The organism is Spirosoma gilvum, from assembly GCF_054776815.1.
In genome coordinates this window covers 172,322-229,992 of sequence record NZ_BAAHBH010000014.1, presented here as the reverse complement: position 1 = coordinate 229,992, position 57,671 = coordinate 172,322, and the positions used below count along the sequence as shown (strand labels likewise).

Here is a 57,671-nt window from a genome sequence, read left to right as displayed (position 1 = left end):
TCAACGCTTGGCCAGTTTTGACTTGTCGGCTCGCGGCTTACCTTCCATCTTTGTATCAACATTCACAAACAACAAAGACGATGAACATTAAATTAATGCATATCAACCGCCCAGCCCGTCCTCGCATTATTGAAGTAGGTGGGCCATTAGTAGGCCTGCGTGGTCGGACCATTTATCGGATGCGGGTTCGCTAAGTGCGCGCTTCCCGAAGCGGTAAGCTCCCAAAGTGGGAGCTTTTTTTATGATTAATGGAGCATTTGTTGAAACTAATTGCAATTGCCATCCCGACGTTTGAGCAAAGCTATGCTACCGGGTTAACCCAAATGTTGAGTCATCGAACCAAAGAACACCTCTGCGGTCTTTAAAGCAATTGCCCTTGTGGGCTGCACCTGCGGGCTACTAGACGGGTTTAGGCCAGCCGCTGCTCCAGCAGGCTCAGAAGAGCAACAAAGTCCACTGGTTTAGTCAAGTGCCGGTCAAAACCCGCTTCCTGACTTCGCTGTAGGTCGGCCGCACTGCTATAACCCGATTGAGCAATGACAAGCAACTCTTTGCCCCAGGGTTCTTCACGAATCGCCCGGCAGACCGCAAAGCCATCCATATCCGGCATGGCCAAGTCCAGTAGTACCGCCCAGGGACGTAGTTGCTGGGCAGCTTGTAGACCCGACGGCCCATCGTAGCAGACATAGATGGAATAGCCCTTTAGCTCAAGCATTCGTGCCAGCAACCGAGCTGCATCCCGGTTATCATCCACGATCAGAATAAGCCGCTCAATAGCTTGTACATCCCTATTAGTCATCGACTTACGCTGTTCTGGCTTCTCCTTCTAAAGGCAGGTAAATCACAAACTCACTACCCTGGCCCAGGCCCTTACTGTGGGCCTCCACCCGCCCCCAGTGCGCGCTAACAATCGCCCGTACCAGCGTCAGGCCCATCCCCAGCCCCCCCTGCATCTGTGTGTGGGAGTCATCGACCTGAGCAAACAGCGTAAAAATCCGCGCCAGGTCCGCTTCCACCAGGCCAATGCCCGTATCGACCACCCGTAGGCGGGCTTCGCCCCCCACCCGCTCCAGATGGAGTTCAATAAGGCCGCCAGCTGGAGTAAATTTAATCGCATTACCCAGCAGATTGCGCAGCACCTGCATCAGGCGAACACTGTCTCCATCTACATACAGTGGTTCGGGGGCTACCGCCACCCGCAGTTGCTGGTGGGCACCTTCGACCAGTGGTAAAACCGCTGTCTGCACGTGTTGAACTAAGAGACCCAGTTCCAGCCGCTGGCGATGCAGCTCCAGCTTGCCCAGGTTAATACGGCTGATATCCAACAGATCATCCACCAACCGGGCCAGATACCCCACCTCCCGGCTCATCATTGGTAACACCTCGGCCAAGGGTAACTGCTCGTCGGTACCGCCGGTCGTTTCCAGCACCAGCAGCGCATTCGACAGGGTGGCCATGGGGTTGCGCAGTTCGTGGGCTAGCAGGGCCAGAAATTCATCCTTCCGCCGATCCGACTCTTTCAGGGCTGCTTCGGCAGCCTGGCGCCTGGTGATGTCCACGAAGGTCAGTACCAGGCCGTTAATCCGATCACTAGCCGTTCGGTAGGGTAAAATGCGCAGTAGATACACCCGCCCGTCGGTAGTGGCTACCTCGCGTTCCTGGACTTGCAGGCTGGTCAGCACCTGATGGGCATCTTCGACCAGGTGGTCGTAAGTCAGCCGGTGAGTAATATCGGTCAGGGGGCGACCATAATCACTCGGTAGCAGATTAAAGAGGTCCTGGGTGATGGGCGTAAACAGGTTCACCCGCAGACTGCGGTCCAGAAACAAGGTGGCAATGTTGGTCGAGTTGATCAGGTTCCGCAGGTTATCACTCGACAGCGAAACTTCATCAATCTTGACTTTGAGCTCCTGATTAACCGTTGTCAACTCTTCGTTGATTGACTGCAACTCTTCTTTACTGGTTTCCAGTTCTTCGGCCGCCGAGCGCAGTTCCTCATTCATGGCCTGTAATTCTTCGTTGGAGGCTTTCAGCGCTTCGGCCTGCAACTCGTGCTGGTGGGTGGTGGTTTGCAACTGGGTCTTTACCCGGATCAGCTCCTCTTCCAACTGGCGGGCCACAGGTTGGGCCGAGGCCCCCCCGCTGGGCAACTCACCCGGCGTTTGGCCCGTGTTTTCGAAGAGCACCAGAAAATACCCCCGGGCCGGATCGCCCTCTTCCAGGACGGGACGCACCTGCAAGGTCAGCAGTTGGGTTTGTTCGCCAACCGCCAGACTCAGCCCCTGTACCTCGACATGGGTTTGCTGCTGGAAGGCCTGATAAAAAGCCGTGCGCAGCTCCAACCGCAGTTCAGGCCGAATCAGCTTCAAAAGATTGCGCGAAATCTCATTGCCCGAAAAGTGAAAGTAGCGCTCGGCTCCCTGGGTAAAATGCAGAATGTCGTACTCTTCATTGACCAGGATGGAGGTGGGCGCCGACTGCTCGCGTAGACGCTGGTGCAAATCGCTTACATTCAGGCGGGCCGTCGGTCGGTTTTCGGCTTCGACCGGTGGGGGCACCGCCGGTTTGGGGCTGGAAAAAGCGGGGGCCACGCTCTCAGCAACTGGATACCGTCTGCCCATCACCATCCGGCTCTGGTAGAGATGATGTTCCCGGTTCAGGGTGGCGTACAAATCTTTGGTACTGTCGGTGGTCTCCGAGAGGCCCAGCAACAGGTAGGCACCCGGATGAAGGGCAAAATGAAAGGTTTCCAGAACTCGTTCCTGGGCCGTGTAATTAAAGTATATCAGCAGGTTGCGGCAACTGACCAGATCCATTCGGGAAAAGGGTGGGTCTTTGAGCACATTGTGGCGGGCAAACAGCACCATCTCCCGGATCTCCCGGCTGATTCGGTAACGATCCCCTTCGGGGGTAAAAAAACGGCGTAACCGACTGGGTGAAACGTCGGCCGCATCGTTGAGCGTATAGAGTCCCTCGCGGGCCTGATTGATAGCCTCTTCATCAATATCAGTCCCAAAAATCTGGATTTTCGGTGCTTCCAGTATGCCCTGGGTCCGTTCGACCGCCAACATGGCCAGCGAGTAAGCTTCCTCACCCGTGGCACAGCCGGGCACCCAGATTCGGAGGCTATCCTCGGCCGTTTTTTTCTCCAGAATGGCGGGCAAAACCTTCTCCTCCAGGTGCGTAAAGACAGCCTCATCCCGAAAGAAATTAGTGACCGAAATCAGCAGGTCTTTGAGCAAGGCGTCGGCTTCGTCGGGATGGCGGAGCAGGTAGTCGGCATAGGCCGGCAGATCAGCCAGCTCGCGCACGGTAATCCGGCGCTCGATGCGCCGTAGCAGGGTGGGTCGTTTGTAATTGGAAAAATCATGGCCGGTGCGTAGCCGCAGTTGGGTAAACACTTCGCGCAGGGCCTGTTGCTGCTCCTGGGGCCGCTCGTCGGCCTCCAGGGGAATGGCCACTTGGCCTAGCCGCTGCCGGTAGGTTATGAGCTTGCCCGGAATCTGGTCCACTGGCAGTACCTCATCGGTCAGGTCGGTGGCAATGGCCTGGCGGGGCATTTCGGGAAAAGCCGCCTGGTGGGGACTTTGCACAAAGACGGCTCCACCGTTTTCCTTGACGCGCTTGAGTCCCATCGAGCCGTCAGCCCCGGTGCCCGATAAGATGACGGCTACCGCCCGTGCCCCGTGGGAATCGGCCAGGGTGCGGAAGAAAATATCGACCGGTGCCCGGCGCTCTTCCTGGGTGGTATTGGGCAAGACGGTCAGGTGTCCATCCTCCATGACTAAATGGCCATTGGGGGAAATGACGTAAACGTGGTCCGGTTCCACCTTGACCGTTTGGGTAACCTGGTGGATGGGAAGGGGGGTGACGTTTTGTAAAATCGGGGCCAGTTGGCTATCAAAGTCGGGCGACAGGTGCAAAATCACAATATAGGCCAGCCCCGACTGGGGAGGCACCTGTTCGAAGAAGGCCATCAGGGCTTCGACGCCCCCGGCCGAGGCCCCCAGGCCGACTACTAAAGCCGGATGAGCGGCTGGCCCTTCAGTGGGTAGCGGAGTTGTTGACTGTTCACTCACGAGCGTTGGTTCCGTATTTAAGCCCGTTTGATCCAAAAACGGGATAGTTAGCAAATGACCCTTTCCTTGACGGCTCGACAGCCCAGTTATGAGTTAGTCTGGATCCGGCCTGTTTGGCTCCATCAACCGGGACCAATGGCGAATAGCCAGGTAAATGTACACATGAATTAGTCAATTGGCGGCTTTGACACGCTGTACTAAAGTCGCTGGACCCACTCCTTTTCCTCCATAGACCACCGTCGAGCCTCAAATCGTGCTACCCACTGGTTGGTTAAATGCTTTCGGGGCGTTTTGTTTAGACTCCAGTAGCCTGGACTTGAAAGCTGCGGTGTCGGGTACGTAAGTGGATAGCGGTTGCCATCCTAATCCAGGGGGTAGGGCTATCCTCAAACTAGAAGGCGGCATCACGAGTCCAAAACTCCTGGTCGATGACCAAAAAGCGTTATCCTGTACTACCTTTGCTGGACAAAAAGCTCTTCGAGTGAGTTGGTAGTTTTGACTACTTCGTATAATTCTTTTCATCATGACTCCTTCCTCTGATTCCCAATCGGCTTCTCTCGACCAGCTAGCCACTTATCTGGCCGCCCGGCGCGAAGCCCTGCTGAATAACTGGCGAACCGTTTGTGAGAACGATTCCAGCCTGAAGGGCGTCAAAAGCCTAAGCCGCGAAGAGTTCAACAACAAAGTCCCTTTTATGCTCAATGTGCTTCAGCAACGCCTGCATCGGCAGCCAGAAGACGCCGAGGTAGGCCTCTTAGCGGCTGAGCATGGGCTGCATCGCTGGCAAAAGGGCTATACCCTGGGTGAGCTCTTGGCCGAGATGCAGTATCTGGGCCAGCTCTTACTCGAAGAACTGCGGGCCTTCTGGCAAGGCTACCCCGCCCCCCAGGGAACGATCATGACCAATGCCTATGAGCAGGTGGCCCTCTTCACTCATCAGATCAATACCGGCAGCGTGAGCCAGTTTACGGACCTGCAACGCACAGCGGCTGCCAACCGGGTCAGTTTACTGGAAAAAGCCCTGACAGAATTGGATCAGGCGGGCCAGCAACGCGCTGAGATCCTGCGTCGATCGTCCCATGACCTCAGGGCTAGTTTCGGCACTATCCAGGGAGCGGCCAGTATCTTGAAGCTAGTTATGGATTCCGAAGAAGAACGCCAGCAGTTTCTGGATATGCTATTACGGAATCTGGCCAACAGTCACGCGCTTATCACTCAACTGATGGATCTGTCCCGCCTGGAAGCCGGCCAGGAACCCCTGCACATCCAATCCGTTGATGTAAGCCAATTGATCACCGAGTGTGTGTCAACTTATCAGCCCCTGGCCGCTGAGCGAGGCCTGTTGCTCAAAACCGATGGTCCGGCTTCATTGACGGTAGACTCCGATCCGGTGTTGTTGCAACGCATCCTGCAAAATCTGGTGCTCAATGCGCTGAAGCATACACCCAAGGGCTGGGTGTCGGTTTCCTGGAGTCGGGAGAGTGACTACCGCTGGATGGTGAGTGTGCAGGATTCAGGGCCGGGCATACCCACTGCCACCCAGAAAGGTTCGTTAGTTCAGGTATTAACCCCTTCCCCCGAATCGACGGCAGCTTTTGGGATAGCTACTCCAGTAGCCGATGCCCAGGAAGCGGCTACTACCCAGGCCTCCCGTTCGGCCTTTAGCCACCAGGGAGAAGGCATTGGGTTATCGATTGTAAAGGGCTTATGTGAGCTGCTGCGAGCGAGTCTGGAAATCGAGAGCAAGCCGGGTGTAGGTACCCTGTTTCGGATTCGGCTGGCCATTCGCTGGCAACCCTAACGGCTTGCACTCCCCCTAAAGGGACTCTTGTTGCCAACGCGGGCTCGGGCGGGCGAAACCTCGTTGGTTCACCTCAGGGCGCGTTTGATGAGAACGAGTACAGAAAGCGTTCCGTACCAGACTATATTAGTGAACTTTTGGGTGTCAAACCGGTTTTTACTACGCCTGTTCGATTAAGCTACAGGCAAATTAGCCAATCCATATGATGCTTCATCTGAAGGCCATCAATAAACAGCAGGAATTACGTCAATTCTCCTGTATGCTTCCTGAACTAGAATCCGGCTTTGAACTGCTCAACCACATTGTAGCCTCGGGAGACATTTTAATTAGTGCGGATCTGATTGAAGAAGGCAACAGACCTACTGTTTTACCAGTAGAGGTGTTTGATGGCATTTCCTTCCTGCCCATCCTCAAACAGCTAGAGCAAGACTGGACCACTAGTTTAGCGGCACCGCTTCGCGTGAGCTTACCCGTAGATGCAGTGAGTAACAAATGGTATCGAGAAAAGCTAGCTTATTACGAACAATGCATTATTGGCTTAGAGTTAATAATGGGTAGAGTAGACCGGATTTGCCAACGGGCGAGCGCTTATCAAACGCCCCAAGCAGACCAGTTAGTTAGTTATACTCAGTCCATCTTACATTGCTACGAATCTCAACTGGCCAAGACAAATGCGATTCGTAACCGGTTGTTGGCGGGCTTCCAGTCGGCCTAAACTTCGCGTTCTAGCTAGTTTGCTCTTCAAGACATCACATCGGTCATGTTTGCTCATTAAATTCCTATAAACTCATGTTTCATTAGTATACCAATATACGTTGCTTTTTTGTTAGATTGAAACAAAATTCATGCAGTCTGCCCCACCACAACTTATTGGGCAAGAAACGGACTAACTCCTTCCCTGAAAACAAAATGCTCCGCTCCATTGAAAACCATCTCGCTGCCGCGTTTCGGAAAGCGACCAAAGGAATGGTCATTATTCAGGCAAACGGCAGCCTCATATACATCAATAGCGCCTTTTGCGCTCTAACTGGCTACCCAGCAAAAGGACTGCTCAACCATTCGTTTGAGGTATTGATTCATCCAGAAGATCGGTTGCATTACCAACATCACCTGACTAATCTGACAGAAGGGACTGATGATTCACTAGTGATTCAGCTACGCTGCCTGCATAAGGAAGGGCATACTGTATGGGTCAAGATTCATACCACTGTTTTGCATCAGCAGGCTGGACAGGTAACAAGCTTATTTTCTCTGGTTGAGGAAGTTACGCAGGAAGTTCGCCTGCAGCTCGATCAGCAAAAGTTATTAGCACTGGTCAATAATAACCTCAATTTTATGGCCATTGCCAGTCTGGAAGGCCAGCTTACCTACCTCAATGAAGCCGGACGACGACTGGTGGGGCTCGAGCAATCCGAGAATCTGGCGGGTATGCAGGTTGCTGACTTTTATACGCCTGAACACTATCGTCTGATTGAGGAAGTAGCCGTTCCTGCTTTACTCAAACAAGGATACTGGACGGGTCGAGTGGAGCTTAAGCATCGTAAAACCGGCGCCCCTATTCCCTGTCAGGCCAGTGGGATTCGCATCGACGATCCACGTACGGGCAAACCTATAGGCCGGGGCTTCACCTTGCGGGACTTACGAGATGAACTAGCCGCTCAGGAAACCCAGCGAAAACTACTCACCCTGGTCGATAACAGTATCGAGTTAATGTCCATTCTGGAATTGGATGGTAAAAATTCGTATCTCAACAAGGCGGGTATGACCATGTTGGGCTTCGAGGATGCTCAACAGGTTCAGCAAACACCCATTACGGAACTCCATGCTCCTGAGCATTTTGACCTGGTAGAACGAGAAGTACTACCTTCTGTGATGAGCAAAGGACGCTGGTCGGGAGAAATGCTGGTGCGTCACCTTAAGACAGGGGAGATCTTCCCCGTCTTTAATAATACCATCCGAATTGATGATCCCCATACGGGGCTGCCCATCGCGGTAGGGGCTGTTATGCGCGACAGAAGGCCGGAATTGGCGGCACAGCGAGCACTGGAAGAAAGTGAATTATTCGCCCGCAATGTGTTTCACCACTCACCGGTAGCTAAAGTAGTGTTGGTAGGACCCAATCGGGTTATTCGTTCGATCAATGAAAAGATGCTGATCGTACTGGGGTTGGACAGAAGTAGTATTGGCCAACCCTTTCAGGCTGTGGTATCGGAACGGGTAGGCAGGGCGCTGGACTTGCCGTCCAATGAAGCCTTTACGCAGGGCGATACGTACGATCAGTCGGAAGTCCGGTTACCCGTTGGCCAGCCAGATCAGTGGGGTTATTACGATGTACTCTACAAAGCCTTGCACAATACGGACCATGAAGTCTACGGCATTATTCTTACGGCCTCCGACGTTACGGCTAAAGTATTGGCTCGTCAGAAGGTGGAAGAGGCTGAAGCTGCTCTACAGGGAGCCATTGAGTTGGCGCAGTTGGGGACCTGGCAAATGGATTTGGAGACGGGACTGATTGATTACTCTGCCCGGTTAAGAGCTTGGTACGGTTTAGACCCCACAGAGTCGATCACCCCAGAAAAAGCGACAGCGGCTATTCGGCCGGTAGATCTGTCGATGATTCAATCCCTCATTACCCAGGCTATGGTGCCGGGTTCACGGGGAGAATTTACGGCTGAATACACCGTCGAAGCGGACGGACCAGGCCAGGAACGGATTCTTCAGATGCAGGGCAAGGCTTATTTCGATGAGACTGGCCATCCCTATCGACTCGGGGGTACGGTGCAGGACATTACTGCGCAACGCCATCTCCAGCTTGCCCTGGAGCAACAGGTGCAGCAGCGAACCGAAGAACTGCAAGTCATCAATGAGGAGCTGGCCGCCAACAATGAAGAGCTAACCGCTGCCAGTGAAGAGTTAAGACTGGCCAATCAACAGCTGGAAGAGACTAACCATCTACTGACCCGGTCCAACCAGGATTTGGAACAGTTTGCCTACATTGCCTCTCATGACTTACAGGAGCCGCTACGCAAAGTGCATCAATTTAGTGATCTGTTAATCCAGCGCTACGCCCCTCAATTAGGCGAAGGCCGGATTCATTTGGAACGGATGCAGCTAGCAACAAGCCGAATGTCCCGATTGATTAAAGACCTATTGGCTTTTTCCCGCATTTCGGCTCGTCCAGCGCCTGGTAATCCGGTAGACCTCAATGAAATATTAGCTCGAGTACAAGATAGTTTAGCCGTAGCTATCGAAGAAGTAGATGCCGTCATTTCGGTAGCGGCCTTACCAACGCTGGCGGGCGATGCGCTTCAACTGGAGCAGTTATTTCAGAATCTGTTAAGTAATGCTCTCAAGTTTAGTCGACTTACCCAGGCCCAGGTAAAACCATCTTGCCAGATCACCGTACGAACGCATCAAGTAATGGCTTCGGCGCTTCCTGCTTCGCTTAAACCGACTACATCGACCAGTTTTTATCACTGTATCGAGGTAGTGGATAACGGTATTGGGTTCGATGAAAAGTATCTGGACCGGATTTTCCAGGTGTTTCAGCGATTACATAATAAGGATACGTTTGCTGGCACTGGTATTGGGCTTGCCATCTGCCAAAAAGTAGTAACCAATCATCGGGGCGTGATTACAGCCCGGAGCCGCCCCGGCGAAGGCGCTACGTTTCAAGTCTATCTACCAGCTTAATGCCGACCGCCCGAACGATGGTAGGCTACCACCTGGCCAACTCCGTTCCGGGTTGGCTTTTTTAGTCTAAACGATTTACGGTGCCAATCAACAGCCCCCTTGGAAATCCCAAACGGGTTGCTATTGTATGAGCTCTGGCAGCTCGCCCAGCGACTGGGTTTCAATCACCCCTTATGTACTATAAGTTGGACAAATAAAGTAAGGATATTGACAATAGCGTGTTCGCTGCAATCAAGATTGCCTAAGCCGCCTTTTTGCCGTATTTTTATCGGCTTACAACCTATTTTTCAAAATATAACCAATCTCACAGCCGAATCTATGAGAACACAATTTCTCGCAACAGCGTTGCTGCTGCCTTTACTTGCCGTAGCTCAACCTAAATCCAAAAAGGCCGCTGCTCCAGCCGTCGATCCCGGAACGCCGGACCGTGACAAACAAACCATCCTGGCCGATCTGGACAAACGCTTCCCCGAATACGTTGGCATTTCGAAACAAATCTGGAATTTCGCGGAGCTAGGCTATATGGAAGAGAAAAGTTCGGCCCTACTGGAAGAGCAGCTACGCAAGGAAGGCTTCGACGTAAAAACGGGCGTGGCCGGTATACCAACGGCCTTTGTCGCTACCTACGGTTCGGGTAAACCGGTTATTGGTATCTTAGGCGAGTATGATGCGCTGCCGGGGCTGGCTACCGAAGCAAAGCCGGAGTTCACGCCCATTGGGGGTCAGAAAGGTGGACATGGCTGCGGGCATAATCTGTTTGGTACCGCGTCGGTAGCGGCTGCCACTGAAATCAAGGACTGGCTCAAAAAATCAGGCCATTCAGGAACGATCAAGATTTATGGCTGCCCCGCCGAAGAAGGGGGAGCAGGCAAAGTGTACATGGTGCGCGAAGGCCTGTTCAACGATGTCGATGTGGTACTCCACTGGCATCCGGGCGCTACCAACTCAGCCGATGCGGGTACGTCGCTGGCCAACAAAAATGCCAAGTTTCGGTTCCGGGGTATTGCGGCTCACGCTGCGGCTGCTCCCGAACGGGGTCGGTCGGCACTGGATGGCGTGGAAGCGATGGACTACATGGTTAACCTGATGCGGGAGCACATTCCGTCCGATACGCGCATCCATTACGTTATCACAAAAGGTGGCGAAGCGCCAAACGTGGTTCCTGCCTTTGCCGAAGTGTATTACTACGCTCGCCATAAAGACCGCGACATCCTACAAAGCATCTGGAAACGCATCGAAAATGCGGCCGAAGGAGCCGCTAAAGGTACGGGCACCAAAGTGGAATGGGAAATTCTGGGCGGTGTGTTCAACCTGCTGCCCAACGTAACCCTGGCCGAAGTGATGCACCAGAATCTGAAAACCGTGGGTGGTGTACACTACACACCGGAAGAAACGGAATTCGCCAAAAAGATCAGCGAAACCTTCGACAAGAAAGTACCCATTGAAGAAGCCGCGACCATTAAAGACTTCCGCGATGCGTCGGACAACCCGGTCAGTGGTGGCTCGACCGATGTGGGCGATGTAAGCTGGACCGTACCCACCGTTGGTCTCTCGACGGCTACCTGGGTTCCGGGTTCATCGGCCCATAGTTGGCAATCGACAGCGGCCAGTGGCATGAGCATCGGGCAGAAAGGTATGCTGGTAGCCGCTAAGACCCTGGCCCTGACGGCCCTCGACCTCTTTAAAACCCCTACCCTCATCGAAAAAGCCACCGCCGAGTGGAAACAGAAACGCGGTGCCGATTTCAAATACGAAGCTCTGCTAGGCGATCGGAAACCGGCGCTGGACTATCGAAAATAATGAGTCAATGAATAAAATCAGGCTACTAAAGCATGACTTACACTAATAGCTAAATTCATGCTTTAGTAGCCTGATTAATAAGAAATAACTACTACGTAAATTTTGCAAACACAATTCTACTTTAAGTAAACATAATTTACTTTAATTTGTACGGTTGGCCGCATAACCCTAGCCGTTATGAAATAACTCACAGAGGGGCTGTTTAAACTTTTCAAATTTCATTAAAACCGGGTAGCTTTTTTTGTCATGCTGACCGGGACGCGTAGTCGCAGGAAGCATGACAAAAACACGCATTTTTGAATTTCCTTTAAAAGTTTAAACAGCTTCAGGTTCATAATTTGCCAGGGCAGTATTCCTTTTCGCGCCAACAAAAAGTATCTAATTCTATACTCAATTTATACATAAACAGCCAAAACCCTTTTAATAGCACTATTTGCCACCACCATGCAAGCATTTATTATTGACCGCTACAAGCCTGCCAATGGCATGTATAAAGCGGAAGTCTCTGATCCAGTTGTAGGTGAAAACGACGTACTGGTTCAGGTACATAGTGCCAGTGTCAACCTACTGGACGCTAAAATCAGAAACGGTGAGTTTAAAACGCTGCTGTTTTACAAATTCCCTCTTATTCTGGGCCACGACTTAGCCGGCGTAGTCACTAAAGTCGGGGCACAGGTAAAAAAGTTTAAAGTCGGCGATAAGGTCTATGCCCGCCCAGCCGATTACCATATCGGCACTTTCGCCCAACTTATTGCCATCAAGGAATCCGACGTTGCTATGATGCCTTCGTCGCTATCGATGAACGAAGCGGCTTCAATCCCACTGGTAGGTCTGACGGCCTGGCAAGTTCTGGTAGAGAAAGGGAAGCTCCAGAAAGGCCAGAAAGTATTCATTCAGGCGGGTTCGGGTGGAGTAGGTACGTTTGCGATTCAATTGGCCAAACACCTGGGAGCCACTGTAGCCACTACAACCAGCGCAGCTAATTTTGAACTGGTGAAAAGCCTGGGTGCCGATGTTATAATCGATTACAAAAATGAAGATTTCGAAAAAGTTCTGAGCAATTACGACCTGGTCATCAACAGTCAGGATGCAACCATATTAGAGAAATCGCTTCGGATACTGCGGCCCGGCGGGAAGCTTATTTCCATTTCGGGTCCACCCGACGTCGATTATGCCAAAGAAGCCGGGCTGAACTGGATACAAAAAACGGCAACGTTCTTCATGAGCCTTTCGGTCAAGCGTAAGGCGAAGGCAATGGGCGTACACTACTCGTTTCTTTTAATGAGGGCTGACGGAAATCAGCTTGCCGAGATCACTAAGTTAATCGATGCAAAACGTATCAGGCCTATTCTAGATAAGGTTTTCCCGTTTGAGGAGGCTAATCAGGCACTAGCGTATGTGGAGAGCGGACGCGCGAAGGGTAAAGTTGTCATCAACGTAACCTGATATACGTGTATATGGCAGTCTTAGTCCCAGTTACCCCTGATTTTGCTCGATAAATGAAAGTACTATAACTGACTACTAGATTCTCTATTGTTCAACCGACAAAACAGCCCGTTTCTAATTGCCGATACGCCCAAATCAAACCTATGCGGGCAATGCAATAGAGATTACCTTGTCCGTTGCGCCCATAGTCCCTACCTTTGCGGCAAATCTTAATGATTGAATGATTGAGTGATTGAATGAACGGTCCACTGTCGCAGTGAATAGCTGACGCTGAATCCAATTCAATCATTCAATCACTCAATCATTCAATCACTCTTTAAAATGCTTCGAACGCACACGTGCGGAGAACTCCGCCTTACCGACACCGACAAAACCGTAACACTGAGTGGCTGGGTACAAACCATTCGGGATAAAGGGGGGGTGTTATGGATCGACCTCCGCGACCGCTATGGAATTACCCAACTCCTGCTGGAAGATGGTCAGACATCGCCCGAACTCTTTGCCATTGCCCGCTCGCTGGGTCGCGAGTATGTCCTGAAGGCTACCGGAACAGTGATTGAACGGAAGTCGAAAAATCCGAATCTGCCAACCGGCGATATTGAAATCAAGGTGACCGCGCTGGAGGTGCTGAATCCGGCCAAACTGCCTCCTTTCCTGATTGAAGATGATACAGACGGGGGCGACGACCTCCGCATGAAGTACCGCTACCTCGACCTGCGCCGGAATCCCGTTCGTCGGAATCTGGAACTACGCCATCGGATGGCTCAGCAAACCCGGTTATACATGGATGGGCAAAACTTCATTGAGGTCGAAACGCCCGTTTTGATCAAGTCGACGCCCGAAGGCGCCCGCGACTTTGTGGTGCCCAGCCGCATGAATCCGGGCGAGTTTTACGCCCTGCCGCAGTCGCCCCAGACCTTCAAGCAGTTGTTGATGGTATCGGGTTTCGACCGGTACTACCAAATTGTGAAGTGTTTCCGCGATGAAGACCTGCGTGCCGACCGCCAGCCCGAATTTACCCAGATCGACTGCGAGATGTCGTTCGTAGAGCAGGAAGACATCCTGAATATGTTTGAGGGGCTGATTCGTCATCTGTTCAAAGCCGTGAAAGGTATCGAACTGGACGAAGTACCCCGTATGACCTACGCCGATGCCATGCGGTTCTACGGTTCCGATAAACCCGATACTCGTTTTGGGATGCAGTTCGTGGAATTGAAAGGCACGTTCGATACCGTCGATATGACGTCAGGTAAAGGCTTTGGCGTGTTCGATTCGGCCGAATTGGTTGTCGGTATCAACGCCCCCGGTTGCGCTCACTACACCCGCAAACAACTCGACGAGCTGACCGAGTGGGTAAAGCGCCCCCAAATCGGTGCGAAAGGGCTGATTTATGTGCGGTACAACGAAGATGGTACGCTCAAATCATCCGTCGATAAGTTTTATTCGGAAGAGGATCTGAAAGGTTGGGCGGCTCATTTCGGTGCAAAACCCGGCGACCTGATGCTGATCATTTCGGGCGATGCCGCCAAAGCCCGGAAGCAGTTGAGTGAGCTTCGACTGGAAATGGGAAGCCGGTTGGGTCTGCGCGATCCGGCCGTATTCAGCAGTTTATGGGTGCTCGACTTCCCGCTGCTCGAATATGGCGAAGAAGAGCAACGCTGGTTTGCCATGCACCATCCATTCACGTCGCCCAAACCCGAAGACATCCCGTTGCTGGAAACGGACCTGGGCGCCGTCCGGGCTAATGCCTACGACATGGTTATCAACGGTACCGAAGTGGGTGGGGGATCTATCCGAATTTTCAACCGGGACCTGCAAGCCCGTATGTTCAGCATTCTGGGCTTTTCCGACGAGGAAGCGAAAGCGCAGTTCGGCTTCCTGATGGATGCGTTTGAATATGGTGCACCTCCTCACGGCGGTATTGCCTTTGGCTTCGACCGGCTGTGTTCCATCTTCGGTGGTGAAAACACCATCCGCGACTTCATTGCTTTCCCGAAAAACAACTCGGGCCGTGATGTGATGATCGACTCGCCATCGACCATTTCGGACAAGCAACTGGACGAACTGAAAATCGCTACGGTAGCGAAGTAAATGTAACGTGGACCTCTGGTCCGCACAGTTGTAATTAACTTTTCAACTATGCGGACCAGAGGTCCACGTTACTATTCAAATTCCCACTTGCTTACCCACGGGTCGCGGGTTTGTTGCTGAAATGCTTTTAGTTTCGCCTGCATTCGGGTTAATATGTCCCGATACTTCGGATTGGTTGCCAGATTATGTACTTCGTCGGGGTCGGTCTGGAGGTCGTAGAGTTCAAAACGCGGTCGATGCAGATAGGTGGTCACCGTTCGTTTACCAAATAGTTTATCTCCCCGTTTCAGTCCATCCTGCCACGTGAACGAATGGTACAGATCAAGTGCCATTGGATACGGTAACGCATTCGCTACGTTGAAAATCAGCTTATACCGTCGTTCGCGCAAAACACGCATGGGATAATACATGGTCACCTCATGCAGCGAGTGCGATGCATACACGTCATCCCAACCACTTACCTTTTCCTGCTCAACAATTGCCTTGAACGACCGACCGTGTGTTCTGATTTTTCCGGGCTCAACTCCGGCAAAATCCAGTAAGGTTGGCATTACATCGACCCACGAAATCATAGCCTCCTGCACAAAGCCCCGCTTTTGCGGCTTAGGCAATTTCACGATGCAGGGCAGCCGCATACCGGGTTCATACAGATTCGTTTTCGCCCCCGGAAAGGGCGCACCATTGTCCGATAGATACACAATCAGGGTATTATCGTACTGGCCTGTTTCTTTCAGATAATCCATCAATCGTCCTACGCCCTGATCGAGCCGACTAATGGCTTCGTAGTATTGCGCCAGTTCCATCCGGGTAGCCCGGTTATCAGGCAAGTAAGCTGGTACATTGACATCCCGGGGTTGATAGAAATGATCACCCACCTGCGGATAACCACCCGGTCGATTACCGAATAGATTCGGTTTCGAGCCGTCAAAAATGGGTGAACCATCGGGCGCAACGGTATTACTTCGGTGTGGATCATCGGTGGCGAAGTAGAGAAAAAACGGTTTGTCGGACTGCTCAGCGGTTCCGGCCATAAATTCATAACAGGCCCTGGCCATCTCGACGGGACTTCGACCAATGGAGGTTGGATCATTGACCTTACCGACTCCCAGTACTTTCTGAAAATGATAGACCGACTCAGGTGCTACGTGCAACTTGCCAATGCGAGCGGTGCGGTAACCCGACTGTTCGAGCAGTACAGGCAATGACCGTACCGTATCGAATGAGCTAAAATGATGGATTTGATGCTCCAGGCCATACATTCCATTGGCATGATTATGGATACCGGTCAACAGCACCGATCGACTGGGGCTGCAACTGGCCGTTGTACAGAAAGCGTGCGAAAACCGTACACCATCGGCTGCTAACTGATCAATATGGGGCGTCCGGATGGTGGTATTGCCATAACAGCCTACGGCTTCACGCCCGTGGTCATCGGAAACAATCAGGACAATATTAGGCCGATCATTGGCGCCTGGCTTTGGTAGTTCATGTTCGTGACTTTTTACCGTTAGTCCCATCAACAGGCTAACAGGCAGGGAGATAGCGCTGATAATCGCCGATTTAACCGCATAGTTCATAGACAAAAAACGAATTCTGTGGTCAATAATAACTTTTTCCGCGCATCTATCTGCATCAGACCTAATTCGGTCCATAGCGGTAATTCAGATTGAGCATTCGGCGCCGAGGTACAAATTCATTCCAGACGGACTCGTAAAAAATAGAGCCATATATATGTCTTAGGCATACTATTTGTCGCTGATTATTTATCCTATCCATTTAATAGTGTTCTATGCATTTACCTTTACGAAGGCTGGTATTTTTTATACTGGTACTCTTTCCTTTTCCTATTCTGCGTGCCCAACTCACCATTACGAGTCCGGCGCCCAGGATGGTTTTTCAACGAAATCTCGCCAATCAGGCTTCCGTAACCGTAACCGGTATGGCTCCGGCCACCGCAACGCAGGTTGAAGCTCGCTTCATACCTGTTTCGGTCAATCAGGGAACTCTAACAAGCTGGACGTCGCTATCGGTTATAGCTGGCACCACTTCGTTCCGAGGGCAGGTAACCGTAAATGGAGGCTGGTACCGATTGAGTGTCAGAGCCAAAAATGGGTCGGTGATTGTAGCCGAAACTCAGGTCGATCGGGTCGGCGTGGGCGAAGTGTTTGTTGTAGCGGGGCAGTCGAATGTGTATGGAGGACTCCAGCGAGTATCCAGTTCGGTAGAAGATCGGGTATCCTGTGTCGATTTTCGACAGGATAGCATCAGCGAACAGCTTTTACCGTTTCAATTCAGCAAGATCAGTTATGGAAGCTCTATTGGCCCCAGCCAGCCTCCGCATCTGTGGGGTACGCTCGGCGATAAACTGGTGCAGCGCTTAAATGTACCGGTTTTATTTCTGGGGGCTGCCCTCGGGGGTAGTAGCAGTACGGAATGGCAACAGGGTGCCAATGGTAATCTGGGAACAACGGTAAACTCATCCGTTTACCGACGATTAGGGGAAGCGTTGCTGCATTATGTTGCCCGCACAGGAGCCCGAGCGGTACTTTGGCATCAGGGCGAAACCGACACGTATTATAACGTTAGCGGCTCAACCTACTACAACAATGTGTATGCGGTAATTGGAAAGAGTCGGCAACAGGTTGGTTCGCAGCCCTTAGCCTGGATGATTTCGCGGGTGAGTTTTAACAATTACCAGACCAGCCCCGGCATTATTTCGGCTCAGAATCAACTAATTGCCAACTTATCCAATGCCTTTCCTGGCCCTGCTACCGATAGTATTATAGGTCCCGAAAACCGACCGGACAATATTCACATGAAGGGCCCCGGTCTGGTCCGATTTACCAACAGTTGGGATCAGGCTCTGACAGCGTCCTTCTTCCAGAATGCCGTTCCGTTTATGCCCAACGATCCGGGTGCGCTCATTACGAGCGGATACACCTTACCACTCCTTCGAAAGCAGGGCGACACACTGGTGGTGGCTTCGCTCCGTAGCAATCCCTATGAGTCGACTAATCAGTACGTTGCCCAGATTGTGCGGGCCAGCGACGGAACGGTCGTTTATGAATCGCCACCAACGTCGGATAATCCTATTCTGGTGAAGATTCCGTCCACCCTGCCCAACAGTCAGTATCGGCTCCGAACCCGTTCTACGAATCCTGTAATTCTGGGGACCCTCGGCGAACCGTTTACCATTCAGCAATCGACGGTTTCCGGTAAGTTGTCAAGTGTAGTCTACCCACCCGTTCAGGGAGGGACACCGCCTGCCGCTGTTCGTCGGATTTCGTACAAATTTGACTCCTGGACTCACGGTTTCTTTGCTATGGTTGAGTCGACAGCACCCGTTGAAGTGCGTCTACAACGAATCGATGGAGGCAGTTTTACCGATACCGGCTGGTATTTGGCGCCCTCCAGTTCACAGGCCCCTGATTACGAAGAGTTTGCCAATTTCAATTACATCCGCAATTATGCTCCTGTTGCGGCCGGGGTTGGTGGAGTAGCGCCTGGCAAATACCGATATTCCGTACGGTTGCAGGGCGATACCGGCCAGGGCATGTGGCTCGATCTTACGTTTTTAGACGCCCGGCAAATCCTTTACCAAAAAGAACCCGCTCCCGTTATTCAGCCTCGTATGACCGTGAGCGATGCCCCAGCATCACCCGTTTGTCTTTCCAATCCACTCACGGTAGCTATTGAGGTAATTGATGGACCGAAAGACGGTATCTATAGTGTTCGTCTATCGGACCCAGCCGGTTCATTTGCGCATGAAACAACGGTTAGTACGGTTACGGCTACCGGCCCTTTTACCGTTACACTATCCCCGGAACTAGCATCGGGAACTCAATACCGCATCCGGGTCGTCACCAGCGACCCGAACCTGGCCACGGACCCTAGTCAGCCTTTTTCGCTCTGCAACGATGCCGATTTATCCATGTCAATGCAGTTAAGCAGCCGAACGCCCACTGTAAATCAACCCATTACACTCACACTGATCCTGAGCAACGCAGGTCCGCTACCGGTTGATAGCGCCAGCGTCAGGAGTCTGCTTCCTGAGGGGATCGAATTTGTTGATGCGATAGACACCAACGTTACGTCCATGGCCGATACCGTCCGTATCAAAACTGGCAGGCTTGAAGTCGGGAGTAGTTTGCCATTTGCCTTTCGGATCAAACCCAAACATGCCGGTACGTTTCTGACAGCCGCCCAGATCATGACCAGCAGCCAGCGCGATCCGGACAGCCAACCTGGCTCGGGTACCGGCGATGGTCAGGATGACGAAGCCACGGTCGATTTACGAACGCTTCAACACAGCGACTCATTAAGTGTTTCGTCTAATCCGAATCAGGTGCCCTTGCCTCCTGTCATTTCCAACCAGCCTCCTGCTGACCCAGCCAAAGCTGACCTAAGTCTCGCTATTGTGAGTGATCAACTGGCCGTAAAAGCGAATCAGGTTGTAAAATTTACGTTTACCGTAAAAAATCGGGGGGGAGCCATAGCCAACAATGTAACGCTTAAAACGCTCTTACCCACGGGCTGGCAGTTGACCGTAACAACCGGCTTAACCATCAGTGGGCAATCGGTCAGCGCCAACATTGGTCCGATAGCCGCAGGGGGGACGGGAACAATGACCCTATTTGTCCAGATTCCCAGTTCGGGTACGCTACAAGGACAGATTTTTAGTGTAACGCCATCCGACCCGGATTCAACACCGGGCAATGGCTATACCAATGGTGAGGACGATGAAGCTATCGTAAGTGTACGGGTAAGGTAACTGCAGAATTAGCAAATGGCACTAAAATTGCTCTGTTTGTTATATAAAGCTAACCTAAAAGCATACTTATCCGTAACTAATTTTCATGCTTCTATCGACGATCCAGCGCCTGATCATCTGTGCGTTCCTGTTTACTTTCCCCTCTCTTAGCTATTCTCAAACCACAACTCCACCTGACAACCCAGATACGCTTCGCCGAATGGCTGACGAAGAAGAACGGCGGTTGATGGACCCTCTCCTGAAACGGGTTCCCTACGAACGGCTAGACGAAGCCCGGCAGCAACTCAACCGAAAAGCAGCCGGAGCCAGAACCGCTATTCCGAATATTACCTGGCAAGAGCGCGGACCGAACAACCTAGGTGGCCGAACCCGTGCGCTGCTATTCGATCCCAATGATTCATCCCACAAAAAAGCCTGGGCAGGCAGTTTAGCGGGTGGCCTTTGGTATACCAACGACATCACCGATGCAAACACCGGTTGGACGCCCGTTAGCGATAGCTGGGAGAATACGGTTGTAACAGCTCTTGCCGCCGACCCCTCGAACCCACAGGTAATGTATGCCGGTACTGGCGATGGGTATTCCTATGTGCTGGGCGGGGGTATCTGGAAAACGACGAACGGCGGCACTAGCTGGACACGACTTAACAGCACCATACCGGGCAATACCTACCCATCGTTAGCGTATGGCTTTGGGTATATACAACGGCTTGCGGTCAATAGTAGCGGATACGTGTTTGCCGCTACACGACTGGGCCTCTTCCGGTCGACAGATGGCGGAACAAGCTGGCAGTATGTACTAGCCCCTAATCAGGGAATTGGCGCGGGTAGTTCGACGGGTAACTATTCTAACGACATGGCTACAGACCTTGAACTGGCTAGCGACGGCGTTTTATACGCTAGTTTCAATCCCAGTCGGGTGTTTAAATCGACAAATAACGCTGGGACTACCTGGACCGAAATTACGCCGTCGGGTGCATCAGGTGGTGAGCGGACTGAGTTAACATTAGCTCCTACGACAAGTGGAGCAACACAGGTTATTTATGGTGTATCCCGAGCGTATAATTCGACCAGTTATGGGAAAGATATAAAGTGGTTCAAGAAAAGTACGGATGGCGGCACCACCTGGACCGATTTAACGATTCCGACCCTGAGCTGGGGTGATTATTTTACGTATGGCAATGGCAACACGTCACTAAATTTAGTCGTTCATCCAGCCGATGCGAATACAATATACGCAGGCGGTTATGAATGGTTTCGCTCGACAAACGGCGGATCTTCCTGGAGTGATCGACTCACCTATTTCTACCAGTATTATCAAACTGGGCTGCTGTTTCAGCCCGGTAGCTCAACCAATGCAGCGGTTATTAATGACTATGGTGTTTACTGGTCATCCGACTGGGGCAACAATGCGGTAACAACCCCTACTACCAGCAGCCGGAATAATGGCTATCGGGCAGGCGAAGTAAGTTCGGTTTCGATGCGATCTGGTGCGGGCGGCACTTATTTGCTGGCAGGATTACGTTCTTTAGGGTTTGTACAGATGCCATCCTCAGGCATATCGAATGGCACTAACATCTGGGGGACATCTTACCCGGGTATCACCTTCATTGATGAAGACGATCCATCTATCGAGCTTATTCAGTCATCGAATTGGTTTTATAAGTACTCTTCATCTAATTCAGTCGGACTTACCTCACTAAACTCCTATAATACCGTAGCTGCCAGCGATTATGATAGTCCGTCCAATATCTTGTATGCCACCGATTACGCCAACGGTCAAACGTTCATAAAGAAAGTCACAGGTGTCAATAGCAGTCCTCAAACCACTACATTGACGCTTACGGGTGTTACTAATTCAGGCAGTTATCTAAAGCTCAACACCGACCGGACCAAACTGTTTATGGGGACGGGCTACAGTCAGCTTTATCGGATAACGAATCTGAACCAGTCTACGCCGACAGTCACTGCTATTGACAATGGAGCATTTCCGCAGTATTCAACGGTTTCATGCATTGACGTGGGAGCCAATGACGATGAATTGCTGGTCACCTTATCCAACTTTGGTGTTCAGTCGATATGGTATACAGCGAATGGAGGTATAAGCTGGACCGGCAAGGATCAGAGCAATTATGGATTGCCCGATGTTCCGGTCCGATCTGCCCTGTTTAACCCGCAAAACCGGAAACAAGTCCTGCTTGGTACTGATGCAGGCGTATGGACAACCGACGATATTACGGCAGCCAACCCAGGCTGGGGATTTAGCGGTATGGGGGTATTCCGGGTTAATCAACTGCGCTATCGGGCATCGGATGGGCGCATCACTGCCGCCACAAACGGACGGGGCGTCTGGGTAACCGATGCCTTTGCGATTCCGTATATCCTGCCGAGCGTTACGATCAGCAGCATCTCCAGTATGTCTCTGTGCGGAGGTAACACCTTTACCGTATCCTTCAGCACAGCAGGTTCAGCTTTTGGAACAGGGAATACGTTTGAGTTATGGCTTTCGGATGCAAATGGCAGCTTTGTTAATCCGCGTAAAATTGGCAGTAGTGCTACAACCCCTATTTCTGCCACATTACCCAGTGGCTACAATGCGTTGCCCTACGGCACTAACTATAAGCTAAAGATAATTGCAACAAATCCCGATGTAGAGAGCGGCCTAAGTGGTGCTTTAGCCATTGGAAATTTAGGCAGTGCCAGCATCTATGATCGGCGTACGGAGTTTTCTCAGAATTATTCCAATGGAACGATCTGTCCGGGTAGTCAGTCTACGCTCAAAGTGTATCCATACAATCTGAACTATTCAGCTACTACCGCCGAAACCTACCAATGGTTGCGAAATGGCTCTCCGATTAGTGGCGCAACATCAGCGACTATTTCGGCTCAACAGTCTGGCACCTATACAGCCGTTACCAAACAGGCGGGATGCCTCATCACAAGCTATACCTATGAACTCTCTACATCAAATAGCCCTTATGCCTACATCGCATCGCCTTCAAACGGAGAGCCGCAATGCGACGATCATCCGTTAAAATTATTTTCGTCTTACATCGGCGAAACCGCTGGTTTTCAATGGAGCCTGGATGGCGTCGACATTACTGGCGCTACTAGCTATACCTATGTGGCCAATCAAACCGGGAATTACACATTCCGAATGACGGACGGAAGCTGTAGTTATACGACGTCATCCTCCTACTTCCAGTTTGGCAGATCACTATTGGCCAGAGTTTTTCTGAGTTCATCCGGCGATTCGCTGATATGTGCATCTTATCCATACTACAATGTTGGTATGTATACCTCCCTCCCATCGTCGAATGATTATACTGTCCAGTGGTACCGGAATGGATCTCCCATTTCGGGAGCAACGTCTACTAATTATTCGACAACACAACCCGGCGAATACTCCATTTTACTGAAACAAGGCACCTGTCAAACGTACAGCAATGCTGTTAGTGTTCGGTTGGCCGACCAGCTACAGTCTAATATTAGGTATTCATTTGCCAGTAAATCGGTCTGTCCGGGGGAATCGCGGTATTTGTACGCTGGCGTATCTTACAATGGCAGTCTTCAGTGGCAGAAAGATGGGGTAGATATAGCCGGAGCTACTGGGTCAGGTTATACAGCAACAACATCAGGAGATTATACCCTGAAACTAACACGTGGCTCTTGTTCAGCCATATCACCGCCTGTATCACTTACGTTTAGCAATGCGCTACAACCTAAAGTAATATCGTATACGCTGGAAAGCTGCTATGGAAGGTCAATCTACTCTTACGATGGGTTCTATTTAAGCGGCTACCAATATCAATGGTATCGCAATGGCGTACTTGTTAGCAACGCAATATATGATTCATATTACGCAACTCAATCCGGCGCTTATGCGGTTCGGGTTACTAATGGGAGCTGCACAGGTTTATCAAAAGAAGTCTATGTAAATGTTGGCAATGGCCAAACAGCCAAACCTGTTATAACGTATTCGCCTGCTGCGTTGCAACTTTGTCCCGGCAATAGTTTAGCCCTCACAGCTAACTCTTACACTGGTACTCTGCAATGGAAGCGAAACGGTATAGCTATTGCAGGAGCTACCAGCTCTCCATATTTTGCTACGCAATCCGGCCTCTATACAGTCGTTTCTACGGATGGCTCCTGCACGGCTGAATCTGATCCGATTGGCGTAAAAATTGGGGAAACAACCACCGCTAGCCTAAGTGGTAGTGCACTCATTAGTAGTGGGCAGTCGGCACAATTACCGGTTTCATTTACGGGTCCGGCGCCCTGGTCATTTACGCTTTCTAATGGGCAGTCGGTAACGGCTACGTATCAGAATCCAACACTTATTTCGGTATCACCAACCAGTACCACTACGTATCAATTAACTTCAGTAGGAAATGCCTGTGGATTGGGAACGGTGTCGGGGCAGGCCAGTGTATCGGTGGGTTCGGGTAGTGCGGATGTCTCGCTCAACATGGCCGTAAGTACGCGAACGCCTAACGTGGGAGACCTGATCACCTATACGATGACAGCCAATAATACAGGGCCAGACAATGCACAGAGCGTGCAACTGAGTAGTATTCTGCCGTCGGGTTTATCGTTCGTCAGCACCAGTTCGCCGGGGGTTAGTTATGCCAATGGCGTCGTTTCGGCTAATCTGGGAAGTATTCCGGCAAATAACCAGAGTGTCGTCAGCTTCCAGGCCACTCCTACGCAACCGGGTGTTTTTGTGACATCAGCTCAGATTTCGGGCAACCAAACCCCCGACCCCGACAGTCAGCCCAATTCGGGTACGGGCGATGGGCAGGACGATGCCGTTACGGTCGATATACGTACCCCAATTGGCGGAGGGCTAGTTACCTCGGCCAATCCGAATCAAATTCCGCTACCCATGGTCCAGGGCAATCAGCCTGCCACAGACCCGAACACGGCGGATCTGAGCTTACGGATGTGGGTCGATAACGAAACACCTACGGTTTCAGATATTGTTACGACCAGCTTAACGGTAAGCAATCGAGGAGGATCGACAGCGGCATCGATTATTGTTCAGGTCACGTTGCCCAATGGCACATTCAGCGCCCAAAGCCCAATCGGCTGGATACAAGTGAACAGCCAGACCTACAAAATCTACATCAATTCGCTCGCAGCCGGAAAATCGTCTACGGTATTCCTGAAATGGCAACCAGCCGCCAGTGGGTCAATACAGGCTCAGATTCTCGATACAGATACAACTGACCCGGACTCTACGCCGGGCAATGGCTACACCAACGGAGAAGACGACACCGCAACAGTCAGTGTGCGGGTGAGGTGAGAAGGAATAGAGAAAGGGAAAAAGGAGAAGGGAAAAAGGAAAAGTATGATCGTTATTTCCCTTCTCCTTTTTCCCTTTCTCTATTCCTTCTTCAAAATCTCTTCTAAAAACGCCCGGAACTTGTCGGCAAATTCAGGACGCTTGAGGGCAAATTCGACGGTTGTTTTCAGGAAATCGAGCTTGTTACCGATGTCATGGCGCTTCCCTTCAATGCAATGGGCGTATAGATTTTCCCGCTTCAGCAGCAGCAGCATAGCATCGGTCAACTGAATCTCGTTGTTCTTACCGGCCGGTGTCTGCTCCAGCATGGTGAAAATTTCGGGGGTTAGAATATACCGTCCGGCAATGGCCAGATTAGACGGCGCATCGCTGATCGAGGGCTTCTCCACCAACGTATTCAGCTCCAGAATACGGTCGCTCAGGTATTTACCGCCAACGATGCCATAACGATTTACTTTATCATGCGGTACTTCTTCCACCGCAATGACCGAACCACCATATTGCGCATAGGTATCGATCAGTTGTTGCGTTACGGGAATCACCGAATCCATGATGGTATCGCCCAGCAAAACGGCAAATGGCTCATTACCAACATGATGTTTGGCATACCGAATGGCATCGCCTAGCCCGTTCAGCTCGCGTTGGCGCACATAATGCAACGTAGCCATATCGGACAGACGGCGCATTTCATCGAGCAGCAACTGGTCTTCTTTTTCTTCCAGCCGGGCTTCCAGCTCATGGTTACGGTCGAAATGGTCTTCGATGGCTCGTTTGCCTTTCCCCGTAATAATCAGGATATCTTCAATACCCGAATCGACGGCCTCCTGCACCACATACTGAATAGTTGGGCGGTCGATGATGGGCAGCATTTCTTTTGGCTGTGCCTTGGTAGCTGGCAAAAACCGGGTTCCAAATCCGGCAGCAGGAATAACGGCTTTCTTTATCATTTTCTGAATGATTGAATGATAGAGTGATTGAATGATTGAATAGCTGGCACTGGAACCTATTCAATCATTCAATCACTCTATCATTCAAAATTAAACTACGTACGGCTTAATCACGCGGGCGTTGATTTTCTTTAGGGATACAAATAGGCGATTTAGCATGGCGTCGTCGCGGTACAGACCGATGATGGAGCCACCCGAACCAGTAAAGGAGGCCGATGCGCCACAGGAGCGGGCCGTTTCGATCAAACTGCGATTACGGTCGCTGATGTTATAAATCTGAGCCCGCAGGTCGAAATTGCGATTGACCAGTGCATTTAAGGCCTCAATATCCCGTTGCAACATCGCTTCGCGTCCCTGGCGAGCAACGTCGGCAATAGCGCTCATGGTTTCAACCACAACGGGCTCCCCCTTGAGCCAGCGCGATTTTACATCGTTATGCACCTGACCCGACTGTTTGCCCAAATCGGTATTGTAAGCAATGTATAATTTGGGGAGCAGCCGAGCGTCGAGCGGCTCATAATTACCATGCCCCTGCCGCTCTAAAGTCGCTCTGTCGAAATCCATGTAGACACACCCCTCATAACATTGAATAACCCGATCCTGCAAACCCGCCGTGATCCCCAACTCTTCGGCTTCGGTAGCCAGCACCAGGTTAGGCAGTATAGGCAGTGGTATTTCTACATTGTAGAACTGCATCAACGCCCGGAACGTCGCTACGATGATGGCGCTGGAGCCTGACAAGCCCACCTGGCGAGGAATAGACGTATTGTAGCGAATCGAAAAGTTCTGGTTAGGGAGCCGGATATTCTCTTTCTCACAATATTCGGCAAACTTCTTAATAGCTGCTTTCAGGAGCGGAACACCCCCATGATAGCCCAGCATACTGACCGAATCGCGCAGGTGATGAAGACTACGGAAAACATTGGTATCCTGCGGCTGTGGTTCAATATGAAGCTCAGGCGACGGGTAAAGCGTGACCGACGCACCGAAATTACGGACAGAAATGGCAATGGTTTTACCAAAAAAACCATCGGACGGGTTACCGAGCAAGCCCGCCCGAGCGTATGCACGGGTTTCGATTAACAAGACAGAATGCGGACGTTGACCGCCGGTTTAATCAAACAATTGACCGACAAGTTTACGAAAGATTCCCAGTAAAAACCTTCCTGCAGGCACTGGTACCTAACAAAAAAGCGACCTGTTTATTAACTGGTCGCTCAACTATCTTTTGTTTTTACTGAGGATTATGGTTTGCTCACATCCGTTTTATTTTTGTCATCGTACCCAACATGGTGGGGATCATAGCCTTCATTTGGGTTGTCGCCTTCTTCCAGATAGGTCGCGTCGGCGCGGTGCAGCAGGGCGTCGTCCGATGGGTTTTCAGCCACCTCGTTCAATTTGCTGGCGGCTTCATCGCTCATCATATGGCCTTTGGGCACATCCGAAATAGCATCTGCATCTACATCCCACTCCTGCGTACCGCCCAGGCTTTCTACGCGTGGTTCACCGACGCGTCCGACACCGAGGTTAGCTTCGCGGGTATCGTGCGTCAGATGCATGTTTTCGCTGTCCATATCCATACCTGAGGTCGAATCTTTATAAGCATTCGTTCCCACTCCTTCTGATTCACGACCGAAATCAGACGTACCGTGTTGATTCGGGTCTTTCGAATAATATTCAGGATCTACTTTATCCGGGTCGAATGGTGATGTCGTTGCCATAGCGTTAAGTGTTTTTAGCTATAACACGGAACCAGGGGAGGATGTTTAGCATAGGGCATAGGGTAAAAATTAACTGTCACCTACCCCATGCCCTTCCCCCTATGCCCTATGCGCTTTTAGCTCTGCCAGCAACTCATCATTCGTTTGCTGGAGCAAGGCTACACGTTCATTCAGTTGAAAAAGCAGAAACTCGACGTTTCGCAGCCGTTCTTCAGTTGTGATAGCGGCCGAAGGCGAACTAAGCGTCTTAAACATCAGCCCATCGCCCCGAAGTAGCCAGTCGCCATTCACCTGCGGGTAAGCGATCAGGATTTTTTCGAGTGTATCGTAACGGGGCTTCAGGCGACCATGCAAAATATGGTACACTTTTTCACCCCGATTCTCGCCCAGTTTACGGGAAAATTCGAGTACGCTAATGCCTAGTGTATCAATCAATTGCTGCAAGCGGAGGTGAATGGTCATAAAAAAATAAAAATCTTAAAAAATTAGTACTAGGAGCGAGGAGTGAGTACTAGGAGTTGCGGACGCGAGCTTTTCTCTCCTGGTACTCACTCCTCGCTCCTAATACTACACATAACTTTGTAAAATAAGTGCAAAAAGGCCTAAAATTACCTTGGTTAATTACATAAAACTATGTATATTTAAGTCGTAAATGAACCCCCCAGAAAAGGCAAAAGGGACCGCAATACGGGTCCCCTGCTTGAACAGTAAACAACAAATACTAATGAACACACAAAACAAAAACCAACTTTCGACAATTCAAAGCGGTGACCCCCTTAAACCGTATCAAAAAATTCACGAATTGACTGGTGAAGTGGTAAATAAGTACAAATATTTGGAAGGGCACCCCCGTCAGTACCGGTTTGATGCCAAAGAAGGTGTGTTCAACATCAACGGCACCGAGAAGCTGGGGCGTACTCTCACCTTTCAACCCATTGCCTGGCGGATCTTCACCGACAACATCCTGAACATGGGGACTAAGAACTGGGCTGAGCTGTTTTTCATCGACGAAAACAACTGTGTTTCGGCCGTTCTTTTCCATGGCTATTCGGTCGATAATATCTTTCGCCTGATCGAGCCGCTCTACTACGACGATCTTACCCTGGCCGATGTGGTGGTGACGGCAGTTGCCGAGAAGAAAGAGTACACGAAGTCGCAGCCGAAAGGGGTGTACTACATTGCCACGTTCTCCTACAAAAATGGCGATCCCGAAAAAACGGCTGAACTAAAGCAGTTTGCACAGGATGTCAAAATTTTCCGCCAGGAAACCCTGACCGACATTGCCAACATCAAAACGGCAATGAATTATTACAATCCATTCTTGAATCCAATAGACGAGCACGAGTTGCTGCCAATTGGTTAGGGTTAGTTAAGCGGTAGTGTAGTGGTGTGGCGATAATAGGCTATAGACCTACTGTCACTTACACCACTACGCTACTTTTCATCTATTCCACGTAATCAACTTTGATCTTCTAGTTTATGCTTAGTCAATCTGCTGGCGCTGGTGACATTTATCGCTCGATCATGCGCGTGTCGAACTCCGATCTGACGCGCCTGAAAGAAGAGCATCTGGGATATTGGTCTACCCCATCGGCCCGGTTTATTTCCGAGAAAACGAAAGTGTTTGGCCGGGCCTTTCACCAGCATCTGCTCGAACCAGAAACCGTCGGTACGGTGATGGCCCAACTGCTGCCCGACCTGATCGATTCAGCCAGTCAGCTACTGCCCGACGAGCTGGCTCCGGCCCAAAGCAAACAACTACAAGCACTTATGCAGACCATTCGGCAGGACACCTTCTGTCGTCGGTATCTGCGGCTTTCGGAGCGGGAACGCGTTATTCTATCGACCGATCCCACAACGGGGGTAGCCTGCAAAGCACGACTGGATATGGTGTACACCAGCCCCAAACGTCGGAATGCGCTGATCATCGACCTCAAAACTACATCGGCTCGTACCCAGGCTCAGTTTCTGGAGTCGTGCTACACCTACGATTACGATCGACAGGCGGCTTTTTACATTGATAGCCTGCGAAATGCCGACAATCGGGAGTGGGATAGCACCCGCCAATTTCGGTTTGTGTTTATTGGCATTATGAAACAACGTCCACATCGACTGTTTGCCGTCGATGCGAGTTCCATACCGGGCTTTCTGGATTATGGTCGTAAAAAATACCGCTTCTGGCTCCGTAAATGGCGGGAAGAACAACAGGCAACGCCATTAGTTACATCTGCCTGGAGCCTGAGTGCTTAACAGCATAGGGCGTTGGGTTAAGGGGGTAGGGTAAACCTCATCCTTAGCCCAACGCCCTATGCCAAACCTACAAACCGTTATGAATGCTTCGATAATCAACCTGACCCCTACCCCACTTCACTTCGACTGGGGTACTGATGGGCTGGTCCTTTGGATTGAAGAACTGGATGGCACCGACAGCCTGACCACTCAGATGGATGAGGTGATGGAGCGCATTGGTTTCGCCATCGAATTACAAACCGGCTGGGATCACCGTACCGACGGTAATACGCTACATCCACTTTATGGCTATCGGCTGCTGTTGCGTGACGCATCGGGTTGCTGGAACGCCGTAAAGACTGATGAAACAGGCCATTTCGCCGGATTGATTCCGCTTCAGGAAATGGATTACGAAATCGCCTATGAAAAAGTAATGTGGATGGAATAAGCCAATAGATAATATCCAAAGAAAGATCGGTCCTATACCCAGACCGATCTTTTTGTTTTTAGGCGCGATAAAAGAAGTTGACGCGCCACGAATGCCGTTTGCTCAATGATCGTGTGATAACTGACGAATAAATGCTCTATTGCAGTCATTGACAATCCCTCAACCTCAAAAACATGAACCCTATCTACCTAGTCTTACTTTCTCTACTCAGCTTTTCATCCGTCTATGCTCAGGGGAAACTTCCGAAGGGAAGCGTTACTATTCCGAAAAATATGACGGCAACTTTTCCTAAAAATCAGAAGTTTCCGACGGTTATCCTGCCCTGCAAATTACATGATGGCAAAGACCGTCCCTACCCCTGCGAATTTGCAATCCTGAAACTGGTTTTCTACGATACCAATGGCAATAAGATTGGTGAAGCTACCCGAACAAAACCAGCCTTCACACTACCGCTGTCGAAAGCCAAATCGGCACCGGCCAATGGTGTCAAAGGGTTGGTGACCTACAATGTGCGAGCGACGATGACCCGCATTAACCCACCTGCCTTTCCTCCGAAAGATGGCTACATGGTACGAAGCGCTTTTGTCACAGTGGCACTGCAATCCGACCCGCTTACCATCCATGCGTCGGGGGTGGCGATTCCATCACCTGCCAATGGACTAATCGAAATTCCGTTTACGGCATCCTGGCTTTATGAAAAATCAGAGGGCGTCACAGTCGGACCGCGCGAATTTTATGTCGAAAATGACGTCACGACCACTAAATTTCCATTTAGCTCGGCCGTTCTAATGCGCGACAAAGCCGAGGTTTCTATAGTAGTACAACCTAAAATTGACTACACTAAATAGTTGGCTGGCCTTGTTCATGCAACCTTCTTTTTACTATCTGCATCTATTGGGAAATAACATCATAACAACGACATGAAACTTCTGATTACTTCCCTCTTATTTGCCCTCGTTGCCTTGTCGCCCTCACTGGCACAAACAACCGTTGATGCGAAAGACATTATGGCAAAAATCAATCGAAAAGAAGCGGTATCCTACCAAAACGCAACCATCACCGGCGATCTGGATCTGACCAGCTTAGCCAATCGGAAAGAGGTCCGGGATGGCAACTGGGGTGAGTCGGAGCATTACCTGAGTACGGTTGAAGTACCCATGACCTTCAAAAACTGTACGTTCAAAGGCAAATTCCTTGGCTATCGAACCGAAGATCATGACGGAAAACTCTTCAAAGTGAGCAACACCGTTTATAACACCGACTTCCCCGAAGCCGTAACCCTGGAAGGTTGCACATTTGAAGATGATGCTACGTTCAAATACTCGACCTTTAGCCAGCGCGCCATTTTTACCAACAACAGGTTCGAGAAAATTGCGCTGTTCAAATACACGAAATTCCGGAACGATGCCGATTTCAGCAGTTCTACGTTCCAGGGCTCGGCCGATTTCAAATACACCAAGTTCGATGAGGCCTCCACGTTTCAGAAAGCACGTTTCGAGCGCTCGGCCGACTTCAAATACACCAAATTTGACGAAGGCACCAACTTCAGCCAGGCACGTTTTACGGGCAATGCCGACTTCAAATACACACACCTGCCCAGCGGCAGCAACTTCGACGAAACCCGTTTCGACGGTTCGGCCGATTTCAAATACACCACCCTGGGTGGCCGACGCTTCCTTCCCAGTGGGCGGTAATTTGGGGATTGGTTGGTTAGTTGATTGGTGATGTGATGGCAGATTGAAGAATCTGCCATCACATCACCAATCAACTAACCAACCAATTAACTATTTTTTGGTTTATCAAAACGTTACACCAATCACGCAACGTTTTGAAACGCACGACTAAAATTCTCATAGCGCTCGTAGTACTCCTCATCATTGCCCGGTTGCTATTGCCTTATTTTGTACTGCGGTATGTCAATAAAACCCTCGCCGACATGGGCGGCTATACGGGCCATGTCGAGGATATTGATATTCAGCTTATTCGGGGAGCTTACCAGATTGATAGCCTTCGCATTAAGAAGATAAACGGGAAGATTAAAGAGCCGTTTCTGTTCATCCCCAAAACCGATCTCTCAGTCGAATGGAAATCGCTCTTTAAAGGTCGACTGGTGAGCGAGGTCGAATGTTACAAACCCGAAATCAACTTCGCGTTTAGCGAAGACGAAGCCAGCAATCAGACGGGGGCCGAAGTCGACTGGACGGCCTACCTGAAGAAACTGCTCCCTATCAAAATAAACCGGTTTGCGGTAATCGACGGGGAGGTCAACCTGACCAGCCTGATTACCCAGCCCCGCGCCGATCTGTCGATCAAACGATTTCAGGGTGAAGTCCGAAACATTCGGAATGTCGATGATCGGGGCAATAAACTTCCTTCGCCGGTGATTGCCTCAGGCGATGTACCGGGCTATGGCGGTACCATGAAATTTTCGGCTAATATGAATCTGCTGAAGGTTGTTCCCGACTTCGATTACAACATGATGTTCGATGATCTTCAGTTGGTCAAGCTCAATGAACTTGCTCGTGCCTACGCCAATGTCGACTTTGAACGCGGTACGGTAAGTGTGTACAGCGAGATGGCTATGCTCGATAAAAAGTTGAATGGCTATATCAAACCCCTCACAAAGGGAATGGAAATCTTCAAACTTAATGAGCACGAACATCGATCGGTTGGCCGCTTTTTTACTGAACTGCTCGCCCAGGTCGGTACCGATGTGCTGAAGAACCAGAAACACGATCAGGTAGCTACCCGGATTCCGCTTAACGGCACGTATGACGACATAAAAACGGCCGTTTGGCCTACCGTTTTCGGACTGTTACGAAATGCCTATGTGGAAGCCTTCCGGCATGAGTTTGACAACAACATCACGCTAAAAGACGCCCTCAAAAGCGTTAAAGAAGATTATAAAGCCAAGCGTGAAGAGCGGAAGGCCGAACGTAAAGACGCCAAAGCCGAGCGAAAAGCCAAACGGCAGGAAAAGCGAAAAGAACGAAAAGCGGAGCGCGAACAAAAAAAGAAAGAAAAGGAACGCAAGTAGGCCGTTTAGTACCTACTTTGTTAGCGTCGAATTTGCTAGCGCCGAACCGTATCAACTTTGGTGGCCCCTCCGCGACGTAGGGAATCGGGCCGGAGCCGAGGTTGTTTTCGGTTACGAGGTGAGGTCGAATCAATAGCGGGTTTTGTCGTATCGCGCCGGTTACGTTGTATAGCAGGCCGGTTCGGGCTGGGTTGCTGTTTGCGCACTGGAGCCGATCGAAGTTCTGCCGATATCAGGTCCATCGAGCTAAACAGACATGGCAGGCTTAGCAGCATGCTAAAAAAGAATAGTCGTCTCATCACGTTTATGCGTTAGTATCAACACTGTAACGAACATAACCAGCGTTCGGTTATGGAATTGAGGCTGCTGGTGCATCTTTATTCGTAAGCAGCCCTACACCTATGTTTCTGAAACTGTTTCGCAAACCTAGACCCACACCTGAGCGTTCCCGAAGCGATTCAGCCAGTCTTGTTGCGGCTTATCGAGCCACTGGCGATCTGACCATTCTGGGAGAGCTCTATGAGCGGCACATGGAGTTGATCTATGCGGTCTGCTTCAACTACCTGCGCGACGAAGAAGAAGCGAAAGATGCGGTGATGAACCTGTTTGAACAACTCATCAACGATTTACGTCGGCATGATGTCCAGCAATTTGGCCCCTGGCTCCATAGTGTAGCGCGCAACTATTGTTTGATGCAACTGCGAAAAAGTCAGGCACATCCGAGTGTTGCACTGGCGAATCAGGCGGAAAGTGACAATAATGATGAAGCACCGGACCAGTTTATCACTGATGATACTGACCTGCCTGAACTGGAAGAAGACTTGACCCGCATGGAAGCCTGCCTGCTGACGCTGCCTTCAGAGCAGCAACTGTGCCTGACGCTATTCTACTTGGAACGAAAAACATACACGGAAGTAGCCGAACAAACAGGCTACGATCTAAAACAGGTGAAAAGTTATTTGCAAAATGGCCGACGAAATTTGAAAATTTGTATGAGTCGGTACTAAGTAATGCGGGTGGAAACCCGCAGTGTAGCCAAAGCGGGTTTCCACCCGCATTACCCAAATGAACGACCAATTGACATTCGACGATTTACAGGCATATCAGTCGGGGAAACTGAGTGGGCCGGCACGGCATCGTGTGGAACGGTTACTGCTCGAAAACCCTTTCTATGCCGATGCGCTGGCCGGCCTGGAAGCCATGCAGCAAACGGCTACGAACGTCGCCAATGGCCCGATGGCCGATCAAATGGCCGATCTTCGCGACGCCCTGCATCAGCGCATTCATGAGTCGGCCAATCGAAAACGGCTCTGGCCCCTCTGGATTGCGACAACCACGGCCGCCATCCTGTTTATGCTGGCGATGGCAATTTATTTCATTTACTTCGCCCCAAAACATTATCCGAAGACCAAACCCGTTGCACCAGTCAAAACAACGACTCTAAATCAACAAACCACCCCTGGCCACGTAGAAGCAAATACATTTAAGTAGGCTCGTGACCATACATTAGGCCGTTTCTGTCATCCCGAGGAACGAGGGATCTTCGGAGACGGGATAAAAAGTAATCTCCGAAGATCCCTCGTTCCTCGGGATGACAGAAACGACCTGCTACTATTTTCGCTTGAGTAACTATTTATCAACGCGTTAGCTAACTATTCCAGCAATGATAGAACACGGATCTTTATGATCTTCCATGATTAATTATGATGGTAAAACAGGGCCAGTTTTAGCAAAATCATAACGAATCATACCGATCATAAAAATCCGTGTTCTATTTACATTATGTCCTTTTTCTCGACCGATAATAGCCGAAGTATCCCAAAAATTTAAAACATTTGCCGAACATCAATCGTTAACGGGGCATATCAACCCATTGATTTAGTTATGTTTCGCGCAAATTCACTACGTTCCATCATTCTATCATCTTTAATTATTACTGGCTGTTTATCAGTCAGTTCGGCTCAGCAACGCTTTACGGCTGGGCCACGCATTGGCTTGAATTTATCTAATTATTGGGGTAGCGCCGATGGCATGAGCTTTACACCTGGACTAGCCGCAGGGGCCTTTTTGATGTATAGTTCACTGAACCATTTCGGCATTTCGGGCGATATTTTGTATTCACAACGGGGTACAAGCTATCGAGGCAATAACATGCAGTTTATCCAACGGGTGAATTACCTCGAAATTCCGGTAGTGGCCCGCTATTTTCTGACTCTGAACGGCAATTTCAGACCCAACCTGTTTGTTGGTCCCTCGCTGGCCATCAAACTCAACGCCAAGCGAGTCAAAGGCGATTACCTACAGGGATCAGGCCCGGTCCTCAACGGCGACAACAGCGACGCATTCAACAATCTGGATTTAGGCGCAACGGGCGGCATTCAACTGAACTGGGGCACCGGCAATCGGCAGCACTTCCTAATCGACGCCCGCTATACCCTCGGATTAACCGACGTGCAGGCTTTTACGAATGTCTGGGGGCCACGGAGTTCATTGCAGAACTCGACCTTTACCTTAACCCTCGGTTATGGCTTTGGCGTCGGGCGCGAATATCCCAGCCGGTATAAACGATAAGCTGATTGGCAACAGGCGAAGTCGAGGTACGGTTTACGATTTAGAAGTAGTGATTCATATTTTAATTGGTCACGCAGGAAAAAAATCGTAAATCGTACCTCGTAATTCGTAATTTAGTTCGCTTATGCCCTTCAGTCGGCCATTCTTACTTCTCTTCATCAGCATCTTATTCTCTGTTCCCGTAGTGGCGCAAACCACTACGCCTATTTTTCAACAACTCAACGCTCGCCAAACCTGCTGGGTCGACTCGGTATTCACCAACATGTCGACCGACGATCGCATTGCTCAGTTAATCATGGTGGCGGGCTACTCGAACCGCAAACCGTCTTACGAAGATTCGCTGGTTCGGCTCGTCCAAACGGCTAAACTCGGTGGGGTCGTTATGTTTCAGGGTGGTCCGGTTCGGCAGGCTCAACTGACCAATCGGCTGCAAGCGGTTTCAAAAGTACCTCTCCTCATTGCAATGGATGCCGAATGGGGCATCGCCATGCGGCTGGATAGTACCGTTCGGTACCCCTACCAGATGACCCTGGGTGCCATGCAGGGCAACGACAGCCTGATTTACCGCATGGGTGCCAATCTGGCTCGTCAGGCCCGCCGGTTGGGTATGCACATCAACTTTGCTCCGACCGTCGATGTCAACAACAACCCCAACAATCCAGTTATCAACTTCCGGTCGTTTGGCGAAAACAAATACGATGTCGCTCGCAAAGCCCTTGCCTATGTGCGAGGGATGCAGGACAACCAGCTATTAACCAGCATTAAGCACTTTCCGGGTCATGGCGATACCGGCACCGACTCCCACTACGATCTGCCGCTGATTGCCAAAAGTCGCGCCCAGCTTGACTCGCTTGAACTGTATCCATTTCGGGAACTGATCAAGGCCGGGGCTGCTGGTGTTATGGTGGCCCATTTGAGTATTCCGGCGCTCGATACTACGCGCAACCGTCCATCGACGCTATCGCCCGCCATCGTGACCAATCTGCTCAAAAACGAGCTGGGCTTTCAGGGGCTGACCTTTTCGGACGCCATGAATATGAAGGCTCTCACGAAGTATTTTCCATCGGGCCAGGCCGACGAGCTGGGTATCGAAGCGGGGCTGGATGTACTGGAATTTACGGAGGATGTACCGGCAGCCCTGGCAAAGATCAAACAGGCCGTTGCCAACGGGCGTATCAGTCAGGCATCGCTGGACGCTCGTTGCCTGAAAGTGCTACGGGCCAAAGCCTGGGCAGGACTGGATCAGTACAAACCTATTGACCTGACCAACCTCGTCAGCGATCTGAACTCCGTGCAGGATGATCTGCTGAACCGGAAGTTGACCGAAGCTACGTTGACCGTTCTGAAAAACGACAAGAATCTGTTGCCTCTGCAGCATCTGGATACCCTGCGTATCGCATCGGTAGCGGTGGAAAGTGATAAGATCACCGCGTTTCAGCAGATGGCCGCCAACTACACCCAGGTCGATCATTTCAACCTCACCTCCCGTACGCCCGACTCAACGCTGGCGCAGGTGCGCGACTCGCTGAAAAACTACAACCTGATTTTGGTGGATGTTCACCTGAACAACATCCGTCCGGCTGCCCGGTATGGTCTGCAAGCGAAAACAGCCGCATTGGTGAGCGAGCTGGTAGCCACGGGTAAGGCGGTCGTTACGGTATTCGGTAATGCGTATGTACTGGATAAGCTTACCTTCCCGATGGATACGGCCCAGACGGCCCGCAACATCGAACAGGCACGGGCGGTGGTCATGCCGTATCAATTGACCAACTATACCGAAGAGCTATCAGCCCAGTTGATTTTCGGCGCTATTGGTGCCTCTGGAAAACTACCCGTAACGGTCAATCAGCGTTTCCGGTATGGCGATGGAATCATGGTTCAGCCTATTGGGCGTATGAAATACACCATTCCTGAAGAAGTGGGCATCGACAGCCGGTACCTGACCCAACAGGTCGATTCATTGGTTAACGTGGGCATGAGTCAAAAGGCATTTCCAGGTTGTGTGGTCCAGATGGCCAAAGACGGCAAAGTGATTTTCCGAAAAGCCTACGGTAACCATACGTACGATGCATCGCTTGGTGCAGAACCTAAACCCGTACAACTGGATGATCTGTACGATATGGCGTCGGTGACGAAAGTGAGCACTTCTACCCCCGCGCTGATGCGACTGGTAGACGAAGGCAAGTTCAATCTGGACGGTAAAATGGCCGATTATCTGCCTTTTCTTAAGAAATCGAACAAGGCGGATCTGGTCTGGCGGGATGTACTGACCCACCAGGCCCGGCTGAAAGCCTGGATTCCGTTCTGGATGGACACCAAAAACCCGGATGGTTCATGGAAGTCGAAAACCTTTAAAGCTGAACGCTCGGGCCGCTATCCGATTGAAGTGACCGACAGCCTGTTTGAGTTTAAAAACTATCCGAAAGTCATTTACGATCAAATTCGGGATTCGCCCCTGAACGAGAAGAAAGAGTACATCTACTCCGATCTTTCGTTTATCATGTATCCACTCGTTGTGAAGCGCATTACCGGCGTCAATTTCGAGGATTATGTCAAAACAACGTTCTTCCGGCCACTGGGAGCTACCACGCTGACATTTAATCCCCGACGGTTCTATTCGCTCAATCGGATTGTTCCTACTGAATACGATTCGTTGTTCCGCAAAACACTCATCTGGGGACGTGTACATGATGAAGGCGCGGCTATGCTCAATGGGCTGTCGGGTCATGCGGGCCTGTTCGGCTCAGCCAACGATCTGATGAAAGTGTATGACATGTACCGTCGGATGGGGAACTACGGTGGTCAGCAGTTTATTTCCCAGAAAACCATGGCTGAATTTACCCGTTATCAGTTTCCGGAATTGGGCAACCGCCGTGGGTTAGGCTTCGACAAGCCTACGTTTACCTACTCGGGCAATGCACCCCGTTCGGCAACCAAGGCCAGTTTCGGCCATTCAGGCTTTACGGGTACGTTCGTTTGGGTTGACCCCGATCCGGCCTATAACCTTACGTATGTATTTTTGTGCAATCGCGTTTACCCAACCCGAAACAATAACACACTGATCAACCTGAACACCCGAACGAATATTGTGGAAGCATTGTATCAGGCAACTAAACGGGGTATCCAATGAAAGAGCATCTGATTGAGCTACTCAACTACGAACTTTGGTCAAATCATCGCGTGATTGAAGCCCTCGAAACGGTCAGAAATCCCCCGCAGAGGGCCATAGCCGTTATGGGACATATCTTATCGGCTCAGCAAATCTGGATAGGGCGAATTACAGCCCATTCGGTGTTTATCTCCATTTGGGAAGACATTCCGGTCGGCTGGATGGCCGAAACGGCCGATCGGCAGCACCGTCAACTAAGCGGGCATATTGGCGGCTTATCGGAACCCCAACTGACAGAGATAATTGCTTATAAGGATTCGAAAGGAAATTCCCACCAAACGCCATTGACCGAGATTCTAACGCATATGAGCCACCATGCGGCTTACCACCGGGGCCAGGTTGTGCAACTTATTCGCCCAATGCTGGACGAGCCTCCCGTAACAGATTATATCGTGTGGGTGCGCGAGAATCAAAAATAGCCTTGGCCAGGGTCATCTTTAATTTTTCCCACCCCAGTAAATCTATTGATTCTCAGAAGCTTATCCAACAATCTTCTTTCAGACAATTATAAAATAAAACCCCTTGCCTAAGTCCCTTGTTAAACTAACGAACAGTAACCAAGTTCTGTCCGCACACGTTTCCTGCCCTACACGCCAAGAAAATCATGAAGGTGACGTCAAAAAGCTGGGTAAAACTATTGCTTCTAGTATTAACCCTCCCGTTTTTGGCGGCTGGAGCGGTGTACTATATACTGATTCATAACCTGAATCAAATCATCACGTACGCCATCGACAAAGAAACCCAGGGTGGCTATATCTTTCAAAGTCACGATCTGAGTCTATCGATCCTGCATAAAACGGTTACCATCGACAAACTGGTTTTTAACCGGAAAGACACTACGGGGGCTACTACCTACTATACGGTAAAAATTCCATCGGCTTATCTGTCGGTCGAGTCCTGGAAAGAGCTATTGGTACACAACCGATTACTGGTCGATAGCTTTTCGGTTAGCCGGCCCGAAATTGTGATTCATGACTACCGTACGCACGCTCACAACCATAGTCAGACCCGTTTTCATACATCGAGTATTCTCGAAAACCTTCAAAAAACGTTAGATCATTTACATGCCAAGTCATTCAACGTACAAGGCGGAACGTTCGCCCTGTACAGACGAGCGGCAATGGATCCATTTCTGATCAAAGACATCAACCTTACCGTTCGTAATTTTTCCAGAATTGACAACGATGATCGGCGGGTACTGGCCTCCGATCATATTGAACTAGCCCTGGGACGACAAAAATGGGTCCTGTCGGACGGGAAGAATACCCTCAGCTTTCGGGGCTTACATTTCATTAGTTCGACCCAATTATTTGAGATCGATTCGGTCCATTTCCACAAACCGGCTACCGACAAAAAAGGCGAGTTGAGTTTACGTGCCGATAAGTTTTTCTTCAACTCAAGTCATTTACCCGCCGTGTACCAAAAGGGCGAACTGTGGCTCGACACGCTCATCTGTATCAGACCTGTGCTGACGTTACCTATTGAAAGTCGGAAAGAGCAGGTAACTGACACGGCCAGTACGATTCGGTCAAACATCAAAACCTTGTTTAAAACCGTGACGGTTGGCTATACCCAAATCAAAGATGGCGAACTGTTGCTGGGCAATAAGGCCAACCCGACCTCAAGGGGAGGAACGCAGAAAGCAAACCTGAGCATTTATAACCTGGTACTCAATGCACAGAGTGAACATTCGGTTAGTACCGACAGCATCAATCTGAGCCTGCGGGATATTGCTTTTTTTTCGCCGGACAGTCTGTTCAAAATTGGCGTCGAATCGTTTCACATGGTTCGAAACGATGTTATTTTCCGGAACGTACTGTATGGAACAGCCTCCCGTAGAATAACAGGCAAAGGATTGACCTTCAGGGCCCCGCTGCTGCAACTGCACGATGTCAACATCGAAGATCTGATGCAGAAGCGCATTGTGGCATCGGCGGCAGAGCTGGTTCAGCCCAGTATCGATATCGTTGCGACAAAAAAAGGCGACAATCGACCGAAACCTTTTGTTGTGGCGACTGCCCCTCACAAAAAAGTGGATTTGTTCAAAACCCTGCACGGTTTGGGCGAATTACTCCAGGTGAAGCATTTTAAAATCAGTAATGCCAATGCCCGGTATCATTTAGAAGGTGAGGAGCCAATGGAAGTATCGATGAACAACATGAATGCCAGTGTGTTGTTGAACGATTTTCTGGTTAGTGATTCCCTGATCGACATAAAACATGCCATTCCAACGCTGACGATAGCCGATGCACACCTGACAACCAATAAAGTAGCTGTTGCGCTGAAGAACTATACACTGAAGGGACAACAACGCTACAATCAGGTCGATAAACTACAGGTCGATCTGCCCAATGGTACGGTTATGACAGCCAGCAACGTATATTGGGATGCCCTGGGCTGGGATGCCCTCCAGCATTCAAAAGACATACAGGTAGCGCTACTGCGGGTGCATGAGTTGGACATCGACGCCCGGCTAACTCAGCGAAAACCGGCTCGTTCATCCCTTTCTTCGGCGTCTGATGCGCACAAAAAGCCGTTGCCTCTTCTTCATATTGATCAACTGATGGCAGATCGGATTTCCTTGAAAATAGACTTAACACCACAAACACAGGCAGGTTTTCAGGGAAATAACGTTCGTATCGATAAACTTTCTACCCAAACAGGCGATATAGGCTGGGAGCAATTCAGCGGGAAACTGGTGGACAGCTATGTAAATTTTCCGGGCAATAAACGCCTGTCGGTCGAACAGATCGATCTCAACAGCCAGCAAACGTCAACCCTCACGGGTGTACGCTACGCCGATAATCGGCCCGACCAGACTGTGCAGATCTTTGTTCCCCAAATCCAGCTCAAAGGCTTGCTGAACTCGACCAATTTTTCGACCGTTCGCTTCCATTCCTTACAGATCAACCAGCCCGAACTGACGATGGTCGGCAGGCAGCGCTCTAACGACACCAAATCAGGGCCAGCCAAAGCCTTTCCCATTCCGTTCACCTTTACCCTGCATGACCTGGCCGTACAGGGGGCGAAGGTGAATTATATTCTGCAAAAAGATACGAATTCGATCCAGGTTCAGTCGGTCGTTGATATAGCCGGACAGAGTTTCTTTGGGGCCAAAGATGAATCACTCACCTTTGCGTCCTTACGCATTGTCCCGACCAAAACGACCTTTGCCAGCTCACACATAAAGACGATTGTGCCTTCGTCCATGTTTCAGCTTCACAATGGAACCCTGTCAGGAAACCGGTTGGGCCGCCCTACACTGATTGGACACTTGCAGGCCAATCTGACGGCCGACGAGTTACGCCCTATACTAAACTTAAAAAAGAACACAATACCCAACCCACTCTTTATTGGCCACGTTACGGCAACCATCGATTATCCGGATTTCAGTTGGACAGCGGGCAAAAAACAAGCCTGGCGAACCTGGCTGAACCATACCAGTCTGGCAGTCAACAAGGTGTCGTTCAGAGGTCAAAAAACATCTTTAGAAGCCGATAAACTGGATTGGGACCCTCAACATGCCCGGATGCTACTGAGCCAGTTTCAGATTACGCCAACGATGGCCAAAGAGGAATTTATGGCTCCCCCGAATTTGCAGGCCGATTACATTACGGTAAAAGGCGATGAAGCCCAGTTCAACGGTCTGAATACAGCTCAGTGGAATCGCGACTCCAGTATAGCGATTCATCATGTGGTGGTAAAAAATGTAACGACGGATGTTTCCCGGGACAAACGACTGCCCGACCCCTCCTACATCCCCGAAAAGCTAATGCCTACCCGACTGATCAATCGAATTAAAATACCGTTTCGGATCGATTCGATTTCGGTCATTAACAGCAACGTACTCTACCACGAAACCTCTAAATTGACCAACCGGGTGGGCGATGTTCCGTTAGAGAATATTAATGGCGTGCTGAAAAACATAACCAATCGCCCAAAACGATCGACCGATAGTTTAGTATTGAAAGCCAGTACGAAACTGCTGGGGCTGCACATCGACCGGTTGCTCTACCGGGAATCCTACGGCGATTCGCTGGCCGGTTTTCGGATGCTTCTCAATACATCGGGTGTGCATCTGCCCGAACTGACCCGGATTACCAGCCCTATGATCGCAGCTAATCTGAATGGTGGATACGCAAAGCCAATTATGGCTCAGGTAGCGGGCAATCGCTATGCATCGGTCGGCAAGATGCAGTTGTACTACAACGGCTTAAAAATCAACTTGCTAAGCCCTGCCGACACGACAAAAAAAACGCTACTCATCCGGTTCAAAAACTTTATTGTCGGTCAGGTGATCCGGAAAAAGAATGACGCCGATTCACGTATTTTTTACGACCGTGACCCGCAGGTGTTTATTTTTGGGTACTGGATCAAAACCATGCTGAGTGGTGTCATGACTAGTGCGGGTGTCAAACGAAATAAAAAATACCATGATAGCTACTTAAAACTGAGTCAGCAACGACCTTTACCCGCCGAGTTGGAGTAGCCATTCTTACAGTACCCTATCACAATGAAGCAGTTGCTTTTTCTCACCTTGTTTTTATCAATACAGGCCGTAGCTCAGGTCCGACTACCCAACAACGAAGCCGGTCAGGTGCAATACCAGGAAATCATTAAAGTCCCGAACCCTAAAACTCCTGCCCGGCAATTGATGGAACAGTTTCATGAATGGGCCGATGCCTATTATGCTTCCGATCCAACCGCCGAGCAGCAGTACGACCAGGAGCATAACGTTCTGTTTGTCAAGTCAATGTATAAAATTCATGAACAGAACATCCGTTATACGCTGACCATTGAAGCGAAATATGGTCGTTACCGCGCCACGCTCACCGATCTGATCGCCGAAAGTAATGGCTTGAGTACACCCATCCGGCCAACCAGCAGCACCGTAGCCGAAATGGAGCGGTCGGCCGGGGGAAAAAACACTCCTAAAAAAGTGATTGAGCAGACGGTTCAGCAGCAAACGGAATTGTATCAGGAAATTGATCAGGCTTGCCGGGAAACGCTCGCCAATCTGAGAGAAGTTATGTTGGCCAGGAAGGGAAAAGAATAAGGTAGCTTACGGTAGGCTAACGCGAATGCGATGCAATGGCGCTCGTCCGCGATTATATCGCGGACGAGCGAGCTTTACGGTAAACTGTAAACCGTATACCGACTTCACCGATGCCGATCCACACCAACCTGTTCGCACCAATCCAGTACCGGGCAGGTGGAGCAGTGAGGAAGTGTACCGGTGCAAATGTGCTTACCAAAGGGCATAAGCAACCGGTTGATATTGATCCACTGCTCTTGTGGCACCTGTGTTTCCAGCACTTTCAGGGTTTGTTCAGGCTGTTTTGTGTGCACATACCCCCATCGATTCACTACCCGATGTACATGAATATCGACGCTGATTGCCGACTGGCCGGTAGCAACACCCAGCGCCAGATTAGCGCACTTCGGTCCTACCCCTTTCAGCGAAGTCAGCGTGTCGAAATCTGCCGGGAGATTACCGTTAAACTCATGAATAATCCGGTCGGCAATACCGTGCAGGGTGTAGGCTTTCTGGTCAGGATAGGTGGTTCCGTAGAGCAAGTCGGTTAAGGTTGGAATATCCAGCGCCAGCAGTTGTTCGGGCGTACGGGCTTTCTCAAACAGGCGCAGTGAAACGGGAATAGTGGTTTCGTCGAGCGTTCGGATCGAGATAATGCACGAGATCAGTTGCTCAAATAAGGTGTTGTACCCTCGTTCGAACAGGTCGAACATAGCCGCCTTCGGATATGGGCGGATGGCTTCTTCAATCCGGGATAGAACCAGGTCGAGGTCAAAGTTGGCTTTCATATTCTCTAAACACAGAGGAGACGGAGATGTCACGGTGAATACGGAGAAAATCTCTGTGTGCTCCGTGAATCCTCCGTCTCCTCTGTGTTTAAAAAGCATTACACCTTCACAATCACCAGCTCTACCCGTCGATTTTCAGGCCGTTCTTTCAGACCCTTGTTGCTGTTGATTGGACGCGATGGGCCGTAGCCAACAGTCTCGATACGACTGGTACTGATGCCTTTGCTGACCAGGTATTTCTTCACTTCATTGACCCGATTCCGCGACAGCTCCACGTTCGCATCGAATTCGCCCACAATATCTGTATGCCCTTCCAGCTTGATCTGCATGGTTGGATTGGTCTGCATTACTCCGGCCAGTCGATCCAGTTCAGGATACGACTCAGGTTTAAGATCGTACCGCGACGCGTTGAAATAGATATTCTTCAGCGTGATTTTCGCGCCCGCTTCAATCGGTACCAGGTTGAAATCACGCGTAACGTCGACCCGATTGGTAGCCAGCGTATCACTTTGACTAAAATAGCCCTTGGCCGAAACCGTCAGCACATAGACCCCTTTCCGCCCAATTGCGATTTTATATTTACCCGTCGGATCGTCACTCCGAAGCGAATCAGCGGGATCGTCACCGGCTGCTTCAGCGCCTGAAATCAACCGATACGTCACCGTAGCCACAATCGGCTCTTTGGTTTTAGCATCACGCGTAATGCCGTTGATCGCTACCTCTGTTGGTACTTCTTTGGGCTGTACCGGCGGAGCAGGTTCGTCCGTTCCAACGCCGGGTTTGGTACGGGGCGTATAACGAGGTTGCTGCGTTTTGGGCTGAACCGGAACAGGCGTTGGTGCTTTGGGTGTGCGCTGCGAATACTGATTTTTCCGTAATGGATTTATAATGTGTACTCCCCAGAAATTGAAGCATATATAGCCCTGACTATCCCTACATTCATACAGATCGAAGGTCGTATAGCCGGGATCAATACGCTCAAAATAAGCTACAAAATCAACACGCTCGCCCGGCCGAACACGTCGACGCGTTTCGGCAGGTATGTTCTCAGCCCTGATAAATTTATAAGACTTCTCGCCCTGATTAACGTATAAGCGGGCCGTTGGCTGAAAACCAATATTATTGGTTGATTGTCCTCCACCATTTGGTGACGGAATGGGAAACGGCCAGGAGCGATCCGGCAGATTGAGCGATTGTCTTGCCGCTTCAAACTTCATGTAGACAATCGTATACTGTTCCGTTAGTTCGACCCGCTTGATGGTCACATCTCGATCATTTACGTCCTCGATACGCGGGTTTTCGGTTGTGTATTGCACCTGTGCGCGTAAGCCTGTTACGAGCAGAATCAGGCATAAGGTGGACAGGATTTTCTTGTTCATTGTCGGTTGCGTTTACGGGCACATATCCCTAACGATTAGACAGCAAAACCTGTTTCATAGTTTAACCAATTGTTCGAAAGGCAAACAAAATCAACGACAGAGCCGAACAAAGTAAGAAGTACCGAATAAAGGGCTGATATTATATAAGTTACCACCCATTAACATTTTTTCCCACAACAGGTCATATAAGAAAATATACTCATAGTAGCACTGGTTGTTTATACCTAATGCATGAGTAATTTTTTGTATTTTACCCAGTTATACTCTGCTTAACTCTGAGTAATCAAATATGAATTTTCAAACAATTTATCATGCCTATTAGCCCTAAAATAGTTAGGCGAAGAGAAATTTTATGGATATTTTATTCTTTTAATAACTCAATTGTTAATTAATTATTCTAATACACCATTTGTAGTATACTAATCAAACGCATTTAACATTTTTTTAATTTAATATCCATTTTTGTACTTTTGCGCTATTATCACTTATTTTTCATTAACAACTTATGGGAAAACTCTTACAAATTAGCTTCCTATTGCTGCTGACGGCCTGGGGAGCCTATGCCCAAAATCAGGTAGTTTCGGGTAGAGTTACATCATCCGACGATGGCAGCGGTCTGCCAGGCGTATCGGTCAGCGTCAAAGGAAGTACACAGGGAACCCTTACCGACGCAACGGGTACGTACCGACTCAACGTTGGTACTAACGCTACGTTGGTGTTTAGTTTTATTGGCTTCTCCACAACCGAAGAGTCGGTCAATAACCGGTCAACGATCAATGTAATCCTGAAAACAGACGTTCGTAGTTTGAACGAAGTGGTAGTCACCGGGTATGGTCAGCAGATCAAACGCGACCTGACAGGCAACATCGCGAAGGTAAGAGCGGCCGATATTCAGGATCAGCCAGTTACGACCTTCGATCAGGCGCTCCAGGGGAAAGCGGCTGGCGTACAGATCAACGCCGGTTCGGGTAAGCTGGGCCAGGGTATTCAGGTTCGGGTCCGTGGTCAGTCGTCCGTATCAGCATCGAACCAACCACTGTACGTGGTCGATGGTACGCCCGTTACGACTGATAACCTGAGCTTCAATAGCGCGTCTACTAACCCACTAGCCGATATTAACCCACAGGACATCGAATCGGTCGATATTCTGAAAGATGCATCGGCCGGGGCCATTTATGGGGCTCGTGCTGCTAACGGTGTGGTACTGATCACGACCAAAAAGGGGAAAGCCGGACGTACAAACATCACCTTTGGCGCCCAATATGGATCGAGCAAGCCAACGCATAAACTACAGTTCCTGAATACGGAGCAGTACGTGAATTTCTACAATCAGGCGGCTGCAAACTCCGACCGAATTGAAGGTCTTGATCCGGCCGATCCCGATTCCTATTCTTCGTACATGAAAGGGTTTTACGAGACGCAGGGACTAGGTACTTTTGGTACACCCCAGCAGGTAAGCACCAACTGGGGCGATCTGGCCTATCAGGATGCGCCGTATCAGCAGTACGATCTGAACCTGAACGGCGGGAATGAAAAAACAACATTCTACATGTCGGGGCAGATTCTGGATCAGAAAGGGATTCTGCTTGGCAATGCCCTGCAACGCTACTCGGGTCGCCTGAATCTGGATCATCAGGTATCGAGTCGGCTGCGGGTGGGTATCAACATGGGCCTGACCCGTACGTTTAACCAGCGTATTTCGGCCGATAACCAGTTCGATAACCCGATGCAGATGGTCGCTTTACCGCCAATGACCCCCTCCATCGATCCGGTTACTGGCCTACCTGTGGGTACTCCTCCAGGCGACATCAGCATTCCTACGTACTATAACCCACTGATCAACATTGGGAATGCTTATTTCAATACGACCGTTTATCGCACGCTGACCAATGCCTTTGGACAGCTCCAGATTGCCAAAGGGTTATCGTTCCGTACGGAGTTTGGGCTGGACGTGCTTAACCAAAATGAAGAGCTTTATTACAACAGCAAGACCCAACGCAACTTCGGCTCTCCACTGGGGATCGGCCAGAACCGGTACGTCCGGGTAGAGAACTATACGACCAACAACTTCTTTACATACAATATGCTGTTTGGTCGTAGTGTACTCGACCTCACGGCTGGTATGTCGTATCAGCAATCGCAGCAGAAAACCAGTTTCACCGAAGGGCGCGACTTCCCTTCCGATGCCTATCGCTATATAGCCAGTGCCGCCCGGAAAACCGATGGGTCGTCGTCGCAGACGGATTACCGGTTCCTGTCATACTTCGCCCGCGCCAACTATAAGTTCGCCGATCGGTATTTAGTCGGTCTGAGTGCCCGTGTTGATGGTTCGTCTCGCTTTGGTCTGAACAGCCGCTACGGTTTCTTTCCGGCGGCATCGGCTGGTTGGGTACTCTCAGAAGAAGATTTTCTGAAGAACAACACCACCATCAGCTTCCTGAAACTCCGGGCCAGCTACGGCCAGACGGGTAATGCCGAAATCCAGAATTTCCCGCAATTGGGTCTGTTCACCGGCGATGCCAGTTACGGTACACTGCCCGGTCAGCGGCCATCACAGTTAGCTAACCCCGATCTGAAATGGGAAACCACCAACCAGTTCGACATCGGTGTTGACTTTGGCCTCCTGAACAACCGGATCAACGGGGAAATCGACTACTACAACAAGCAAACGTCGGGTCTGTTGCTGAGCGTAAATGTGCCAGGTACCACAGGGTTTGCCACGCAGTTCCGCAACGTCGGTAGCCTGGAAAACAAAGGATTTGAGTTTGTGCTGAACACCGAAAACCTCACGGGCGCTTTCCGCTGGACCACCAACCTCAACGCAGCCACCAATGCCAACAAGATCACCAACCTACAGAGTCAGATCATCGAAGGTGGTATCAATGCCATGAGCCGGGCAGTGGAAGGCCAGCCGTTGGGCGTATTCTTTACGCAGGAGTATGCCGGTGTTGACCCAGCCAACGGAAATGCCCTTTGGTATAAAAATACGACCAATGCCGATGGTACCATTGATCGTACAACCACCAGCACCTATGGTCAGGCCCAGCGTATTGTAGCCGGAAGCCCACTGCCTAAATGGACAGCAGGTATGACTAACACCTTCAGTTACAAAGGTTTTACACTGAGTGTACTGTTCAACGGCGTGTTTGGCAATAAGCTCAACTTCTATGGTGTAGGTCGCTATTCGTCGGCTAATGGACGGTTTGAAGACAACCAGACAGTCGATCAGTTAGCTGCCTGGACCCCGCAGAATACCAATACCAACGTACCGGAAGCGCGTTTGTACTATAACAACGGTGCCCAGTCGTCGAGCCGTTTCATTCTGGATGGGTCGTTTGTCCGGCTGCGTACAGCTACCCTATCGTACAACCTGCCGAAAGCGCTGATCAATAAAGCGAAACTGACTAACGTTCGGCTATTCGTGACAGGACAGAACCTGCTGACGTTTACGAAATATGCGGGCTGGGACCCAGAAGTAAACGCCGACTACATTGTCTCGAACATTGCCCAGGGATACGATTTCTATACGGCTCCCCAGGCCCGCACCATCACAGGTGGTATCAACATCGGTTTCTAACCAATTACGTTAAAACTGAACTTTTCAAACGCATATTCGTATGAATTCATCCATAAAACATTGGTTATTCGCCGGAACCGTCGGTATGCTGCTGACGGCCTGCGGCAACCGCCTGAACGTTGTGCCCACGCAAAGTATTGAGCAAAGTCAGGCATTAAATACCGAACAGGACATACAAATTACGCTCATAGGTACCTACGACGGGCTGAGCGATGTGAACCTGTACGGCGGACAAATCCAGTACACCGGCGACCTGCTGGGCGACAACCGCGATGTCGTTTTTGGCGGAACGTATGCTCAAATCGACGAAATCTGGCGGAAAGCCGTCACCACCTCCAACACGTACACGCGTGATTACTGGCTCGATGGGTATAACGCCATCAACCGGGCCAACAATGTACTGTCAGCGCTCGACAAAGTAAGCCAGGCCAACCGGGCCAACATCGAAGGGCAGGCCCTGTTTATCCGGGGAGCGCTATACTTTGAACTGGTGAAGGCGTTTGCCAAAGACTGGAGCGATGGTACACCAGCGTCGAATCCGGGGGTTCCCCTCGTTTTAACGCCCACCACCAGCGTAACGGAAGCTGACTACCGCGCCCGGAATACCGTTGCCGAAGTGTACGCTCAGGCACTCGCCGACCTGACGAAAGCCGAAAGTGATCTGCCAGCCACTCAATCAGGAGGCAATGGCTTTGCCACGAAAGGCGCTGCGGCTGCCATGCTGGCTCGCGTTTATCTGCAACAGAAGAATTACACCGCAGCCCGTGATGCCGCTAACCGGGTGATCACGTCGGGCGCCTATAGCCTGGCTTCGAACTTCGCCGATGTATTTAACGACGCTACCAGCGGGTCAGAAGTTATCTTTAAGATCATCGTGACCGACCAAGACGGTGCCAATGATATGAACACGTTCTACGCATCGGCACTCAACCAGGGTCGTGGTGACGTCCGTGTGCAAACCAAATTCCGGCAGTTGTACGGCACAGGCGATGTACGGGGTACCTTCTTCAACACGGCTGGACAAAACACGTTCACCAGCAAATACAACGACCAATACGGTGATGTACCCGTGGTTCGACTGGCCGAAATGTATTTGATCCGGGCAGAGACCAATCTCCGGTTGAACACATCTGTAGGTGCTACGCCACTTGCCGACGTGAACCTGATCCGGGCTCGAGCCAAAGCCACTCCGCTCACGACGGTCGATCTAGCGGCTATTCTGCTGGAGCGTCGTCTGGAACTGGCCTTTGAAGGCCAGCAACTCGCCGACATCAAACGGACGGCCGGTACCGTAGGGACAACGGCTTACAACGCCAACAATCTGGTGCTGCCCATTCCCCAACGGGAAATCGACACCAACAAAAATCTAGTTCAGAACCCTGGGTATTAAGACCTGATAAATTGATTCAAACCGGGCGAACTTCCCAACGGAGGTTCGCCCGGTTTTTTACGTATGGCAATTGGCTAAGATACTTCTCCCATTACAACTAATTTGCTAAGTGGCTTTTCAATGGTTATGGCGTCTAAGTTCAGTCCCGTTTCCGATCAGACCTGACGTTTAAAGTTGTTAATGCACCAATATGAGAAGGCTCTTACGAGTAGTGATTATAGTGATCATATCACTCTGGGCCTGCAAACCAGAGGCAGAATCTGTGCAAACAGAATTAGCGGGCTATAAATTAAAATTCCCCAATACAATTGCTGAACTAGCAAAAGAATACCCTAACGGCCAACTTTCCGGCTACCATAAATTCATAGATTCTAGCCAATCAGCTAAAGCCGAATGGCAGTTTGACTCCTGGAGCGGCAGTTATGATGAAGATCGTAGAATTCATCCGTATGGAGTCATTATATCCCTAAAGAATAAGGCTGACCAATTAGATTCGTTAAAGACCAATTTAGAAAGACAATATAATCAACCCTTTACACTGTTTACCTTAAAGAGCGCCGGAAAAGAAAACTATAATCTCGATCCTCCTATCTACAGTTGTCAGATCGCTAAGGGAACAATCCTTTTGCTTAGTAAAGCGGTCAGCGACCGGGGTGATTCTTGGAGTCAATATAATAGTTTACGCATTTCTGTGGGATATAACCTGACTGAGCGTGAAGAGGAAATGTTTGCTTTAAAAAGTGGTGAAATTCACGAAAAAATTGATTAAATACTTTTCATTATAGTCCCTAATGAAGCAGTAGAAACAAGCAGAGCCGGATTGACGTTCCGGCTCTGCTTGTTTCTACTGCTTCACAATCCGTTTTCGGAATACCTCATCCCCCATCCTGATCTCGACAAAGTAGACTCCTCCGGGTGAGGTCCTTATGTCGAGCGATTGCTGGAAGACGTCAGTTGTTTTCTGATAGTTCTGGCGGCTGAGTTCGGCTCCGTTTATATTTCGAACTCCTAGCGTTAACGCTCCCCGCAAGGGACTGCTGAAGGATACGGTCATCTGGCCGTCGCTGGGGTTAGGGGTTATTTGCAAGGCCTGTTCAGCCAGCGGTGTTGTCGAGGTAACGGTACCAGCTCGCACGTTGATGGTCACTACCGCCGATGTGCTACACAGGTCAGAACCAGAACCCGTCACGGTATAGGAGGTTGTCTGGGTTGGGCTGGCAACTACCTGTGGCCCTGTAGTAGCGTTCAGACCGGAGCCGGTCCAGTTCAGAATACCCGCTCCACGCGCATCGAGCGTAACGGTCTGCCCTGGGTTGATAAAGATGGCCGATGCCGCCACCTGTACGGATGCTTTCTGACCGACGCGAGCGGCAATGTTGTGTGCTACATTCAGCCCTAAGCTGTCAGCATAGCGTATCCAGTCGCCTTTCTGGTTTTGACGCCAGGATGTTGCAAAGAGCGATTCACCATTTTTGGTCGTTACCAGCGCAACGGTGTCACCTGACGCATAGGGCAGTTGGATACCAACGTGGAACGACAGCCCACTGACGGGTACATTCTTGTCGAAAATCACCGTTGTCGAACGGTTAGCCGCTACATCGGCCAGAATATCCTTCAGCGGTACATCTTTCTGGCCTAAAATAGCGCCAGGGCCATTCTGGAAACCACGTCCGTTCCAGACCGTCACGGTCACTACCGACTCGGTAGCGGCTCCTTTTGCGGCTTTGGCAACGCCAAACTTCAATACCGCCCCAGCCAGGTTATTATAGGCCAGCTTGTTGGCAAAGAACTCCGAAACGGCCTGACTTTTATGGCTATTCTGCCCAGCCACATACCCGGTTCCACCCGTTTCCCTCAACACCGTCGGTGTACCCGCAAAGTTTGTTATATCCGAACAAAGGCCCTGATTCAGCACTTCGATGTATTCGGTACGCACGACCGGGTCCGACTGGCCCACTACATTCGACACCACCAACGTCACTTTAAATTTACCGGGTTGGTTATAGGTGACGGTGGGGTTCTGTTCGGTTGAGGTGGATGGCGTACCGCCTTCAAATGTCCACTGCCAGCTCGTCGGGAAACCACCCGATAGGTCGTAGAATTTAACCTGTCCGCCTAAGAGTACCTGCTGCGCTTCGGCCCGGAAGTTGGCCTGCGGGCGTGTAGCCACCTGCGTGCCGCACACGTTGGAGGTAAGCAGGCTGGCCCGGCGTGGGCTAACGTCCATAACGGTGCGTATTCGGGCTTTCTGATCGAGCGTAAAAATATTCATACAGGCATCGTCAGAATAGTCCATGTAGTTCTGCACCATGTTGGCACCGCCACAACTTATCCGACCAACCTGACAACCCCGGCTTTCGGAAGCTTGTGGGGGCGTATCGGCGCAGAAATCGTCACCACAGTTAGTATCACCCCAGATGTGCCGTAAACCCAGCCAGTGACCTGTTTCGTGCGACATCGTACGACCTAGGTTATAGGGCGCTCTTAGCACGGCAAAGTTGCCTTTCTCGGCGTTACCAAAGGCCCAATAATTACACACTACCCCATCCGTACTGGCCGGGCTGGCCGTTGGAATACCAGGGAGATTGGACTGGCTGGGGAATTGTGCATAGGCCACAACTGACCCGCCACCGGCGATAGCTTCACTCAGATCAACCACCCAAATGTTGAAGTATTTATCCGGGTCCCAGATGGTACTAGGCTTTAATACCCCTTCTACGTCGTCTTTATTCCAGGTGGCGCGATTACCATTATACCGGTCGATACCTGGCTCGGCCATCGTTTGCCCCTGCCGGTTCAGTGCGGCCAGGCAAAACTCAATCTCAATATCAGCCCCCACCGGATTACTGTTAAAGCCACGGGTATTTGCTCTTCGACGGTAATCTTCATTCATGGTGGCAATCTGCGACTGCACCTGCGCCTGACTGATATTACGTCCTGCACCGACGGTTTCCCCATTGTGGACAACGTGAACAATAATCGGAATTGTGATGACCGTAGCCGCCAACCGGCCCGACTGCATTTTCTGCTTGAACGCAATCATTTTTTGCTGTAACTCCCGCTCAAAGTCATTGAGCGTTCCCAGGCCCGGATTGCGCAACCGTCGCAGGCTATCCATTTCCATGGTTAAACACCGCTTTATCTCAGGTGTAGTAGCCTGTGCATACAGTGTCGATTGCAGAAAAACACCCAACAATAATGTAAGTACTAATCGAAACATACCGCTATAAAATTGAAGCCAGGGTATTGATTATGTAAATGGATAATGTAAAATGGATGAAGCTGTTTAAACTTTCCCTGAAAAGCCATTTTTTTCATTCCGACGAAGGAGGAATCTCAAAGTACCCTTACTAATTGATAAGTAAAAATTGAGATTCCTCCTTCGTCGGAATGAAAAAAGCGCTCATTTTAAGCTTATTTTCAAAAGTTTAAACAGTTTCTATTCATTAAAATAATTCAGATATTTAAGCAAGTAAGCAGCTTTAGGTTTTGTGTGACCCCGTTGGGACGTTCGGCCGCTGCCGTTACACAAACACCAGTATCAGCTATAATTCTGATTGATTACTCATTTACTCGTGACGGCATTGAAGGTGAACCGGTAACTGGCATCAATGTCGCCGAAATAGTATTCAACTGTCATGGCACTCGCCGTCAGGTTCTTTAATTTCCAGGGATATACCCCATTCAGGATAGGAATGTAAAACTGAAGGGTAGCATTGGCATTCACTAACGTCCAGGAATCGGTCAGATAAATATCAGGATCAGAAGCACTGCACTTTGTAGCACCTTCGCTTGCTTCCATCTTATGATCGGCGTCGGCATAAAACGTCAATAAATCATCGGCTATACAATTTGCAACGATACCAGCAGCAACCGCCTGGGCAGTCGATATAATACCCGAAGAATTACCATTATCCCGAATCTCTAGCGAAACCATTTTCCAGGTTTTCTTTTCCGTACCGGTGAGGAGTTGCGAGTAGGTCGGAATAACAGGGTCGATCTTCTCAGAGCAGCCTCCCAGAAGCCAAACCATCACACCCGGAATCAAGAATAAACGTATAAGTTGTCGCATGATTGAATTTTGTCAAACAGATTGTTTAGTTCCTTTATTGGGGTGTATACGTCTGAGGGAACGAAAGTGTCGTATCTCTTCCGGCGGAGTTTTTCACGGTAAGCAGCAAATTCAGCGAAATTTTACGATCACGGGGATTCCAGGCACCCGTACCGGCCAACGTACCTGTCCCAAGTTCGGCATTCGTCTGTGAGGGTATGGTTAGTGAATTGTCGCCGTTATCGATAAAATTGAGCGGGGCCTTAATGGCATCGAAAGATAGCAGTCCGATGTTCCAGTTGCTCAGCGTATAGGTTTTACAGTCGGCGCTGGTTATTTCCACATCAGGAACAGTGTATGTTTGGTTTCCAACTTTTCCACTGCCCGTATAAAATCCGCCCAGCAGGCAATCATCCTGAATGGTCAGTTTAAACTGTTTCCCTACAATATTATTCTGGCCAAAGCCAACCTGTAACGTACTAGGCTGAACACTGGTCAGGGTAAACGTAAGCGACGACGATTCGAGAATGTTATTGGCGTTATTGATCAGATAGACCACAATATTGCCGGTGCTGGCATTGGCCGGAATTACTACTCTGCCTTTTTCGCCCTGAATCACATAATCTTTGTTCTCGCGAGCGGTTCCACTAACGGTGTAATTGATGGTGATGGGCTGGCTCAACTTAGGGCCTACATTATGCACCTGAATGTTAATTGGTTTGCTGTAGCTCTCTTTATAGGTGAGCGTAGTATCGGTAAACCGAACAAAATAGGGGCCATCGAATGTACGGTCGACGTCATATTGATCGCAGGCAATCAGGCCTACGCCAAGCAGGATAACCGTCGTTAACAACCGTCCCCAATGACCAGAGCCATGCCGGAATGTATAGTTTAGTAGATTTTTCATACTCAGATAATCGGACAAGCCGCTCGATTAATAACCTGGATTTTGCGTAAGGGCTGTATTCTGTTGTATTTCACGCTGTGGAATTGGCCAGACTTCCAGATGGCTATCCCAGTTGGGCGAGAAAGCCGACATAACCGCCTGCGCCCGACCCGTTCTGACCAGATCGTACCAGCGTTGCCCTTCGAAGGCCAGTTCGTACACCCGTTCGCGCTCAATGGCCAGCAGGACATCTGCCTGAGCGGTTTGCGTAATCGCAGGCGCTTTAGCCCGTGTCCGCAATACGTTCAGATCGGCAATAGCCCCTGTAGTACCCGCCAACTTGTTCTGCTGCGCCCGCGCTTCGGCCCTAATCAGGTACATTTCCGCAAGACGCATGTACACAATGTTGTTGTTATCTTCCGAAGCTGTACCGTATTTCCGCACGGTCCAACCATTATCACTGGCCCGTTGTTGCTGGGCATTGAAGGTAATCGTCTGATTGCGTGTACCGGCTTCGGTCGTATTCAGGGCGGCCACTACCGAGTTGGACGGAATCACCTCCCGACGCCCGACAAACAGGTTGTTCAGGCCTGTATTGCTGGTTCCCGGATCATCGGTCAGGTTGTAGCCAACTTCCAGAATGGATTCGGCCGTGAAATCTTTTGTGACGATGTCAGCAAAACTCGTTTGCAGCGTATAAACGCCCGAGCTGATTACAGTTGTAGCCAAAGCCTCGGCTTGCGCCCAGTTTTTCTGATAGAGATAAAAACGGGCCATCGCTGCCTGCGCATTGATCTTATTCAGATAGGCGGCATTGGTCTGGGCATTGGTTGAGCCTGATTCCACAGCAGGTAGATCGGTCAGCGCGGCCTGGTAATCGGCCAGTACCGATGCCAGTATATCCGCTTTACTGGTCCGGCCAATCCGGCTATTGGCGTCCTGATCGGTCGTGGTCACTTTCGGAATATCGCCATAGGTGTAGGTGCCGATAAAATTAGCCCAGCCCCGAAGAAACCGAGCTTCAGCCATCACCTGCTTCCGGGTTGATTCAGACACGCCGGTTACGGTTGGTAAGCGTTCCAGAATGAAGTTGGCGACATAGATCGTGTTATAGATACTGGCCCACAACGCATCAACAACCCCATTGGCTGCGGTAATGCGCTTGGTTCCAAACTCAATATAATCCGTAAAGGTCCCATTGGCCTGGATGTAATCGGCGGTAAAGTCGCCCGCGATCATGTTCGGAGACCCCATACCCCGAAAGGCGCTGTATAGGCCAATTCGAACCGGCTGAACATCATTCGGTTCATTCAACACCAGATCATCGACCAGCAGATCGACCGGTTTAGGCTCCAGCACTTGTTGGCAGGAAGCCAGAATCACCACTAGTAAAACTACACTATATCGTACGAAGCGAATCATATGGTAATGGCTGTCTTTTCTCCAGGAGATACATTAAA

39 protein-coding genes (1 of these 39 cut by a window edge) are annotated in these 57,671 nt (G+C 50.3%); 24 read left to right on the top strand and 15 right to left on the bottom strand.

Features of this window, described 5'->3' with window-relative positions; genetic code table 11:
* Positions 1-409: 409 nt before the first annotated feature.
* Positions 410-799: a response regulator gene (locus ACYVFD_RS30340; protein WP_461094367.1), complete on the bottom strand. Its 390-nt coding sequence runs from the start codon at positions 797-799 to the stop codon at positions 410-412.
* A 4-nt stretch (positions 800-803) separates the two neighbouring features.
* Positions 804-4,079, bottom strand: coding sequence for a CheR family methyltransferase (locus ACYVFD_RS30335; protein ID WP_461094366.1), 3,276 nt, complete (start codon positions 4,077-4,079; stop codon positions 804-806).
* Positions 4,080-4,602: 523 nt separating this feature from the next.
* Here ACYVFD_RS30335 and ACYVFD_RS30330 point away from each other — a divergent pair.
* From ACYVFD_RS30330 to aspS, 6 genes are all read left to right on the top strand, one after another.
* Positions 4,603-5,880: a sensor histidine kinase gene (locus ACYVFD_RS30330; protein ID WP_461094365.1), complete on the top strand. Its 1,278-nt coding sequence runs from the start codon at positions 4,603-4,605 to the stop codon at positions 5,878-5,880.
* A 202-nt stretch (positions 5,881-6,082) separates the two neighbouring features.
* Positions 6,083-6,595, top strand: a complete 513-nt coding sequence (locus tag ACYVFD_RS30325) for a hypothetical protein (protein WP_461094364.1) — start codon at positions 6,083-6,085, stop codon at positions 6,593-6,595.
* Between the two features lie 194 nt (positions 6,596-6,789).
* Positions 6,790-9,573 (top strand): PAS domain S-box protein, encoded by a 2,784-nt coding sequence (locus ACYVFD_RS30320; RefSeq protein WP_461094363.1) that lies wholly within the window; start codon positions 6,790-6,792, stop codon positions 9,571-9,573.
* 318 nt (positions 9,574-9,891) lie between these two features.
* Positions 9,892-11,373, top strand: a complete 1,482-nt coding sequence (locus tag ACYVFD_RS30315; RefSeq protein ID WP_461094362.1) for an amidohydrolase — start codon at positions 9,892-9,894, stop codon at positions 11,371-11,373.
* Between the two features lie 444 nt (positions 11,374-11,817).
* Positions 11,818-12,819, top strand: a complete 1,002-nt coding sequence (locus ACYVFD_RS30310; RefSeq protein ID WP_461094361.1) for an NADP-dependent oxidoreductase — start codon at positions 11,818-11,820, stop codon at positions 12,817-12,819.
* A 321-nt stretch (positions 12,820-13,140) separates the two neighbouring features.
* Positions 13,141-14,910: an aspartate--tRNA ligase gene (aspS, locus tag ACYVFD_RS30305; RefSeq protein WP_461094360.1), complete on the top strand. Its 1,770-nt coding sequence runs from the start codon at positions 13,141-13,143 to the stop codon at positions 14,908-14,910.
* Between the two features lie 71 nt (positions 14,911-14,981).
* Here aspS and ACYVFD_RS30300 read toward each other — a convergent pair whose 3' ends face one another.
* The gene (locus ACYVFD_RS30300) at positions 14,982-16,487 is read right to left on the bottom strand and encodes a sulfatase family protein (protein ID WP_461094359.1); all 1,506 of its coding nucleotides are present in this window, start codon (positions 16,485-16,487) and stop codon (positions 14,982-14,984) included.
* A gap of 212 nt (positions 16,488-16,699) precedes the next feature.
* Here ACYVFD_RS30300 and ACYVFD_RS30295 point away from each other — a divergent pair, with 212 nt between their 5' ends.
* A complete protein-coding gene (locus tag ACYVFD_RS30295; protein ID WP_461094358.1) occupies positions 16,700-19,681 on the top strand; it encodes a sialate O-acetylesterase in 2,982 nt (993 codons plus the stop codon).
* 85 nt (positions 19,682-19,766) lie between these two features.
* Positions 19,767-24,983, top strand: coding sequence for a CARDB domain-containing protein (locus ACYVFD_RS30290; RefSeq protein WP_461094357.1), 5,217 nt, complete (start codon positions 19,767-19,769; stop codon positions 24,981-24,983).
* An 80-nt stretch (positions 24,984-25,063) separates the two neighbouring features.
* Here the strand turns inward: ACYVFD_RS30290 and galU are convergent, their stop codons facing one another.
* The 4 genes from galU to ACYVFD_RS30270 all read right to left on the bottom strand — a co-directional run bounded on the left by galU (position 25,064) and on the right by ACYVFD_RS30270 (position 28,113).
* Positions 25,064-25,930, bottom strand: a complete 867-nt coding sequence (galU, locus tag ACYVFD_RS30285; protein WP_461094356.1) for a UTP--glucose-1-phosphate uridylyltransferase GalU — start codon at positions 25,928-25,930, stop codon at positions 25,064-25,066.
* Positions 25,931-26,020: 90 nt separating this feature from the next.
* Complete coding sequence (locus ACYVFD_RS30280; RefSeq protein ID WP_461094355.1) at positions 26,021-27,016, bottom strand: mevalonate kinase family protein; 996 nt, start codon at positions 27,014-27,016, stop codon at positions 26,021-26,023.
* Positions 27,017-27,174: 158 nt separating this feature from the next.
* A complete protein-coding gene (locus tag ACYVFD_RS30275) occupies positions 27,175-27,651 on the bottom strand; it encodes a hypothetical protein (RefSeq protein ID WP_461094354.1) in 477 nt (158 codons plus the stop codon).
* 99 nt (positions 27,652-27,750) lie between these two features.
* Positions 27,751-28,113 carry a helix-turn-helix domain-containing protein gene (locus ACYVFD_RS30270; RefSeq protein WP_461094353.1) on the bottom strand — a complete coding sequence of 121 codons (363 nt, stop codon included), beginning with the start codon at positions 28,111-28,113 and terminating at the stop codon, positions 27,751-27,753.
* Between the two features lie 262 nt (positions 28,114-28,375).
* On the opposite strand from ACYVFD_RS30270, the gene ACYVFD_RS30265 reads away from it, so the two are divergent.
* The 6 genes from ACYVFD_RS30265 to ACYVFD_RS30240 all read left to right on the top strand — a co-directional run bounded on the left by ACYVFD_RS30265 (position 28,376) and on the right by ACYVFD_RS30240 (position 33,365).
* The gene (locus ACYVFD_RS30265) at positions 28,376-29,014 is read left to right on the top strand and encodes a hypothetical protein (RefSeq protein ID WP_461094352.1); all 639 of its coding nucleotides are present in this window, start codon (positions 28,376-28,378) and stop codon (positions 29,012-29,014) included.
* Between the two features lie 116 nt (positions 29,015-29,130).
* The gene (locus tag ACYVFD_RS30260) at positions 29,131-29,901 is read left to right on the top strand and encodes a PD-(D/E)XK nuclease-like domain-containing protein (RefSeq protein WP_461094351.1); all 771 of its coding nucleotides are present in this window, start codon (positions 29,131-29,133) and stop codon (positions 29,899-29,901) included.
* 79 nt (positions 29,902-29,980) lie between these two features.
* A complete protein-coding gene (locus ACYVFD_RS30255; protein ID WP_461094350.1) occupies positions 29,981-30,328 on the top strand; it encodes a hypothetical protein in 348 nt (115 codons plus the stop codon).
* A 173-nt stretch (positions 30,329-30,501) separates the two neighbouring features.
* Positions 30,502-31,176 (top strand): hypothetical protein, encoded by a 675-nt coding sequence (locus ACYVFD_RS30250; protein ID WP_461094349.1) that lies wholly within the window; start codon positions 30,502-30,504, stop codon positions 31,174-31,176.
* Positions 31,177-31,248: 72 nt separating this feature from the next.
* Entirely contained in the window at positions 31,249-32,022 is a 774-nt protein-coding gene (locus tag ACYVFD_RS30245) for a pentapeptide repeat-containing protein (RefSeq protein WP_461094348.1), read from the top strand.
* Between the two features lie 104 nt (positions 32,023-32,126).
* Positions 32,127-33,365, top strand: a complete 1,239-nt coding sequence (locus ACYVFD_RS30240) for a DUF748 domain-containing protein (protein ID WP_461094374.1) — start codon at positions 32,127-32,129, stop codon at positions 33,363-33,365.
* Between the two features lie 35 nt (positions 33,366-33,400).
* Here ACYVFD_RS30240 and ACYVFD_RS30235 read toward each other — a convergent pair whose 3' ends face one another.
* Entirely contained in the window at positions 33,401-33,664 is a 264-nt protein-coding gene (locus tag ACYVFD_RS30235; RefSeq protein WP_461094347.1) for a hypothetical protein, read from the bottom strand.
* A 102-nt stretch (positions 33,665-33,766) separates the two neighbouring features.
* On the opposite strand from ACYVFD_RS30235, the gene ACYVFD_RS30230 reads away from it, so the two are divergent.
* The 7 genes from ACYVFD_RS30230 to ACYVFD_RS30200 all read left to right on the top strand — a co-directional run bounded on the left by ACYVFD_RS30230 (position 33,767) and on the right by ACYVFD_RS30200 (position 44,161).
* On the top strand, positions 33,767-34,372 hold the full coding sequence (locus ACYVFD_RS30230) for an RNA polymerase sigma factor (RefSeq protein WP_461094346.1): 606 nt from the start codon (positions 33,767-33,769) through the stop codon (positions 34,370-34,372).
* A 58-nt stretch (positions 34,373-34,430) separates the two neighbouring features.
* Positions 34,431-34,856: a hypothetical protein gene (locus tag ACYVFD_RS30225; protein ID WP_461094345.1), complete on the top strand. Its 426-nt coding sequence runs from the start codon at positions 34,431-34,433 to the stop codon at positions 34,854-34,856.
* 393 nt (positions 34,857-35,249) lie between these two features.
* Positions 35,250-35,936: a porin family protein gene (locus ACYVFD_RS30220; RefSeq protein ID WP_461094344.1), complete on the top strand. Its 687-nt coding sequence runs from the start codon at positions 35,250-35,252 to the stop codon at positions 35,934-35,936.
* Positions 35,937-36,060: 124 nt separating this feature from the next.
* Entirely contained in the window at positions 36,061-39,066 is a 3,006-nt protein-coding gene (locus ACYVFD_RS30215) for a glycoside hydrolase family 3 N-terminal domain-containing protein (RefSeq protein ID WP_461094343.1), read from the top strand.
* Positions 39,063-39,524 (top strand): DinB family protein, encoded by a 462-nt coding sequence (locus ACYVFD_RS30210; protein ID WP_461094342.1) that lies wholly within the window; start codon positions 39,063-39,065, stop codon positions 39,522-39,524. The genes ACYVFD_RS30215 and ACYVFD_RS30210 overlap by 4 nt, the downstream gene beginning before the upstream one ends.
* Before the next feature lie 185 nt (positions 39,525-39,709).
* Positions 39,710-43,594 carry a hypothetical protein gene (locus ACYVFD_RS30205; RefSeq protein ID WP_461094341.1) on the top strand — a complete coding sequence of 1,295 codons (3,885 nt, stop codon included), beginning with the start codon at positions 39,710-39,712 and terminating at the stop codon, positions 43,592-43,594.
* Positions 43,595-43,618: 24 nt separating this feature from the next.
* Positions 43,619-44,161, top strand: a complete 543-nt coding sequence (locus ACYVFD_RS30200) for a hypothetical protein (RefSeq protein ID WP_461094340.1) — start codon at positions 43,619-43,621, stop codon at positions 44,159-44,161.
* A 104-nt stretch (positions 44,162-44,265) separates the two neighbouring features.
* Here ACYVFD_RS30200 and ACYVFD_RS30195 read toward each other — a convergent pair whose 3' ends face one another.
* Complete coding sequence (locus tag ACYVFD_RS30195) at positions 44,266-44,928, bottom strand: endonuclease III domain-containing protein (RefSeq protein ID WP_461094339.1); 663 nt, start codon at positions 44,926-44,928, stop codon at positions 44,266-44,268.
* A gap of 98 nt (positions 44,929-45,026) precedes the next feature.
* Positions 45,027-46,307, bottom strand: coding sequence for an OmpA family protein (locus ACYVFD_RS30190; protein ID WP_461094338.1), 1,281 nt, complete (start codon positions 46,305-46,307; stop codon positions 45,027-45,029).
* A gap of 505 nt (positions 46,308-46,812) precedes the next feature.
* On the opposite strand from ACYVFD_RS30190, the gene ACYVFD_RS30185 reads away from it, so the two are divergent.
* From ACYVFD_RS30185 to ACYVFD_RS30175, 3 genes are all read left to right on the top strand, one after another.
* The gene (locus ACYVFD_RS30185; protein ID WP_461094337.1) at positions 46,813-49,884 is read left to right on the top strand and encodes a SusC/RagA family TonB-linked outer membrane protein; all 3,072 of its coding nucleotides are present in this window, start codon (positions 46,813-46,815) and stop codon (positions 49,882-49,884) included.
* A 40-nt stretch (positions 49,885-49,924) separates the two neighbouring features.
* Complete coding sequence (locus ACYVFD_RS30180; protein ID WP_461094336.1) at positions 49,925-51,274, top strand: RagB/SusD family nutrient uptake outer membrane protein; 1,350 nt, start codon at positions 49,925-49,927, stop codon at positions 51,272-51,274.
* 262 nt (positions 51,275-51,536) lie between these two features.
* Positions 51,537-52,043 (top strand): hypothetical protein, encoded by a 507-nt coding sequence (locus tag ACYVFD_RS30175; protein ID WP_461094335.1) that lies wholly within the window; start codon positions 51,537-51,539, stop codon positions 52,041-52,043.
* A gap of 75 nt (positions 52,044-52,118) precedes the next feature.
* Here the strand turns inward: ACYVFD_RS30175 and ACYVFD_RS30170 are convergent, their stop codons facing one another.
* From ACYVFD_RS30170 to ACYVFD_RS30150, 5 genes are all read right to left on the bottom strand, one after another.
* On the bottom strand, positions 52,119-54,494 hold the full coding sequence (locus ACYVFD_RS30170) for a M43 family zinc metalloprotease (protein WP_461094334.1): 2,376 nt from the start codon (positions 54,492-54,494) through the stop codon (positions 52,119-52,121).
* Positions 54,495-54,839: 345 nt separating this feature from the next.
* Positions 54,840-55,346, bottom strand: coding sequence for a hypothetical protein (locus tag ACYVFD_RS30165; RefSeq protein ID WP_461094333.1), 507 nt, complete (start codon positions 55,344-55,346; stop codon positions 54,840-54,842).
* 34 nt (positions 55,347-55,380) lie between these two features.
* Positions 55,381-56,232, bottom strand: coding sequence for a hypothetical protein (locus ACYVFD_RS30160; RefSeq protein WP_461094332.1), 852 nt, complete (start codon positions 56,230-56,232; stop codon positions 55,381-55,383).
* A 27-nt stretch (positions 56,233-56,259) separates the two neighbouring features.
* Positions 56,260-57,633, bottom strand: coding sequence for a RagB/SusD family nutrient uptake outer membrane protein (locus ACYVFD_RS30155; RefSeq protein WP_461094331.1), 1,374 nt, complete (start codon positions 57,631-57,633; stop codon positions 56,260-56,262).
* A 33-nt stretch (positions 57,634-57,666) separates the two neighbouring features.
* Positions 57,667-57,671, bottom strand: the end of a protein-coding gene (locus ACYVFD_RS30150) for a SusC/RagA family TonB-linked outer membrane protein (RefSeq protein ID WP_461094330.1). Its footprint extends 3,031 nt past the window's final position; the window shows 5 of its 3,036 coding nt (coding positions 3,032-3,036); the start codon falls outside the window, past its right edge; the stop codon is at positions 57,667-57,669.

Excerpts from the sequence above, each read along its gene's own strand:
- ACYVFD_RS30210 (WP_461094342.1), top strand. The coding sequence starts at position 39,063 with ATGAAAGAGCATCTGATTGAGCTACTCAACTACGAACTTTGGTCAAAT.
- ACYVFD_RS30270 (WP_461094353.1), bottom strand. The coding sequence starts at position 28,113 with ATGACCATTCACCTCCGCTTGCAGCAATTGATTGATACACTAGGCATT.
- ACYVFD_RS30190 (WP_461094338.1), bottom strand. The coding sequence starts at position 46,307 with ATGAACAAGAAAATCCTGTCCACCTTATGCCTGATTCTGCTCGTAACA.
- ACYVFD_RS30255 (WP_461094350.1), top strand. The coding sequence starts at position 29,981 with ATGAATGCTTCGATAATCAACCTGACCCCTACCCCACTTCACTTCGAC.
- ACYVFD_RS30250 (WP_461094349.1), top strand. The coding sequence starts at position 30,502 with ATGAACCCTATCTACCTAGTCTTACTTTCTCTACTCAGCTTTTCATCC.
- ACYVFD_RS30230 (WP_461094346.1), top strand. The coding sequence starts at position 33,767 with ATGTTTCTGAAACTGTTTCGCAAACCTAGACCCACACCTGAGCGTTCC.
- ACYVFD_RS30200 (WP_461094340.1), top strand. The coding sequence starts at position 43,619 with ATGAAGCAGTTGCTTTTTCTCACCTTGTTTTTATCAATACAGGCCGTA.
- ACYVFD_RS30235 (WP_461094347.1), bottom strand. The coding sequence starts at position 33,664 with ATGAGACGACTATTCTTTTTTAGCATGCTGCTAAGCCTGCCATGTCTG.
- galU (WP_461094356.1), bottom strand. The coding sequence starts at position 25,930 with ATGATAAAGAAAGCCGTTATTCCTGCTGCCGGATTTGGAACCCGGTTT.
- ACYVFD_RS30245 (WP_461094348.1), top strand. The coding sequence starts at position 31,249 with ATGAAACTTCTGATTACTTCCCTCTTATTTGCCCTCGTTGCCTTGTCG.
- ACYVFD_RS30155 (WP_461094331.1), bottom strand. The coding sequence starts at position 57,633 with ATGATTCGCTTCGTACGATATAGTGTAGTTTTACTAGTGGTGATTCTG.
- ACYVFD_RS30195 (WP_461094339.1), bottom strand. The coding sequence starts at position 44,928 with ATGAAAGCCAACTTTGACCTCGACCTGGTTCTATCCCGGATTGAAGAA.
- ACYVFD_RS30295 (WP_461094358.1), top strand. The coding sequence starts at position 16,700 with ATGCATTTACCTTTACGAAGGCTGGTATTTTTTATACTGGTACTCTTT.
- ACYVFD_RS30160 (WP_461094332.1), bottom strand. The coding sequence starts at position 56,232 with ATGAAAAATCTACTAAACTATACATTCCGGCATGGCTCTGGTCATTGG.
- ACYVFD_RS30260 (WP_461094351.1), top strand. The coding sequence starts at position 29,131 with ATGCTTAGTCAATCTGCTGGCGCTGGTGACATTTATCGCTCGATCATG.
- ACYVFD_RS30205 (WP_461094341.1), top strand. The coding sequence starts at position 39,710 with ATGAAGGTGACGTCAAAAAGCTGGGTAAAACTATTGCTTCTAGTATTA.
- ACYVFD_RS30185 (WP_461094337.1), top strand. The coding sequence starts at position 46,813 with ATGGGAAAACTCTTACAAATTAGCTTCCTATTGCTGCTGACGGCCTGG.
- aspS (WP_461094360.1), top strand. The coding sequence starts at position 13,141 with ATGCTTCGAACGCACACGTGCGGAGAACTCCGCCTTACCGACACCGAC.
- ACYVFD_RS30300 (WP_461094359.1), bottom strand. The coding sequence starts at position 16,487 with ATGAACTATGCGGTTAAATCGGCGATTATCAGCGCTATCTCCCTGCCT.
- ACYVFD_RS30275 (WP_461094354.1), bottom strand. The coding sequence starts at position 27,651 with ATGGCAACGACATCACCATTCGACCCGGATAAAGTAGATCCTGAATAT.
- ACYVFD_RS30215 (WP_461094343.1), top strand. The coding sequence starts at position 36,061 with ATGCCCTTCAGTCGGCCATTCTTACTTCTCTTCATCAGCATCTTATTC.
- ACYVFD_RS30340 (WP_461094367.1), bottom strand. The coding sequence starts at position 799 with ATGACTAATAGGGATGTACAAGCTATTGAGCGGCTTATTCTGATCGTG.
- ACYVFD_RS30290 (WP_461094357.1), top strand. The coding sequence starts at position 19,767 with ATGCTTCTATCGACGATCCAGCGCCTGATCATCTGTGCGTTCCTGTTT.
- ACYVFD_RS30220 (WP_461094344.1), top strand. The coding sequence starts at position 35,250 with ATGTTTCGCGCAAATTCACTACGTTCCATCATTCTATCATCTTTAATT.
- ACYVFD_RS30310 (WP_461094361.1), top strand. The coding sequence starts at position 11,818 with ATGCAAGCATTTATTATTGACCGCTACAAGCCTGCCAATGGCATGTAT.
- ACYVFD_RS30325 (WP_461094364.1), top strand. The coding sequence starts at position 6,083 with ATGATGCTTCATCTGAAGGCCATCAATAAACAGCAGGAATTACGTCAA.
- ACYVFD_RS30320 (WP_461094363.1), top strand. The coding sequence starts at position 6,790 with ATGCTCCGCTCCATTGAAAACCATCTCGCTGCCGCGTTTCGGAAAGCG.
- ACYVFD_RS30330 (WP_461094365.1), top strand. The coding sequence starts at position 4,603 with ATGACTCCTTCCTCTGATTCCCAATCGGCTTCTCTCGACCAGCTAGCC.
- ACYVFD_RS30170 (WP_461094334.1), bottom strand. The coding sequence starts at position 54,494 with ATGTTTCGATTAGTACTTACATTATTGTTGGGTGTTTTTCTGCAATCG.
- ACYVFD_RS30315 (WP_461094362.1), top strand. The coding sequence starts at position 9,892 with ATGAGAACACAATTTCTCGCAACAGCGTTGCTGCTGCCTTTACTTGCC.
- ACYVFD_RS30265 (WP_461094352.1), top strand. The coding sequence starts at position 28,376 with ATGAACACACAAAACAAAAACCAACTTTCGACAATTCAAAGCGGTGAC.
- ACYVFD_RS30225 (WP_461094345.1), top strand. The coding sequence starts at position 34,431 with ATGAACGACCAATTGACATTCGACGATTTACAGGCATATCAGTCGGGG.
- ACYVFD_RS30180 (WP_461094336.1), top strand. The coding sequence starts at position 49,925 with ATGAATTCATCCATAAAACATTGGTTATTCGCCGGAACCGTCGGTATG.
- ACYVFD_RS30165 (WP_461094333.1), bottom strand. The coding sequence starts at position 55,346 with ATGCGACAACTTATACGTTTATTCTTGATTCCGGGTGTGATGGTTTGG.